This is a genomic window from Bacillus sp. CR71, from assembly GCF_003429245.1.
Classification (GTDB): domain Bacteria; phylum Bacillota; class Bacilli; order Bacillales; family Bacillaceae_G; genus Bacillus_A; species Bacillus_A thuringiensis_S.
This window is the reverse complement of the sequence record NZ_CP031748.1, coordinates 5185705-5243375: the sequence shown is the minus strand read 5'-3', so window position 1 is coordinate 5243375 and position 57671 is coordinate 5185705. Positions and strand designations below refer to the sequence as shown.

Sequence of the window (57671 nt, the reverse complement as noted above, 5' to 3'; positions counted from 1 at the left end):
TGATCGCATTGCAGATTTAGTAAAAAGTAGAGAGCAGGCAAAGACAAATTTATTTGCCTTTTTAAATATTTCTCGCATCGGTTTGAAACGAATTGATGAATTATCCAATATGGAATGGATAGATAAAGAGAAAGCGATAGAAGCAGTAGAAAAGTATAAAGATGTAATCGTTGGGTTAAAGGCGAGAATGAGTAAAAGTGTCGTTTGTGATAGTGGAATTGAACCGCTGCATGTAGCGCGCGCTTTATCTCGAGAAACATCATTACCGATTATGGTACATATCGGTTCAGCGCCTCCTCGCATTGAGGAAGTTGTACCTCTTTTAGAAAAAGATGATGTCATTACACATTATTTAAACGGGAAAGAAAATAATTTATTTGATGAAGAAGGTAAACCACTACCTGTGTTACTAGATGCAGTGAATCGCGGTGTGCATTTAGATGTTGGTCACGGTAACGCTAGTTTTTCTTTTAAAGTAGCAGAAGCAGCGAAGCGTTACGGTATTGCCTTTCGTACAATTAGTACAGATATTTACCGGAAGAACCGTATACACGGTCCAGTTTACAGTATGGCTCACGTTCTTTCGAAATTCCTTTACTTAGGTTATCCGCTAGAAGAAGTGATTGATGCGGTTACGAAAAATGCAGCAGAATGGCTTAAGAAACCAGAGCTTGGCCGCATTCAAGAAGGAGATATTGCAAACTTAACTTTATTTACGGTGAAAGATGAGAAGGTTACGTTAATTGATTCAGAAGGGGATCAGCGCATTGCTGAAAGAAGAATTGATACGAAAGGGGTTGTAATCAATGGGTCATTCATTGAATGCTAAGTACGGATTAAAAAGAGTGATTAATGCGAGCGGTAGAATGAGTATTTTAGGTGTATCCGCTCCGGCAAATACAGTGATGGATGCGATGAAACATGGTGGACAAAATTATGTAGAAATTGCTGATTTAGTAGATAAAGCAGGAGACCATATTGCGAGAATTCTAGATTCAGAGGCAGCAGTTGTTGTAAATTCAGCATCAAGCGGAATTGCGCTTTCTATCGCTGGTATCGTTACGGAAGGAAATCGCCGTAAAAGTGAAAGACTTCATCAAGAAGTAATCGCGAAAAACGAAGTGATTATGTTAAAAGGTCATAACGTTCAATACGGTGCACCTGTTGAAACGATGATTTACTTAGGCGGCGGTAAACTCGTTGAAGTTGGCTATGCAAATGAAGGGAAAGCAGAGCATATTGAAGATGCAATTGGTGAAAATACAGCAGCGATTCTGTATGTGAAATCACATCATGCAGTGCAAAAAAATATGATTTCTGTTGAAGAAGCATGGGAAGTTGCGCAGCGAAATAACGTACCGCTTATCGTGGATGCAGCAGCTGAAGGAGATATTCAAAAATATGTGAAGTATTCAGATCTTGCCATTTATAGCGGTTCAAAGGCGATTGAAGGGCCTACTTCTGGTATTGTTGGCGGGAAACGAAAATACATCGAGTGGCTGAAAGTACAATTACATTGCATCGGAAGAAGTATGAAAGTTGGGAAAGAGACGACTTTCGGTTTACTTCAAGCGCTTGATGAGTACGGAGTAAAAGAAGATAAGAGCGAGCAAGAAAAAGAGCTATTACAAGTACTTATGCCGCTAAAAGAATTAAATGGTGTAAATGTAACGATCGTTCAAGATGAAGCAGGAAGAGCAATCTTTAGAGCTCGTATTCATATTAACGAGAAAGAGTTAAACAAATCAGCAAAAGAAGTTGTGACTGCATTACGCGAAGGGGAAATCGCCATTTATACACGTGATTACGGAGTAAGACAAGGATTCTTTGATATTGATCCACGTCCACTTCAAGGTGATGACATACATGTGATTGAAGAAAAATTGAGAGAAATCGTAGGGGGAAACTAAAATGACAAACATTCAAAAACGTTTTTATAAAGGCCACGTAGCATTAAATGTATTAGCAAACAATATAGAAAATGCAAAAGATATTTTTGAAGCAGCAGAAGGTTATGTAGTAGTGGGAGTGTTATCAAAAGACTACCCAACAGTAGAAGAAGCTGTTACAGCTATGAAAGCATACGGAAAAGAAATTGATGACGCTGTATCAATCGGACTAGGCGCAGGAGATAATCGCCAAGCAGCAGTTGTAGCTGAAATTGCGAAGCATTATCCTGGTAGCCATATTAACCAAGTGTTCCCTTCAGTTGGAGCAACGCGAGCAAATCTCGGCGAAAAGGATAGCTGGATTAATAGTTTAGTATCACCAACAGGAAAAGTAGGTTACGTAAATATTTCTACTGGCCCAATTAGTGCGGCTGGAGAAGAAAAAGCAATCGTTCCAATTAAAACAGCGATCGCACTTGTACGTGATATGGGCGGAAATTCATTGAAATACTTCCCGATGAAAGGGCTAGCTCACGAAGAAGAATATCGCGCAGTTGCGAAAGCTTGTGCAGAAGAAGGATTCGCATTAGAGCCAACAGGTGGAATTGATAAAGAAAACTTTGAAACAATTGTACGTATTGCGCTTGAGGCAAATGTAGAGCAAGTTATCCCGCACGTATACTCTTCTATTATTGATAAAGAAACTGGTAATACGAAAGTAGAAGATGTTCGTGAATTATTAGCAGTCGTGAAAAAGCTAGTTGATCAATATGCGTAAGAAAATTGCAGCGTTCGGCGAAGTAATGATGCGCCTGCAAGTACCTGGATATGAATTGTTGTCGCAAGCTAACACGTTAAATTACTCATTTTCAGGTACAGGTGTGAACGTTGTAGCGGCACTTTCTCACTTAGGGCATGAAGGGCTTCTTATTTCAACTTTACCGGAAAATTCGGTTGGAGATGCAGCTGTATCTTACATTCAAAAGTTAGGGATTCAAACTTCTCTTGTTTCAAGAGGTGGTAAATATGTAGGTATGTATTTTTTAGAAAATGGATTCGGTGCACGTGCAAGCCGCGTTACATATTCGAATCGATTAGAAAGTAGCTTCAATACGGCATGTGAAGAAATGTATCAATTTGAAGGAATCGCAAAGGAAATTGATATCGTTCATTTTTGCGGTATTACACTTGCGATGAATGATACTGTGCGTCATCATATGAAATCTTTAGCGAGAGCAGTTAAAGAAAACGGAGGAACCGTCGTTTTTGATTGTAATTATCGTCCCTCACTTTGGGGAGAAGACGGATATGAACAGGCAAAACCGCATTATGAAGAAATGCTAGGGCTTGCTAATATCGTTATGATGAATGAAAAAGATGCGATGTTCGTTCTTGGGATGAAAACAGAAGAGATGGAGCGTGAGGCGCAGCTGCTGGATCTCATTCCAAAGGTAGCTGAAACGTATCATATTGCTACAATCGCTGGTACTCATCGCTCTATTAACAGTGATAATACACATTCGCTTCGCGGGTTTATATGTAAAGATGGATCGTTCACTTTTGCAAAAACACTTACGTTTTCTGTATATGATAGAATAGGTGCTGGAGATGCTTATACGAGCGGAATTATTCATGGCGAGATAAAAGAGTTCGCACCAGAGAAAGCTGTTTCATTTGCGTCAGCAGCTGGAATGCTAGCACATACAATCGTCGGTGATACGCCAATGTCATCAGAGAAAGATATACTTCGGGCAATGACGGCATCAGTAGGTGATGTAGAAAGGTAGTGGGTGTAACAGTGAACGTAACGAGGAAAAAAGGACCATTATATTTACAAATAAAAAATATTATTCGTGATCGCATATTACATGGTGTATATGCGATTCATACGAATATTCCTTCAGAACCGCAATTAGAGGAAGAGTTCAAAGTTAGCAAGATTACAGTACGAAATGCCATTAAAGAACTCGCTCAAGAAGGATACTTGGAAAAAAAAAGCGGTAAAGGAACGAAAGTAATTCGTAATACTTCGGCGACAAAGTTGTCAAAGGGTAAGAAATTTACAGAAGTGTTAGTGGAAGAAGGATATAAAGTACAGAAGAAATTGCTAAAAGCAGAAGTCGTACATAATGAGGAAGGAACAGTGCCATTTCGATTATTCGGGAAAGAGAGTTTCCGTATCGAACGTTTATATACGTTAAATGATACACCGTACATTCATTATACGCACTATTTCTCAGCACACATGGCAAGTACAGATTTATCGGACTTTGATTTACAATCGCTTTATGATTTAGTTGAAGACCGAGGTATACATTTAGAAAACTTCAGAGATGAATTCGCTGTTGGGCTTGCGCCTAGCTTCGTTGCAGAAGCGCTAGGTGAAAAAGAGGGGACAGCGTTATTAAAACGTATGCGCTATTCTTATGATGAAGTTGGCGAAGTAATTGAATATAGCGAAGGCTACTACAATACAGAAATGCAGCATTATGTAGTGAATTATGACGTATAAAAAGAGGGGATGTTCCCTCTTTTTTTATAAAGTAAAACTTTAATTAGTGGAGGAGGGCATCACCCACTAATTATTAGCCCGCACCAATCGGGATAAAAGTAAGGAGAATGAGAGATGGATATATACTTATTAATCGTCACGTTACTTGCGATCACAATTGTTATTTTAGGGGTATCATGGTGGAAATGGCATGCATTTATTAGTTTAACAGTTGCGAGTTTGTTTTTAGCTATTATGTCTGGACTGAACTTAACGAAAATAGTGGCTGCCTATGAAACTGGTGTTGGTAGTGTACTAGGACATTTAGTTGGTATTTTGGCACTTGGAACTATATTAGGGAAAATGATGTCTGATTCAGGGGCAGGCATGCAAGTTGCAGATTTCTTTATTCGATTTTTCGGCGTAAAAAAATTACCTTGGGCTATGTTATTTGCAGGGTTTGTTATAGGGATTCCTGTCTTTTTTGAAGTAGGGATCGTCATTTTATTACCACTTGTTATTTCCATTCGAAAAACGACGAAGCAAAATATATTATTAATTGCGTTACCTGTTATTGCGGGATTATCTATCGTACATGGGCTAGTACCACCACATCCAGGTGCCATGACAGCAATCGGTATTTATAACGCGAACTTAGGAAAGGTACTTTTATATTCATTACTTATCGCGTTACCAACGGCTATTATAGCAGGGCCAATATTTGCAAAGTGGGTACATAAGAGGGTTATACCGGAAAATGAACCGGAGCTTGTTCGAGTTACGACAGTATCAACTGATTTGCCAAGTCGTAAAGTATCATTCTTTATTATTTTATTACCAGTTGTATTGATGATTTTATCAGTAGTTGCACCATATATTTCATTACCGAAAAAGTTAACTGAATTTTTTGTTTTTATAGGGAGTCCAGTAATCGCTTTACTTATTTCATGTTTCGCAGCATTTTATTTACTTGGAATAAGACAAGGAATTAATAAAAAGATAATTAAAAAATTAACGGATGAAAGTTTATTACCGGTCGGCTCCATTATCTTAATTATTGGTGCAGGCGGTGGATTTAAACAAATATTAATTGAAAGCGGCGTTGGAACGGCTATTGCACAAATGGCAGAACATATTTCGTTATCACCAATTGTATTAGCTTTCATGGTAGCTGGATTAATTCGAATTGCAACAGGTTCAGCGACAGTCGCACTAGCGACAGCAGCAGGAATTGTTTCACCGGTTATTCAGCACATGTCTGGTGTGAATTTAGAGCTTCTCGTTATTGCAACCGGTGCAGGTTCATTAATGTTTTCTCACGTAAATGATGCAGGCTTCTGGCTTGTAAAAGAGTATTTAGGATTAACGGTGAAGGAAACATTTAAAACGTGGACGGTGCTGGAAACATTGTTGTCATTTATTGCATTCGGTTTTGCCCTTTTGTTGAATATGTTTCTTTAAAAGATACCTGAATAGGTATCTTTTTTTTGATTAAGCCCAATTGCTAAAACAAGCCCGTTTTTAGGTAAGCCAAGCTTCCTATTCGCCCTGAAAACATAATATAAATGGAATCCCCTCATTTAGAACAAGAGGAACTTGTTATGAATGATACTAAAGGAGGAATAGGGTAATGAGCGAAAAGTGTGAACACAGACATGATGATTGTAACCGCAGAAATGGTTGCGGAGGCGGTTTTGCGCTTCTAATCGTATTGTTTATTTTATTAATTATCATCGGTGCTAGCTGCTTCGGCGGAGGCGGCTCTTGTGGATACGGTGGTTACGGCGGTTATGCTGGCGGCTATGGTGGATATTGCTGCTAATTAAAAACTATTGAAAATGGCCTTGTGCAATACGCACAAGGCCATTTTATTCATATTTTTATATGCTGTGATAATTTATTAATGTACAGAGAACGGATTAAGAAGAAGAAAATGATCTCGATAATCCCGAAAAAGGTGAGTACGATACATGTCTCTTTTAGTAAGGAGAAAGAAAACATGCTTTGTAAAAACTTAACCGCAAATAACGTGTGAACACCAGCAACGATGTAAGGAACAAAAAATAAAATTCCTAATTGAATGGTTGCAGAGCGAAACATTTCTAATTCAGTTAAGCCAAGTTTTGTAATCGTAATATACTTTTGTCTTTCAGTTGTTAAGTCATTATACATACGGAAATATAAGACACTAGCCGCACCGATAAAGAAGATAAAACCAAGAAATGCCCAAATAAAGAATTGAGCAACTGCATTTCCTTTACCGTAAATGAGTTCATCCGTAGCCGTATGTATGAAGAAAGGAACTTGAGCGTTCTCTTCTGTATGCTTTTTGTAGAACTCACGTGCATCACCACTAATAACACGTAACATATTTTTGGTTGGAACTATTGCATTTTCCCAGTTTTCTACGAAGTAGTTATAGATTACGGTTGTCTCAATATGAGGAATCATATTATCAAATACATAATCTTGTACGACAGCTAAATGTGGGAATGCAAAGGATGGTTCGATTCCCTTATTAATAAACCCTTTAATATGAAATTCTTTTTTATTAGACCCGAGTGTAATCGTATTTTGCTTTGCAAATGGATTAGATACGAGATCGAGAAGTTCTGGTGAGTGCCGAGAAATAATATAAACTTCTGTAGAATCGATTGTTATTTCCGGTCTTTTCAATTGTTTAGCAATTGCGTTATAATCACTCATCTTCATAAGCATAATATCTTCTTTGGAAGCTGTATCTTTTAATACTGTAAACTTATATTTTTTGTACTGAAAATTACTAGTTGTAAGCTCCGTTTCAATTGTAGAAATATGCTTTTGTTCAAGGGAATTGTCACCTTCTGATGTATAAGTGAAGGGGACGGGATATCGCTCTAGTACTGATGCCTTCGTATTGTTATTAGCGGCGAATAACCCAATAATAATTGTAAATGCAAGTGCAGATAGCATAGAAACGATAAAGAGTACGTTAATATTACTACGGGTACGAGCAACTAAGTCCGAAATCCATAACATATTTATTTGTTTCAAATAAAACTTTCTACGCTTCTTTAAAATATAGATAAAAAGAAGAAATGTTTGTGAAAAGAATAAATATGTCCCGACTACTACGAGCGGTAAAATAGATAACATAATAAAAAAGACAGATCCATTTTGCACATTTTTTTCCGTTACGTAGCCTCGCGGATAACCAGCGATATAATAGCATAGCCCTAAACAAATTAAAGCAAATAAAGAGATGAGTATAGATGGTCTTTTTTCAGCTGGTATTTTCTTGTTCCCTTTAATAAGGTGGGCTGTTTTTCGAGTACGAATAAACATTGGTGTAAACGTAGAAACGATTAAAAATAAAATGATAAACGTTACGGTTGTCACGATAATCGCTTCTGTTGGCCAATATAAATAGAGACCTTTAGCACTTGTTAATTTCGAAGTGACTAATAAGAAAAAGTTAGAAAATACAAGGCCACCTTGAATGCCGATAAAGATAGATAATATCCCGATTATCATATTTTCAGTAAATAACAGTCTTTTTAATTGTCGCTGTGAGATACCGAGAATTGTGAGTATCCCGAATTGCTGCTTCCGTACATTTAAAAATGTTCCAATTGAATATAAGAGAAAGAAGAACGAGAACATAACAATCACAAGCTGTGCTGTACTAGCTAAGTTCATTAGAGGATCACGTTCTTGAAAGTTTTGTACACTCTGTAACCGCGGGTGATACGCGTATACAGTAAATGAAAAGAAAACCATGATAGAAAAGGCACTACTGACAAAGTAGGCGAAATATGCTTTCGAATTACGCGAGACATTTTTAAATGCGAATTGCCAAAATGTCATCCACGTCTTCCTCCTAATAACGCTAGAACATCTAATATTTCTTGATAAAATTTCTCGCGATATAATCCGCGGTGTAGTTCGTTGTAAAGCTCGCCATCTTTAATGAAAATGACGCGGTTACAATAACTTGCTGCAAACGGATCGTGCGTAACCATTAAAATCGTTGCATCTTCTTCTTTATTTAATTTCGTAAATAGCTCCATTACGTCAATTGCTGCTTTTGAATCTAAGTTCCCTGTTGGTTCATCAGCAAGTAGAAGTGAGGGATGATGGATAACAGCACGTGCTACTGCGGTACGCTGTGCTTGTCCTCCAGAAACTTCAAAAATACGTTTGTCCAAAATATGATCAATTCCAAGCTTTTTTGAAATGTTATCAAGCTTTTCATCCATTTCTTTTAACGGAACATTATCTAATGTTAAAGGTAGTACGATATTTTCACCGATTGTTAGTGTATCTAGTAGATTAAAATTTTGGAAAACAAATCCTAACTCTTGGCGGCGGAAAATGGCTAACTTCTCTCTACGAAATGTGTGCGGTTTTTTTCCATTAATAACGACATCACCAGAAGTAGGGGAATCAATTGTAGAAATAACGTTTAAAAACGTAGATTTACCGCTACCAGATGGCCCCATGATAGCAACAAATTCACCTTTATCTACGTGTAAATTTATATTTTTTAAAGCGGTATGAGGTACTTTTCCCTCATACACTTTTGAGACGTTTTTTATGTGTAATACTTCTTCCATAATAATCACCTTTCTATTCTCTAAAACTTAATGTGTTGTGATAATTTTTGCATATAGAAGGAACGAATTAAAAGGAAAAATAGAATTTCAACCGTTCCAAAAATCATAAGTACGACTGTAATCTCAGCGAAAAACGAGAGATGTAATATTTCTTGTAGCATCTTTGTCGCAAACATCGTATGGATCGATGACATAATGTAAGGCACGAAGAAAAGAATCGCAAGCTGAATTGTCGCTGAACGTTTCATTTCAGTCTCAGTTAAGCCAATTTTCGTAATCGTTATATATTTTTCTTGCTCATTTGTTAAATCTGTATACATTCGGAAGTAAAGAACACTGCCAGCACCGATAAAGAAAATAACCCCTAGGAAAGTACCAATTAAGAAGAACGAAGCGACATTTAGTTTTGTTTTATATAGAGAATCGCTCGCTTCACTTGCATGGAACGGTGGATGCTCTGCTTGAATCGCTGCATTGTCGTTATCGATTTTTGTTATAAACGCTGAACCGATATTATGTGCTTTCTCCCAATCTGTAACCTTGAAGTTATATACACTCATTTGTTTGGAAACGGTGGATAAGGCTTCTACATTTTCATCAGATAGTATGAGTACTTGGTATATTAAGCTGTTTGGGAATGGGTTATAACTTTTATATTCTTTCACTTGTAGTTGTAAATTGTTTTGAGTAAGTGTAAGAGTATTTTTCTTGTCTTTATTGTGAAGTGTTCCAATAACTTGATCATCTAAGTCTTTCATAAGGATATAAGATTCATTCTTATTCACCGTGAGTTTTTCCCAATTTAACGCCTTAGCGAGTACATTATAGTCACTTTGTTTAATTGCGTAATAGAGCTGTGTGTTATCTTCAGCTGAAGATACTTCATATATATCTGTTTTAAATTTTGTATAAGTAAAGTGCTCTTCATTAAATTTCTGCTCTAACCAGTTTAAATGTTCATCAGCTAATGTATTTTCAGTATGTGATAAATAAGTAAACGGGAAAGGGTTTTGTCTAATCGCATCAAACTTTGTAAATTTCCCGAATCCATATAAGAATGTAATCATTGTAAAAGCGAGCGTCGATAGCATCGCCACAATAAAGAGCATATTAATATTCGTACGAATGCGTGATGCTAAATCAGAAATCCAAAGCATATTAATTCGTTTCATATAAAACGTTCTTCGCATTTTTAAAATACGAATAAGTAAAAAACTAATTTGTGAAAAGAAAAAGTATGTTCCAGCTGCAATAAGCGATGGGATGACAAATATACTAGAGATGGCATATAAAAGCCCAATGATGTCACCTAGCGACATAAAATACAGCGGATTTGCGGCTAACGCATATCCACATATTAAACACATCGCACCAAATAGAGAGATGAGAACGGATGCTTTTCTTTCTTTTTGTTTTGTTCCTTCTTTTAAAAGACGTACGGCTTTTCTCGTACGAATGAGCATGGGTGTAAAAGATGATACGAGAATGAAGAGCCCAAGAAAGATGATGATAGTTAAAACGATAGCACTTGTAGGCGGATATAAATATAAACCAGGTACGTGTGTAATTTTGGCGGTAACTAATAAAAAGAACTGTGAAAAGACGACTCCAAGTTGAATGCCAAAAAATATAGAAAGAGCACCAATTAACATATTTTCTATAAATATGAGTCGTTTTAATTGTTTTTGAGATATGCCAAGTACTGTTAAAATCCCGAACTGTTTTTTTCGTACTTTTAAAAACGTACCGATTGAATACAGTAAAAAGAAAAATGAAAAGAACACAATGACAACTTCTGAAATTGTCATTAATATGTTCAGAGAATAATTCACGTCTGTCATATGCAATTTAGGATGAAATAAATAAACTGCAAATGAGAAAAAGATTGCGATGGAGAACGCACTGCTTACAAAATAGGCGAAATAAGCTCTGGCGTTCCGCGTCACGTTTTTAAATGCAAACTGCCAAAATGTCATTCACCTAGCCTCCTAATGGGGTGAAGATGAGAAGAGCATAAGAAATACTCTTTTCATCAAGTTTGTTTTAAATATTTTGTCCACTCGTGTACTGTGATAATTTTTGCATATAAAGTGAACGAATAAATAAGAAAAATACGATTTCAACGAATCCAAAAATAATAAGAACGGCTGAAACTTCTTTGAACAGAGATAAACCAATTACATCTTGTAGCATTTTTGTTGCGAACATTGTATGAATGGATGCCATAATGTACGGAATGAAAAATAAAATACTAAGTTGAATGGTTGCAGATCGTTTCATCTCTGTATCTGTTACACCGATTTTAGAAATCGTTATATATTTCTCTTGTTCGTTCGTCAAATCCGTATACATTCTAAAGTAAAGAACGCTACCAGCTCCAATGAAGAAGATAACTCCTAAAAATGTCCCGATTAAGAAGAATGCGGCACTACCAGATGTTATTTTGTATAACGATCCTGCTGATTCAAAGGATCGAATAAGAGGTCCTTCATACTGGGATTTATTTCGATCTTTTTGCACCTTTTCTATAAAATTATCAGCAATTTCATATGTCTGTTCCCAGTTTTGAATTTTGTAATTGTATGCTGATATATGTTTTACGGTGTTAGGTAAGTTATTTACGATAATATCAGGCAACACTATCGTTTGATATGAAAAGTCAGATGGGATTGCGTTTACATGCTCATAGCCTTTCACTCGTAATTTCGTATTTGTACTAGAGAGTGTAATGTAATCTCTTTTGTAGCTTTGCTCAAATTCGTTGAATATGGTGATATAAGATGTCCCTGTTAGCACATATGCTTCGTTATCATCCATAAATAGTTGTTTCATTCGTAAAGAATCTGCAAGTTTGTTATAGTCACTTTGCTTAATTGCGTATACGTCATTATAAATGGCTATATCTTTATCTTCTTTTAGTGGTGTTTCATATATATCAGCTTCTATTTTTTGATAAGGGAAATGCTCTTTTTGTAATTGTTGCTCAAGCCAATTTAAATGCTCTGTAACAAAAGGGTTCGCATCATAAGAAAAATAAGAAATTGGGAAAGGAGAAGTTCTATTAACTTCTAGCTTAATAAATTTCCCGAATCCATATAGAAACGTAATCATTGTGAAAGCGATCGTAGATAGCATCGCTACAATAAAAAGCATATTAATATTCGTTCGAATACGGCTCGCTAAATCCGAAATCCAAAGCATATTAATCCGTTTCATATAAAACTTCCTTCTTTTCTTTAAAATATAAATCAGTAAGAAACTAATTTGTGAAAAGAAGAAATATGTTCCGATTGTAACAAGCATTGGGATAACGAAAATACTTGAAACCATATATATAACACCGATTTGCGGGCTTACTGATACGAAATATTTAGGATTTCCAGCTAACGCATAACCACCAAATAAACAAATCGCACCAAATAATGAAACAAGTATGGATGGTTTTCTTTCTTTTTGTTTTCCACCATTTGTTTTTAAAAGGTGTACCGCTTTTTTTGTACGAATAAGCATTGGTGTGAATGCAGATACAATGATAAAAAGACTAAGGAAAACAATGGTTGTTAAAATAAACGCGTTAGTAGGACCGTATAAATATATTCCTGGAACATGCGTAAGTTTGGATGTTACTAATAAAAAAAATTGAGAAAAAACAACTCCAAACTGCATGCCGAAAAATATAGATAAAATCCCGATTAACATATTCTCCATAAAAACAAGACGATGTAATTGTTTTCTCGATATCCCTAAAATGGTCAAAACACCAAATTGTTTTTTTCTAACTTTTAAAAAAGTACCAATGGAATATAGTAAAAAGAAGAAAGAGAAAAATACAATTACTACTTCTGAAAATATCATTAATCCTGAAATTTCAGAGGTCATGCTAAAATTTTGTAATTTCGGATGAAACAAATAAACAGCAAATGAAAAGAACACAGCAATGGAAAAGGAACTACTTACAAAGTAAGCAAAATAAGCTCTTGAATTACGCGTTACATTTTTAAATGCAAATTGCCAAAATGTCATAGATTATACCTCCGGCTAGAAGATATAGAAGTAGTTGTATTGCAAAAAATGTATGAGATTGAGTTCTCATACATTTTGCTTGCATATGTTACGATCATGCTTCGGTCACCTTCTCCGTATGTTCTGCTTGATTATTTGCAGCGTTGTGGAAGATGATTTTAATCGTCGTTCCTTTACCAACTTCAGAATCTAGTTTGACAGAGTGACCTAAATAATCACAAATTTTACTTACAATATAAAGTCCCATACCAGTAGATTCTCCGAATGCGCGACCGTTTTTCCCAGTGTAAAACGGTTCAAATACTCTTCGAATATCTTCTTGCGGAATACCAACACCTTCATCACGAACTTCTAAAATAATATCTTTTCCGTTTCGATAAGCAGATAAGAAAACTTTCTTTCCGCGTTCACCAGAGTAACGAACAGCATTTGTCATTAACTGATAGATGATAAATTTTAGCCATTTCGCATCAGAAGCAACTTTTAAATCAGAATGGACTTCTAAAACAGGGAAGACACCATTACGAATGAATAGTTCTTTTAATCCGTTAATATTTTTTGTTACCGTATCTTTTAATGAAATCGTCTCGACATGGAAATCTTCATGGAAGTTATTTAACCTAGCCATGTATAAAGCCATATCAAGCCCTTGGTTTAGACGCTCTAATTCTTTTTTAAACTTTGGAATTAAATGCTCGTCTTCCATTTCTAGCACCATAAGCTGCATAACAGAAACAGGTGTCTTCATTTGATGTACCCAATGGTTAATAAATAATTGATGTTCTTGTTGTTTTACTTCATACGATTGTAGTTCTTTTTGGAAGAGGCGGTACTGCGTACGCACGAGTTCATTGACACCGTGAGGCATCGGAGCAGTCGCTCTTTCAATAAACGCATCTTCCATTTTTTCTGGTTGCTCACTTAATCTATGGTACATTCTACGATTGCGAACGTAACGATAAGCGAGGAAACAAATAAATAAGTATAAACTTAAAACAACGAAGTAAAATTTATTGTTTTGAAATCCATCTACTGCATCATAAAGAACGAAGATGATACCGAAGTTTAATACGTACAGTAGGAAAAATGCAAAATGATCACGTAAAAATAGCTTCATGCTTATTCACTCCAAGTTGCGTTAAAGCGATATCCAAGTCCACGTACTGTTTCAATAGAGTTCTCAATACCAAGCTCATTAAACTTTTTACGAAGACGCGTAATGTTTACGTTCAATGTATTTTCCTCAACGAAACTTTCATCATCCCAAAGCGCAGCTAATAAATCTTCACGGCTCGCTGTACGAGGGAATTTTGATAATAACATTTCTGCTAAAATAGCTTCTTTCTTCGTTAAAAGAACTTGTTCAGATCCAAAATGAATTTCTGGACGTTCTGGAAATAGTTTTAACCCTTCTACTTCAACGATACGTTCAGAAATATTTGGTGCATAATCACCGTAAATACGGCGTAATTGTCCTTTGATTTTCGCCATTACAACGTCGTAGTGGAACGGCTTTGTAATGTAATCATCCGCACCGCTTTCAATCGCCATAATTTGTTCCATCTCACCAGCACGCGCTGAAATGAAAATAATTGGACAAGTAGATTCATGACGAATTTGACGGCACCAGTAGAAACCATCGAATTTCGGTAAGTTTACATCAAGTAAAACAAGATGTGGTTTCACAGCGTTAAACGATTCCATAATATCATCGAAATTCTCCGCTACAACAGCCTCATAACCGTACTTCTGAATGTGAGATTGCAGTAATGATGAAATATTTGGATCGTCTTCAACGATTAAAATTTTATACATATGTATATTCCTCCTCAAAAAAAACAATTGTAGCTATAGTGTATCATGTGTTTCAAGTCTTTTCATTATGTTGAAAGATAAGCTAGTAAACAGTATAGGTTAAAAGTTAGAAAAGTAAAAAGTATTATAGGAATAATTCAATATATTTTCCTTTTAAATATATGAATGAATAAAAAGTATTATATTTTTTATGAAATTTGGAACTTTATTTTGCTTACCGTCCAATATATAGTGAGAACATCGTTAAGGAGGGGGCACTACTTGGCAAGTAATGAAGATATACATATTTGGATAGAGCGTTTACTAAAAGGTGACGAGGAGGCTTTTGAATTTATATTTAACTTAACGAGTCAGAGAGTCTATGAAACCGTCTTTGCTATAGTTAAAAATCGGCATGATACAAATGAAATCGTAAATGAAATCTACTTTCAACTTTGGAAATCTATTTCAACATATGATCAATCTAGACCGTTTCTATTTTGGTTGAATGGAATTGTTTACAAACAGATTAGTCAATGGAGAAAACACATATGGAAGAGGCTGCGCTTATTTGAAAAACAACAACTAAGTGATGAGACAGTTGTAGAAGTTCCAGAAAAAGTATTATTAAGAAAAGAAACAGAAGAGCTGCTTTCCTTTTTAACCTGCGTAATCTTTAGATTTTATTCAATATAGAGTAATTGGCGTAGGGTACAAAATAAAAAGGGGCGTATAGATGATTGACAATTAACTAAAATCATTTTAACATTTAGATAAATATCTAAATGTCTAATTAATGAGGGGAAGAAAGACATTGAATCAAGCATTCAAAGCATTAGCAGATCCAACAAGGCGAAAAATTTTAGATTTATTAAAAGAAGGCGATCTAACCGCTGGTGAGATCGCTGAACATTTCAATATGACAAAACCAAGTATTTCACACCACTTAAACGCACTTAAAAATGCTGAACTTATTCAAGATGAAAAGAAAGGGCAATTCGTTGTGTACTCTTTAAACACAACGGTCTTTCAAGATTTGTTGACTTGGGTGTTTACATTTACGAATAAGGGGGAAGAGGGGAAATGAAAAAACATCTTTTTGCAATCTTATTAATCGTTATAACTTGTTTAGCTTGGGCGTTTGCTTGGCCGCATTTGCCGGATACAATTGCGACACATTGGAGCGGCGGTAAGGTAGATGGCTATTCGTCTAAATTTTATGGAATGGTTTCTATGGTCGGAATTATGATTGCATTATATATATTTCTAAATGTGATACCAAAGATTGATCCAAGGAAAGCAAATTACGAGAAATTTTCTAAAGCCTTTATGATGATGAATAATGGGGTACTATTGCTACTATTTGTAGGAAATATAGATATTATTACAAGTGGATTAGGATATAACTTATTCATTAATCGGGTGCCTGAATTATTAGTTGGTGTTTTATTTTTAGTAATGGGTAATTATTTACCACAGTGTAAGCCAAACTTTTTTGTCGGGATGCGTAATCCATGGACGTTAAGTAATGAAGAAGTATGGCGGAAAACACATCGGTTTAGCGGAAAAGTATTTGTGGCGTTAGGAGTTATTATGATTATAAGTGTTTTCGCTCCGGCTGATTGGAGAACTTATATAATGCTTGGGATTATAGTAGTTGCTGTCATTATAACGAATTTATATTCTTACGTTTTGTATAAAAAAGAAATACAAATGTGAGTTATATTAGTCAAATTTTATATTTATAGTTTCTATGTGTTAAGGGATTTTAATACTCAGTGGGAATAATGAAAAGCTCACTGAGTAAATTTTTCGTTTTAAGGTCTGAAAATTCAATCGAAAAGGTGATTTGGGGGGGATTTACATGTTAGAAATTATAAATTTTAGCAAGACATATAAAGACGGTAAGAAAGCAGTTGATCATTTGAATATTGCTGTTAAAGCAGGGGATATCTTTGGATTTATTGGACATAACGGTGCGGGGAAAAGTACAACAATTAAGTCGTTAGTAGGAGTTATAGATTTTGAAGAGGGTGAAATTTTTATTGATGGACATTCAGTAAAAAAGGATCCGATTGCATGTAAGAGAGTAATGGCGTATATTCCTGATAATCCAGATTTATATGAGCAATTAACAGGAATTCAATATTTGAACTTTGTTGCGGATGTGTTTAAAGTGCCTGCGAGGGATCGGGAAGAACAGATACAGAAGTATGGGGATGCTTTTGAGATTACACCGTACTTAGGGGACTTAATATCTTCTTATTCACACGGTATGAAACAAAAAGTAGCGATTATATCGGCGGTTTTACATAAACCAAAATTATTAGTTTTAGATGAACCTTTCGTTGGTCTTGATCCAAAGGCAGCCGTAGTATTGAAAGGTATTATGAAAGAGCTTTGTGAAAAAGGAAGTGCGATTTTCTTTTCTACGCACGTTTTAGATGTAGCTGAGAAGTTATGTAATAAAGTAGCGATGATTAATAGAGGGAAATTAGCACTTTCAGGAGAAGTAAATTCTTTAATTAAGGAAGGCTCATTGGAAGAGCTCTTTATGAAGGAGCTTGCTAATGAATACTAATAGTTTAGGTCTTTTGAAAATTCGGTTGATAACGCAGCTCGGTTTAAACACCTTTAAATACGAAAAAGATAAGAAAAAGAAGCAGAATAAGATTTTGCTGACAGCATCTATTGCTCTAGTTGGTGTCATGTTAATGTTATATTGCGGAGCTTCGGCATATGGGTTGGTAAAACTAGGAATGAGTGAAATTATTCCCGTCTATGCACTAGTTATTAGCAGTATATTAACGTTGTTTTTCACTATATTTAAGGCAAATGGAGAAATTTTTGCTTTTAAGGATTACGACTTTTTAATGTCATTGCCGATTCGCGTAAGTACTGTTATTGCAAGTAGATTTTTGTATTTATACCTGCTGAATACAATCTTTTCAATCATAATCATGCTACCAATGGGAGTTGTGTATTGTATACATGAAAATCCATCAGTTTCTTTTTACTTTATGTGGTTCATCAGTATGTTTATCGCATCTTTAATCCCAACAACAATCGCAGCAATCTTTGGAGCTTCGATTACGGCAATCGCTTCTAAATTTAAAAATACGAATAAAATAAATACGATTTTAAGTTTTATAGTAATTATTACATTCGGTTCCTTTATGCTAAAAAACGGAAATGCTCAATATAACCTTAATGATATGAACGGAATTGGTGCAATTGTTTCGGAGCAATTAACTAAAGTGTATCCATTAGCTAACATGTTTCAAAAAGCAATTGTTAATGCTGATATGGTAGCTTTCATCTTATTTGTGGGGATATCAGTGATTTGGTATTATCTTTTTATAAAAATACTTTCGTTAAAATATAAGCAAATAAACACAGGGATCACCACTTATCATATGCTTTCAAATTATGAGATTAATAGCATGAAAAAAGAGAGTGTATTGGTCGCATTGTATAAAAAAGAGCTGACACGTTTCTTCTCTTCTACAGTGTATGTTATAAATAGTGGAATGGGAGTCGTGATGGCGCTAGCTTTCTCGCTAGCTATAGTTGTAGTAGGACCAAGCCAATTAATAGCGTATCCTGGAATTGAGCCCCTGTTGCAAAAAATTGCCCCATTCGCTATTGCAGCAGCGATTTCGATGACATGTACAACATGTGTGTCATTGTCTTTAGAAGGAAAAAATGTATGGATTATTAAATCATTGCCTATAGCGCCAAAGGTGATTTATGATAGTAAAATTCTTATGAATCTTTCATTGAGTATACCTGCATCACTTATTAGTGCTGTATTACTAATAATCGGGTTAAAGCTAGATGTTTGGAGTTCTCTTTTTCATCGTCATAACACCGATAATATATTCATTATTTTCAGCAGTATGGGGGATTTTCATTAATAATCGATTTGGTTATTATGATTGGATATCAGAAACTCAAGTAGTAAAACAAAGTATAGGATCGTTTGTTGGTATGTTTGGCGGCTTAATTGTGGCGGTTATACCTGCCTTGTTAATTGGTACTGCTACTATCTCGAACTACAGAGTATTTACTTTTGCAGTTATTATAGTGCTTACGATTATTACTATTTTCTTGTATAAGAACGAGTCGAGAAGAAGTATAAAATAAAGGAGCTGCTTTTCCTTTAAAAAGGAAGAGTAGCTTCTTTATTTTGGAAAGGTTAGATTCTTATATTACTTTTTTAAAACAGGTACCCATATTTCACTTCTGAAATTCGGAGAGGATACGTCTTTACTTTCATTCCACAATATCTCTGGTCCTTCCGCTAGTTCATAGTTCGAAGAAGGGAACCATTCAGAATAAATACGTCCCCACACATTTTGTAATGCATCAGGAAATGGACCGACAGCTTCAAATATAGCCCATGTTGAAGCTGCGACTTCAAGTTGCGCGAATTGCTCTGGACAATCTTTCGTTGTGGCTACTCCAATATAGTGATCAAGTTCTCCTTTTTCCTCCATTCTCCCTTCAGAAAAATTAGTAGAGGCACTAATAATTCCAGTAGGTTCAATGTTTGAAAGTGACTTTAATGTTTGAATGGAGTCTGGGTTTAAACTTTTCCACATAGAAGCGATTTCTTCATTTACACCATTGAAAACGATTGATACTCGTTTTGTAATACCTATAATTCGAAATGGCTCTTTTTCTTCAATTCGATAATTCATTTCATTTCCTCCTTGAATGGATAACTGGAAGGTCATTGGTGAATAAGCCTTCAAAGAATGGCTACTATTTCGGGCCTCTGAAGGTGTTATACCGTGCAAGTTTTGAAATGCACGAGCGAATGAATCTGGTGAGTTGTAGCCATATTTTATAGCGACATCAATGACTTTTACATTGCTGTTTTTTAGTTCAAAGGCAGCGAGAGTAAGACGTCTACAGCGAATATAATCAGATAGTGATATGCCTGCTAAAAACGAAAACATTCTTTTAAAGTGATACTCAGAACAGAGAGCTAGCCTCGCAACTTCTTTAAAATCAATTTCATTCGTAAGGTTACCTTCAATATAGTGCATTGCATTATTCATATTTTTAAGTGAATCCATATTATGACCTCCTCTGTACATAGAATAACAGGAACGAAATAACCCCATCCGACATTTCGTGCACAACTTTGTAGGTGCATTTTTTACCTTACAAAATTGTAATGTTCCTGTAAGGAGAATGAATGGATGGTATGATATCCCAATGTTATAGTAGCAAAGTACTTTAATTCATTATGTTAACTTTTTGATGTCTTTACTTATGTGCCTTACATAACTGTCATGTTTGTGTAAGAAACATCGATAGTGGCAAGAGTAGAGAGTGTATATAGTTGAAAATAGAGAATAGAAGAAATGAGGGATGTCGAGATGAAAACAGTGTTAGAAGCAAAAAATATCGAAAAAGTGTATGACACGGGTGGTAATAAATTTGCAGCGTTAAAAGGTATTAACTTACAAGTAAAAGAAGGTGAATTCGTTGGAATTATGGGACCTTCTGGTTCTGGTAAGACGACTTTACTAAATGTTCTTTCTACAATTGATAATGCGACGAACGGTGAAATTTTAATTGATGGAAAAGATATTGTGAAGATGAATGATGATAAGTTAGCGTTATTCCGCCGCGATCATTTAGGTTTCATTTTCCAAGATTATAATTTATTAGATACGTTAACAGTGAAAGAGAATATCGCTTTACCACTTGCGTTATCAAAGGTGAAAGCGAGTGAGATTGATCGCCGCGTTCTTGAAATCTCAAAGAAATTCGGTATTGATCATATTTTAAGTCAGTTCCCATATCAAGTGTCGGGTGGACAGAAGCAGCGCTGCGCAGCATCACGTGCAATTGTTACGAATCCAAGTATGATTTTCGGAGACGAGCCAACTGGAGCGCTTGATTCTAAATCTGCAACAGATTTACTTGAAAGTATGAAGTCATTAAATGAATATGATAACTCAACAATTTTAATGGTAACGCATGATGCATTTGCAGCAAGTTATTGTAAACGAGTTATTTTCATTAAAGATGGTGAACTATATAAAGAATTGCACCGCGGTGAATCAACGCGTAAACAGTTCTTCCAAAAAGTCGTGGACGTAATGTCTTCTATTTCTGGAGGTATGGCTGATGACCTTATCTAGCATTGCCCTCCGCAACATACAGCGGAACTTTAAAGACTACTTTGTATATTTCGCATCTATGATTTTTAGTATTGTTATTTATTTTACATTTAAAGCACTGCAATATAATTCACAAATGGAAAAAGCAGCAGAAGCTTCTAAAAAGATTAGTGGTGCATTTCAAGTTTCCAGTGTGATGCTTATCATTTTCGTAGCAGTGTTTATTATATATTCGAACGGATTCTTTACACGTAAACGTAAAAAAGAAGTTGGCTTATATTCGTTATTAGGTATTCGAAAAAGACAAATTGGTAAAATGCTCTTTTATGAAAATATGTTAATGGGATTAATGTCATTAGTAATTGGGATTGCGATCGGTAGTGTCCTTTCGAAATTATTCCTTGAGTTATTAGTAAATATGATGGGATTAAATTTAAACGTTCATTTTGAAGTACCAATGGCAGCAATTATTGATACAGCAATTATTTTCTTTGTGATTATTTTATATACATCACTCCAAGGATATCGTTTAATTTATCGCTTTAAGTTAATTGAACTTTTCCGCGCAGAACGTGAAGGAGAAGCAATGCCAAAAGGATCTGTCATTATGGCGTTAATTTCAGTTTTCTTAATCGGCTCAGGTTATTTCTTAGCGTTAATGTTTATGAAAGCAGTTATGTATGCAAACTTTATGGCAGTCGCACTTTATATATTACTTGCGACAGTATTAGGTACGTATTTACTATTTATGTTCTTTACAGTATTCGTATTGAAACGTGCAAGAAATAATAAATCATCGTTTTATAACGGTATGAATATGGTAACGACGTCACAGTTACTATATCGTATTAAAGGAAATGCAAAGTCACTTGCGACGATTTCTATTTTAAGTGCGGTAACATTAACAGCGGTTGGTACGTCAGTTACGATGTATTACAACACATTTACACAATCAAAAGCAGCTATGCCATACAGTTATTCTTACGAGAAAAAAGATGCAGAGCTTGATAAGAAAGTAAATGCGATTTTTGCAGAAGAGAAGAAAGATCATCCGATCAAAGATCAAGTTGAAATTGAGACAGTTCCTGTAAAAGGGAAGTTTGAAGGAGATAAAGTTGATTTCATTCTTAATATGAATTACACGATTTCAGAGAAATATCAATTTATGTCTCAATCTGAATTTAACAAGCTTGCTAAAAAAATTGATGCGGAAACAGTGAATGTAGCTACTGGCGAAGCATTTATATATGATAGTTCTTATATGGAAGGGTATGAGTTTAGCCCCGAATATAAAGGAAATAAAGCGGTATTCCAAATTGAAAATGAAACGAAGACGTTGAAGATCCAAGGTGCAAATAATAATGCAATTACAAACTTAGGTGAACTAGTTGTTGTCGTTTCAGATGAAATGTATGAACAAGCGAAACAAGCATTTGGAACACGTATTGTAAAAAATATTGATGTAAAAGATGAAAGAAACAGTAAAGTGTTAACGGAAAAATTAGCAAAAGTGATGCCAACTGGTGTATCAGAAATGGCACCACCATTTAGAGACTTCTATACTGGTTTCCATATGGGACTGGAAGCAACTGGACTAATGATGTTCATCGGACTATTCTTAGGTTTAGTCTTCCTATTAGCGACAGGCTCAATCATTTACTTTAAGCAGCTTACAGAAGCAAGTGCTGACCGTGATCGTTACATTGTCCTTCATAAAGTCGGGGTAACGAAACAAGAAATGAAAAAAGCTATTGCAAAACAAGTGAGCTTTATCTTTGCAATTCCACTAGTAATCGGAATTCTGCACAGCTTGTTTGCATTAAAAGGTTTAGGGAACATACTGCCATTTGAAATTATGATTCCGCTTTTAATTAGTATTGGAGTATATAGTGTTATTTATATTGGATATTACTTCATCACAGTTCGTTCTTATTATAAAATCGTGAGTGCGAAGTAATAAAGGGACAGCTATCGTAATAGGGATAGCTGTTTTTTTATTCTTCATAAAATCTTAAGAAACTTCCTCAATTTTTATTAAGAAACGATAGTTATACTTAGAAACAAGTTAAAAACTATTGAACGAATGGGGAGAAGGTTACATGCAACTCATAACATTCTTACATGAATTTATTAAACATCCGAAACATACTGGTGCAATTGCGCCAAGTTCAAAAATATTAGCAAAGAAGATGGTAGATGTAATTGATTTTAATAGAGCGAAATGCATTGTAGAGCTAGGGCCGGGTACAGGAGCTTTTACGAAAGAAATTATGAAGAGAAAGAAGAAGGAGACATTATTTCTTCTTATTGAAATTAATGAAGTATTTTTCAAAGAGTTAAAGAGAAAATTTAAAGATGAGCAGAATGTGATTGTTATACATGGCTCAGCGGAAAATATAAAGAAGTATAGGGAACAATTGAATATAGAATGTATTGATTATATCTTATCAGGATTGCCTTTCACTTCTTTACCAGAAGAGGTTTCAAAGCGCATTTTAAACAGCGTAATGGAAACGATACATGAGAATGGAGAATTTATTACATTTCAATATTCACTTGTGAAAAAAGGATTTATACAGCATTTCTTCCCTGAAATTACACTAGAAAAAGTGTGGTTCAATTTCCCGCCAGCTTACGTCTTTAGCTGTAAAAAAGAGCTAAGGAGAGCATATGCATAATGGAGCTAAATGAATTAATGTCATACATTGAGCAGTATGGTTATTGGGCTTTATTTTTCTGTTTATGGTTAGGTATTATCGGTATGCCGATTCCAGATGAAATGATTGTAATGAGCGGTGGATTAGTATCATCGATGGGTATATTGGATTTGATTCCCGCCTTTTTACTAACGTATTTAGGCGTTGTATCCGGCCTTTCTTTAGGGTATATACTCGGGAAAATTTTTGGCATAAAAATACTTAATAAATTGATGAAAAAGAAAAAGACGAAGTATCTTTTAAAATCGCAAGAGATGATAGCAAAATATGGTCATTATACATTAGTTATAAGTTATTTTATACCTGTTGTGAGGCATATCGTACCGTATTTAGTAGGAATGAATAACATGTCTTTTAAAACGTATGCGATTTATTCATATGTAACAGGATTTGTATGGACGTTAGTTTATTTCTTACTAGGTTCTATATTTGGAAAGCATATAGAAGTAATAGTAACACTTGCGACCGAGTACGGTATATATTTTGGTGGCATTGTTATTGTAGTTTGTAGTATTTCTTATATGTATATGCATAAGAAGAATGCCGTAGTGAGTGAAATAAAGCAACATTCATAGTTTGGTAAATGATGCTGGAGGAGATTTTGTGAGTAAAGGAACGATACTTATCGTGGACGATGAGAAGGAAATTAGAAAACTTATCACTATCTATTTAAAGAATGAAGGTTATGAAGTATTACAAGCTGGAGATGGTGATGAAGGTTTAGAAATAGTAAAGAAAAGAGACGTGCATCTAATCGTCCTTGATATTATGATGCCGAAAATAGATGGTATTCATATGTGTATGAAAGTGAGAGAAATAGCGGAAATGCCTATTATTATGCTGTCGGCAAAAACGCAAGATATGGATAAGATTTTAGGATTAACAACTGGGGCAGATGATTACGTAGCTAAACCATTTAATCCACTGGAACTCATTGCTCGTATTAAATCACAACTTCGGAGATATATGAAAATGAGTGGGACAAGTGTACAAGATGAAAATGAAATAGAGATTGGAGATATGAAAGTTAATATAGTAACACGGCAGGTCATTATTGCAAATGAAGAGGTGAAATTGACACCGAGAGAGTTTGAGGTATTAGAATTGCTTGTACGAAATCAAGGAATGGTATTAAATGCAGCACAAATTTATGAAAGAGTATGGAAAGAGCAAGCTTTCCAATCTGATAATACTGTGATGGTACATATTCGGAAAATACGTGAAAAGATAGAGGCGATTCCAAGGAAGCCTCGGTACATTAAAACAGTATGGGGAGTTGGCTACAAGATTGAGAAAGATATTTGAACCGATAATATGGATGAATCAAGTTTTAAAAAAAATGACAGGTAAAATAGTGAGTTATTTGGAAAAGAGCATACGGATACAGCTAATGGCTACATTTACTTTTTGTACGTTACTCGGTTTATTAGTAGGATGGTCTTCATCTTCTTTTTTTGAGGATGCGAATAAAATTTCTATCATTGATTATGCATCAGGTATGGAAGCCATTGATGGACAGACACAAAGGCTTGTTGAAAGTATGACCGAGGAAGGTAAGGAAATTAATATACAAGAACTGCTTGATCAATTGAATGAACAAAATCAACTAAAGATTTTAATAATAGACGAGGATGGGAAAGTCGTTTATAAAACAAAGGGAGCGCCGGAAGAACAAATCAATCTTCATGAGACGATGCGTAATGTGATGGATTTTAAAATGGATCAAGTACGATATGTAGAGGCGCAAAATTTAATTCAAGATGGAACTGAACAAAAGCGTAAGGAGTTTACAACTTTTTATCCGGTTACTGTTAATACGAAAAATATGTATATTATTGCAAGTGGTATACCACAAGGAAATGTGAAGTATATAGTGAATGATAGCAGTCCATTTCCATCTTTACTAGGTTTTATCACTTTTATACTAGCTTTCTTTTATATAACGAAAAGGAAAATGAATCAGATTGAAGCGATGGCAGAAGGAGTAAGGGAATTTTCGAAAGGTAATTTACAATATAAAATCAAACAGGCAGGTCAAGACGAAATAGGTTTATTAACTTCTAATATTAATCAAATGGCAGAAAAGCTCTTGGCTAATATAGAAAAGGAAAAACAAATAGAGAAGCAAAAAAGTGAATTGATTACAAATGTATCACATGATTTAAGAACACCACTTACTTCTATTATGGGGTATTTACGTTTACTAGGTGATGCGAAATATGAAAATAAAGAACAGCATGATGAGTATATAAAAATTGCCTTTTCAAAATCAGAGCAGTTGAAGATGTTAATAGAAGATTTGTTTGAGTATACAAAACTAACAGATGAAAATATGGCGTTAGATTCGCAAGAAGTGTGTATAAATGAACTACTTGATCAATTAATAGAAGAGCTAGTACCACAAGCGGAGGAGCATAATCTTTTTTTTGTAAAAGAATTTCAGGAAGATCGTATATATGCTGTGGTGGACTCAGAAAAAATGGTGCGTGTGTTTGAAAATCTTTTAATAAATGCAATTAAATACAGTATAGATAAAGCAGAAATTCGGGTTTTACTTCAAAGAGAAGAGCAGCATATCAAAATTTCTATAGCTAATCATAGTGAAGAATTTACAAAAAAAGAATTAGAGAATTTGTTTGAGCGTTTTTATAAAAAAGATCAATCGAGAAGTAGAGCTGTAGAAGGTTCAGGTTTGGGGCTTGCAATTGCAAAAAGCATTGTTGAATTGCACAAAGGAGAAATTCGAGCAAAACATGAAAATGGGGTTATTCAATTTATTATATTATTGCCAATTTAATTAGAAGAGCATTAGGAAATTTGGTTACATTTTAATAAGTAATAGTGCCACAATTGATTTAGAGGAAGTCTTTTAAGTGGAAGTATCTGAGAAGAGGAGAATAGAAAGTTTCATGAAAAAAATAAGCGCGTTTATCGCATTGATTATAGTTGGAGTTACATTACTTATAGTGAAGGGTGGATCTATTGTAGATCAACTCAATCCATTTATTAAAGAAGGTATTTATTATGCTGTTGTTGATAATGATGGTAAATATGGAGCCGAAAACAAAGGTTTTGCTAGATGGGAATATAAATTCAAAGGATATAATGAATCTGGTCAAGAGCAAAAGATTGCGATGACTGCTTCAAAACATTTAAGAATAGGAGCATATTTAAAGATTAGATCTAAAGGAAGTTATGGTATGGAATGGGAAGAAGTGCAAGGTGATGAAATACCAGCTAAAGTGAAAGAAAAAGTAACAATAAAACATATTTAGTTATAGAAATGATAAGTTGAACGATCAAAATTTGAATGCAATGGCAGTATATGATAATTTCTAAATTTTTTATAAAGAAAATAAAGTTTATCTGAACTTTATCTAAACTGCATTTATTCTGTATACAATCACTAGTATCCTATAGTGTGTGGATAAAAATTGATAAGGAGTAGCAGGATAATTATGCAGGTTTCTAAGAAGAAAATATTATTATTTCTTTCAATTATTCTTTTGGCTTTATTGGCGGTGTATGTATGTACAAATAATAAGCATGTCCAAAATATTGTTCATAATATAGAAGACATTTATAAAGTATATAAAGAGAATCAAGCATTGAAAGGGAAAATTGAACATCAAGAATCATTAAAGGGTAAAGTGCAAATGTTAAGTGAGGAGAAAGAAAATCTTACTAAACTTATCAATAAAACGAAAGAATTAAAGGAACAAGGAAAATACAATCTAATTCAAGCTACAGTAGTAAGGCGTGAAGCAGAAGATTGGTATGGAAAAATCTCTCTTGAGAGAGGGGCACAACATGGTGTAAAGGTTGGTATGGCTGCTATTACAGTGAACGGTTTTATTGGAAAGGTAGATAGTGTAGATCAATATACATCTGTTGTGAAATTAATTACGAGTGATGAACGAACGAATCGTTTAGCAATCACCCTTCAAAATAATTCATCCATTTTAGGATTTGTTACAGGGTATGATAAGAAAAAACAGGCCCTTCGAATTGATAATATCCCATCAGATAAAGTGAAAGAAATAAAAATAGGTGATAGCATTATTACCTCTGAATTGAGTCAGAAAATACCACCAGGTCTTGAAGTAGCAGAGGTACTAGAACAAGAACAAGATCAATATGGTCTTACTTATACTATTTATGCAAAACCAAAGGCGAATTTATATGATTTAGAATATGTTATTTTAATACAACCTAAATAATAGTTTTATATAGAGTCCATCAGAGGTGGATTAGAAACGAAGAGAATTAATGTAAAGTAAAGAGTGAGAGGGATAAGGAAAGGTAAAACGGTACTAAATTTAATAACATGTGGGTATATCTTTATATCGTTGTTATCTTATCTTTATCTCGGACAATTATAATGAAGAGGTAAACTGATGATAAGTGCAAAGTTATTAAGTATTACAGAGGGGCTTTTTTTGTCCATTTCTAATGTTAATGATTTATATAACTTTTTAAATAGACTAGAAAACCTATAAAATATCCTTCGAATTTATATTTATAAATATATTATTTAAGTGTGAGAATATTGATGTCATCTTCGTGAGAACAAAGTAAAGGTATATGAATCGGATTATGAAAATAATAATTTTAATATAATGATTTTAAGGTATTGTACATTACAAAAATGTAAGGATAATGTAAGAGGAATCAATATTGCTGTTTGTCGGGAAAAGATAAAATGATAGTTAGTGGCTATGAAAATAGCATGATCGTAGCACTAGCCACATGACAGGAGGCAATATGAAAACTTTAATATTTGAAGAGAACGTTGTACAAAGAGGGGATAGTAAAAAGGTGAATGTAGTATACCACGCTGTAGAGAATCGTGGGTGTAAAGTGTGTTATTAAAACTTTCTATTTCCAGTATGAAAAAAATGATAAAGGATTACATCGTTTTACTAATAGGTCTTGTAATCTCAATTTCTATTTTTTATATGTTTCAAACGCTTGCGTTAAATAAAGAGTTTACAATGAATAACAGTATTATTGGTTCAATTGTATTTGTATTTCAAATAGGCTCTGTTTTGGTAGCGTTTATTACATTCTTTTATATTTTTTATGCAAACTCTTTTCTACTTTCACTCCGGCAGAAAGAGCTTGGTATGTACCTTGTATTAGGGGCGAAAAAGAGTAAAATTAGTCAACTTTTATTTTTTGAGACGTTCATTATGGGAATGATTTCACTAGTGCTAGGTAGTGTATTCGGAGCCATTCTTTCTAATTTCGTTAGCAAATTTCTAACGAAACAATTGGAAATTTCAGCGGAAGGTTATCAAGCATTTTATGGTCCTGCATTCAAAATAACATTTATATTCTTTAGTGTGTTATTTCTACTTACATCCGTTGTGAATGTGATTCGTATAGCACTTAAAACAGAACTAGATTTAATTCGTACAGAGGAGCAAACGGAGCGCATACGAATGAAAGGACCAGCCACAATATTGTTACTTTTATGTAGTTTGCTAGGACTAGGTGTAGGGTATTATTTCGTACTCTTCGTAGGAATAAAGGGCGCTGGAGCCATTATGCTTCCACTATTCACGATTACAATCGGGACATATCTTATATTTATTTCGTTCTTACCTATGATTGTTAACAGGTTAAAGAAAACGCGCTATTTAAATGAGAAGAAATTAAATGCATTTACATTTGCACAATTGCAGTTTCGTGTAAGTAGTTTGGCGAAAATATTAGGCACGGTAACGATGCTAATTGGACTGGGTGTGGGGGCAATGGCTGGTGGCATGTCTTTACAGAAAAACGTAATCCTTACAGCAGAAAGAATGTCAGGTTATGATATTACAATTCATGATCCAGAAGCAGAGGATTATAAAGCTATGGAAAAAATGAAAATTGTAGATAAAAAACAATATAAATATAAAGTTAATAATGAGGCTGTTTACTATTTAAAAGAAGAATTATTGGCGAATCCTCCACTGTTGTTTGGAAAGAAAGAGACAACACATATTACTGAACAACTTCCATCTTCGAGCTATAGGATGTTTAAGGGGGAGGAAGTTGATCCATCTAGTTCTACGTTACCACTGAATTGGGATAAGAGTATGGATAGTGATTTTAGATCGAATATTTCTGTATATGATCGTAAACCTGTCTATATCGTCGATGAAAAACGTTATGAAGCAATTCAAGGGAATGAGCATACATTTTTTATTGCTAAAGTAGATAATATTTTAAGGTATAAAACAGAGTTAAAAGAGATGGATGATCGTCAAATCGAAAAAATAGCCGCTACTATTAATAAGCCTAAGGAAGATGTATATTTACCGACAAACTATAGTGATTATGAATCTATGCTTGCCTTTTCAAAAGGAACTTCCTTTATGGGATTCTTTTTAGGCCTTGCTTTTTTAGCTATGATGGCAAGTTGTTTAATGTTTAAGATCCTTTCTGGAGCTACGAAAGATATAGGGCGTTATGAGATGCTTCGGAAAATTGGGGTACGTAAAGAATTACTTATAAAATCTATGTATAAAGAATTAGGCATTGTATTTCTATTTCCAGCTATATTGGGTCTTATACACGTTTTGGTAGGAATGAATGTATTTACATTTGTTAAATTTTTTGTGAATCCATATGTGAATATTGGACTTCCGATTTGTATATTTTTAATTATTTACGTTGTTTACTATTTGATCACTATTCAATTATATAAGGGGATTGTCCTCCCAAAGAAAAAATAGAATATAGAATTCAAGGGTCTCAAACTTATTATAGTTTGGGACTTTTGAATATTATTAAGGAGAAATCAAGGAATCCCTCTACTATTTTTAAGGAAATACATCTATACATAGAGATTAGTGTAATTAATTACACTAATTGAATTTTTAAGTGAAATATATCGTATCTGCATCTTATATTTATATAGCTTGTTTAGTCTATAAATACCCCCAAGCTGGTATTTAAAAAAGTATACAGGGAGAAAATGAAATGAGAAAGAAAATTTTACCAATTTGTGCGATGGCACTTTTATCAATAGGATATTCATCGTTAGCTAGCGCATCTACTGGAACAACGTCAAAGGGAGAGGTATCAGCACAAGCATTAGAAAAAAAGGAAGCAGAATTTCATGCTTGGCAAAAAGAGGCGTTAGAGAAGAAGAAAGCAGCAATGCAGGAGTAAAAAAAATCATTAGAACGAGCAGAAGCCGTGATTCAGGATCAATAAAAAGAAATATTAGGGAAAAAGAAAGCAACGATTCAATCACAACAAAAGAATGATATAGAGAAAAAAGAAGTAGCGAAACAATGATGATACCAAGTGCATGTTTTGTGGTATTAGGATCTGTATTTGGATTTATTCGTCGTAAGATTAAAGTATAAAATTTGTATTAGCCTATAAAAAATGGATGAATTAAAAGTGAAACTTGTAAATTTTATTGGATTTCCTTTTATATTAATTTGGTTATTGAGCATATAGGTGAACAGTAATCATTTGGATAGGAACTATGGTTGGAATGAGTTTGAGATATTGAAAAAGCTTTGCGAGGATACGCAAAGCTTTTTGTATAGTTTATTTTCTTTCGATTCACATTGCAAATAAGGAGAAAGAGGATCCTCTATGTTTGAGTTTATAAAAGGTGAAGAGGAAAATTTATTATAACTTTTGTAATAAGCGTTCGCTGCTTTCCATATCTCCTTTACATAAAGGACATTGCGGCTCTTCTTCTAACGAAAAGTTTTTACGCATCCACCCACGGCAGTTTTCTTCTTGGCATTCCCATACAGCAATTGCTTCTGGTTCTTCTACAGGTTTATCATTTTTTCTCCAATACATGTGATCGCTCCCTTAAATTGAAAAGTTTTTCGGAAAAAACAAAAAAGGTTGTTAACGATTTTGTTAACAACCTTTTTATATTAGTTCATTATACTTTATTTTTTGAAAAAATGCGAAGTTTAGTAATTGTTAAAGTATAGCAAAATAAGGATTATAAATCACTGTTGAAAGCTTTGATAATAATTCAATTTGACACGGTGTATGCCCCGTCAACCTTCTCGATATTTTTCTAGCTCTTCTTCATGCTATTGTTTTGTTGACTTTGGAATTTCTATATCATCAATTAGGCGTCGCTGCTGTTGTGTCTTCCAGAATATGCTCGTTGTATGGAAGACTTTTTGTTTTGAAAACACTATGAAGTTTAATAAATTTATCCAGCATAAACGGGTAGTAGGGATCCCAGCTCAAAATTTGGTTGGAGCGAAGAAGTTAGGTGGAAATAAAGGTTTTGAATATACAGTTAAAGCTTATGATGAGAAGGGAGAAGAGAAAGAAGTAACAATTGATGGCGTAGATAAATTACAAAAAGGCTCGTACTGGCATGTCATTACAAGAGGGAAGTTTTTACATGATAAAGTAGAAATAGAAGTAGATAAAATTCCTGATGGTGCGAAGGCGAAGTTAGGATTATAAAGATAAAACCGATTCTCAATGTGGGAATCGGTTTTGTTATTTTATGGTAAAATATAGAAAGGAAGTGAGAGATATGCTGCTCGTTGTTAGCCTTATATTAATTGGGGTTATGTGCAGTATGAGAATAGTATCCTTACATATGATAGAACGAGAAAAGATAGAAGAGAGAGATGTATATTGTCCAAAACGTAATGCGAAAATTTGAAGAGGAAATTCTGCTCCTTTTTGTTCGAAATGTAATTTAATATTTTAACTATAGGAAATCCGAAATCATTTTGTATGGTTTCGGATTTTTTATGCTGAAAATAGAAGAAATAAAGAGCGGAAAAAAGTTTGAACAAGGGATTGAGTATATGAATATTATTGAAGGATATCCCATTATTATGAAGTATTTCGTAGAGATGGATCAAGAAGTTTTGAGGGTTTTATTACCTGATGAAAGAGGGATTCTTCCTACGAGGCCAGAGTGTGATGAATGTTATAAGACTCAATTGGATGGTATTGAGGAGAGTTGATAAAAAAAGAGCTTGAAACTATTCAAGCTCTTTTTTATGACTATTTATGTCCTAAAATATGCTCAATCTCATGCAAACTTAATTTACTTGCCTTAGCAATCGTTTCAAGTGGTATACCAAGATCATACATATTTTTAATCATTTGAATTTTTCCCTGTTGGACTCCTTCTTTTCGACCTTTTTCAATGCCCTGTTGAATGCCCTGTTGAATGCCTTTTTCAATGCCTTTTTCAATGCCTTTTTCAAGCCCTTTTTTTATCCCTTGTTCCATCCCTCTTTTTATTCCTTCTGTCTCTGCGTGGGCGAATTTTGCTGCTTCATCCATTAAAACTTTCTCCCTTGCGTCATAGGCTTGTCGGAAAGAAGAATCTTGACTCATACGTTCCCATTTATTTATCGCTTTTTGTAAAATAGGGTCTTGGTTCATAGCAATATCCTCCAATAGTTTAGTTAAGTGCTCATCCTCATTTGCTGAAAGCAATAAAAGCCAACGAACAAATGGATCTTTCCACGGATTTACTTTTTCTTCATACCATTGTTCAGTTAACTTTGGAATTTCTATAGTGTGGATTTCTATGTCGTCACTTAGGAGTTTTTTTTGTTGTGTATTCCATAATATGCTCGTTGTATGGAAGGCTGGGTGTTCCGAAAACATTACGAAGTTTAGTAAGTTTATGGTGATGGTTTTGTGAAGTGCACTGTAGGGCATCGCTTTTTGTAGTTGAGATGTGTATAGTCTTCCCCAATAATATAAACTGCGTTTAACCATATCGTGATTATTATTGAGTTGTATTTCTACATTGACTTTTGTTCCTGTGTTTAATGTCGCTGAAATGTCTAAAATAGATAACTTATCCTCTTCATATTCCCTGTGTAAATGTGGATCTTCTAGTTGTAGAGAAGCAATGGGCGACTCTAAAGAATCTTGTAACATAGCGTTTAAAAATGCAATTAGAATATCTTCACTACCATTCGTACCAAACAATTGTTTAAATGCAAAATCAATGCGTAAATTAACTAACTGTTGGTTGAACAAAGTTTGTCCTCTCCCTTATATGAAGGTGCTTCTTTCCTTCATTGTACATAAAAAGAACTAGAGTATGCAAACTAGTCATTCTACTATTTTTTAGTAATATTATTAGAAAATGAAAGGTAAGTATGTTTATGGTATACTCTAGTGAAATTGTAAATAAGGATGCTAATACGAACTGGGAAAATTGGGTGGAGTTTGGTTGTGACTGAAAAAGATAGGAGAAAGAATAATAAATGAAAAGAAGAAGAAAATCTGGAGAAAAAGTACAAATGAGTCATTTTACACTTCCTTTATGCTACGGAAGTGAAGCACCATATTATTATTACGAGGTAGCGCCCCATGAAAGAGAGGGACGCTTCCATTTAACATCAGAACTTTGCGTAATGGACGATGAACATTACTTTATTAGAGGTTGTTTAGAGATTCCTATCATTGATTACCACGAAAATTTCATATGGACTGTGTGGGTATCGCTTAGTAAAGAAAGTTATGATGAAGTATTAGAAAAGTGGGATGAGAGAGGCCGAGAAAATAGTGATCCTTATTTTGGGTGGTTATCTGTAGAAATACCAGTTTATCCAGAAACATTAAATTTAAAAACAAATGTACATATAAGAGAAGTTGGAATGGCACCGTATGTTGAATTAGAGCCAACCGACCATCCTTTAGCGATCGAACAAAGAAATGGAATTACTTTAGACAGAGTTAAAGAAATAGAGGAAATTATTCAACGACATAACTAGATTAGAAGAGAAAAAACGAGTGCTAGCACTCGTTTTTTTCTTTACACAACCGCAGGATTATAAATCATCGTAAAGTGTCCTGGTAATAATTCAATGTGACAAGGTGTATGAAGCGAACTTTCTCCATCTGTATCTACTTCTTTTTCTTCCTCTGTTTCGATATGAATGGATTTCGCTTTTACGTGGAAGATGTCATTTTCATTTGAGTCTTCAAATAATTTCTTTCCGATGTAATCTTTAAATGCTTGAATACCTGTTGATTTGACTACGAAAATATCAAGTGTTCCGTCATCACATTTTACGTTCGGAATAAAGGATGGAATACCGCCAAGATATTCACCATTTCCAACCATGACAAGGACAGCTTCGTCTTCATATACTTGTCCGTCATAAGTAATTTTTACCGGGAATGTTTCAGCATTTTTTACAGTTCGAATTGTACTTAAATAGTAACCGATTTTACCAAGCTTTGCTTTTTCTTCTGCATCGATATTGTTTGATACTTCAGATACGAGACCAATCCCCCAGAAGTTTAAGAAATGTTGTCCATTTGCTTTTGCAACGTCAACTGGTTTTATATGTTCTTTTGTAATAAGTTTTGCCGCTTCTGCAATGTTTTGCGGAACACCAAGTGTGCGAGAGAAGTCATTGCAAGTTCCACCTGGAATAATTGCAAGTGTAGGTCTAGTTTCGAGAGGTGCTAAGCCATTTGTGCATTCAAATACTGTTCCATCACCACCAAAGACGATAATTAAATCTACTTTACTAGCAAACTCTTGGCAATATTTTGTTGCATCACCTTGTTTTTTCGTATGAAGGATATGTAGATCAGGAAAAGCTGCGGCAAGAGGTGGTACGATTTTTGTTAAATTTGTATGTAAGTCACCTTGACCAGCTTTCGGATTTATGATGAGGAGTACTTTTTCAAATTTTGTCTTTGTCATTTTTATTCTCTCCCTTTGTCTTTTACGAATCGTGATAGAAAATAAACTTCCATCAGTAATTGATGGAAGCTTATTTTATTATATTATTCCGTTACAACTGAAGCAATAAATGGTAAGTTACGATATTTTTCCGCACAGTCGATACCGTATCCAACGATGAATTCATCTGGAATTTGGAAGCCAACATATTCAGCTGTTAAGTCTACTTTACGGCGTTCTGGCTTATCAAGTAATGTACAGAACTTGAGTGCCTTTGGTTTATGCATAAAGAAGTGGTCTTTTAGGAAATGAAGTGTTAAACCAGAATCGATAATATCTTCTACAACAATTACGTTTTTTCCAGTAATGTTTACGTCAATATCTTTTAGTAGTTTCACTTTTCCTGTTGTTTCTGTTTGATTTCCGTAGCTAGATGCAGAAATAAAGTCAATTGTTACATCATTTTTGATGTGACGAATTAAATCAGCAGCAAATACGAATGAACCTTTTAATACTGCGATAACTACGATTTCTTCTCCTTCAAAGTCACGTTCGATTTGAAGTGCTAATTCTTTCACTTTTGCTTGTAATTGTTCTTCAGAAATTAAAGTGTCTTTTATTTCAATATTCATTGTAATCCTCCTACAGTGTAAAACTTGCGAACATTTCGACTGTAAAGGATAGAATAGAAAAAGTCAAAGGAGATAGTAATTTTTTACAAAGATAAAGACAAAATCATCTGATGATATGATATACTAAGTACATTAAGAAAACGCTTCCAAAAAGGGTGAATATGATGAAGAAGAAACAGTACACAAGTGTAACATTTATAAAAGCATTACTTTTAACAATTGTTCTTGGCCTGTTGGCTTACGTAATTGATGTACCTGCGATTCGTATTTCATTAATTGGAATGACTTTAGTGTTAGGAGCAATTTCGCACGGTATGATGTCGCAGCTAAAAGAAGCTGGACTTGATGATATGAGAAATCATATAGATAAAAAGTAAGAAACCTTCATTATATAGAGTGAAGGTTTTTTGTTTCTTACAAAAATGTAAGGTAGTTGTAAGGCAAATCGATAGTTGCATAATAGCATTTTGGATAAACTATGGGTGTAAGGTAAAAGGCAAGCATATTTTAGGTAAATTAAGTTTTAGGCACTCTATATGTGAAAAAGGAGTAGGAGGGCATGGAGAAACGTTGGACGACCTTTTCTTTTTTAGCGACTAGTAATACCGTAATGCTAGATGGAAAAATGGATTTTTTGCACTTGTTTGATCGTGAAGATGATCATTCTTCTTCTAAATTTACAATGAAATGGAATAAATGGAGCGAAAGTTGTAGGTTTGAAGAAGAGGCCCCTAACGAAGAGCAAAAGATTATTTTGACAAACCCTATTAAAGCGTGGGTTGTTCAACGTCGTAAGTGTAACGTCAAAAATCACTTCAAGAAAACTGAGCCGAGACAATTAGTTATCGCTCCGGCCCGTTCTACTTCCAAATCGCGCGAAAGTAACATGTAAATATTGAGACACACACCCGAAAAAAACATCGTATATATTGCGATGTTTTTTTCTTTTTCTACAATGAAATCTTTAAATGAATTATATTTCATCTGCATCTTATATTTATATCTCTTGCTTATTCTAGTAATACATCCGATGCGAGTTGATGTGAATAAAATATAAGGAGAGAATGAAGATGAAAAAGAGACTATTACCAATTTGTGCAATGGCACTTTTAACAGTAGGATATTCTTCAGTAGCGAGTGCTTCAACAGGAACATTGACAAAGGAAGAAGCAGCGCAAATGCAGCAAGATAAAGCTAAAAAAGAAGAAGCAATTAAGGAACAGCAAAAAAGTGAAATAGAGAAAAAGGAAGCAGCACAAGTACAAGAAAAAAATGATATGGCTAAAGAAGAGGAAGCAATAAAAGCTGAGAAAAAAAGTGAAGAAGAGAAAAAGAGAATAGCGCAAGAACAGTTAAAAAACGATATGGCCAAAAAAGAAGCAGCTATAGAAGTTGGGCAAAAGAATGAAGTAGCTAAAAAAGAAGTAGCCAAGCCAGTTGTACAAGGTGAAAAATTGCCAAACACGGCATCAAATAACGTGGTAATGATGGGATTAAGTGCAGCCCTTGTAGCACTAGGTACATTATTTGGTTTGAATCGTCGCAGTAAGTTTAAAGCGTAAATAAAATATTGTCCTATAAAGAATGGGATAATTTCATATATTAAAAATGGTAGGTTACTCCTACCATTTTTGGCATGGAGGGATGAAACATGAAGTTACTCAATTATATCGGTATCATATTGATGGCTATAGGGCTATTCATGGGATCCTATTACGCTGTGGAATGGTATAAAGGAAAGAGCTCTGCCGGGCAATTAACAGCAGAAGAAATAAAGAGCCTTAAAAATATACAAGATACTCAACTTTCTCATGAAACACCTGTAACCACTCAAGTGCCTTCTTCTCAAACAGAACATAAAGAAGGAGAAAAGGTAGCGATGTTAAACATACCGAAAATAAAGAAGAAGTTTTCTATATATTGGGGAGCGGATGATACGACTCTGAAAAAAGGAGTTGGTATGTTTGTTAGTGATTTAACGACAACTCCATCTGGAGGGGGACATACTGTACTGAGTGGACATCGAGATACTGTATTTACAGATTTAGGAGAGTTGAAAGAAAAGGATACCCTTGTTTTAGAGTATGATAATAAAACGTACACATATGAAATTCAAAAGACATGGATTACTCATGCGGATGATCGTACTGTTATTATAAAAAAAGAAGAACCGATATTAACACTGACAACTTGTTATCCATTTGATTATATAGGGGATGCACCAGATAGATATATTATCGAGGCGAAGTTAACTGGCAGTTATTCAAAATGAAATTATAGTTTCTGAAAGCAGGAGGGGGATATATAAGTTATGTCAAAAAACATTTTAATTGTTGAAGATGAAGATATATTACGTGAAATATTAAAAGATTATTTTTTAAGTGAACAATATGTAGTGTTTGAAGCGAGGGACGGGAAAGAGGCTTTAGTTGTATTTGAGGAAGAAGAAGTTGATTTAGTTATTTTAGATATTATGTTGCCAGAACTCGATGGATGGTCTGTTTGCCGAAGAATTAGGAAGACGTCCGAGGTGCCTATTATTATGCTGACGGCGCGCGTAGATGAAGATGATACGTTACTTGGTTTTGAACTTGGGGCAGATGACTATGTGACGAAGCCGTATAGTCCACCCATTCTATTAGCAAGAGCGAAACGATTATTAGAAAGTAGAAAGGCATCGAAGAAACCTTTAGAGAATGAAGATGATACGTTATCGATTCATGGCATCCAAGTTCATTTTCCGTCACGTACTGTTACTGTTGATGAGGCAGATGTTAGTTTAACGCATACGGAGTTTGAAATATTAGTGTATTTCATGAAAAACCAAGGAATTGTACTAACAAGGGAACAATTAATTTCAAGAATTTGGGGATATGAATTTGCTGGTGATGATCGAACGGTTAATAGTCATATTCGTAATTTAAGAAATAAATTAGGAGAGAAGGCAAAGTACATTACAACTGTAGTACGAACAGGTTATAAATTTGAGGGAAATGTATGAAGAAAGGAATTGTACTAAAATTATTTACTCTTACAACAGCATTATGTATGTTGATTTTAGCGACGATATTTATTGGACAAACGATATTTTTTAAACAATATTATGCGAATCGAAAAGTGGAAGATATTAAAGTGAATTTAAATTCCTTTGAGAAGAATTATCTAAACTACACAGGAAATGCAGAAGGAATTCAGAAACTTGAGCAAGACTTTTTTAGGGAAAATAATACGTGGATTACGACACTAGATCAGAATGGGAATTTAAAACATGTGGATGATTTTTATTTTGAGGTAACGATAGATCGTAGGCAACAAAAGAGCTTTGGACAACAACTATTCAAGATACCCTTATACAATCTCGTCAATATAGAGGAGATTGATAATAAATCATTAGAGCAGTTTTTAGGACAAGAGATTTATTTTTCTGGAGTGAGAAAAGAAGATAGTTTTATTCCATTCTCTTTTTCTTTATCTAAGCAGAATTTAAGTGGATCTAATAAACCGTTAGAAAAAGCATTTCAGGAGAAAATAAAATTAGATGAGGAGAAAAAGAGAGCGGCTGGGGAGCAACTTGCTAAGGAAAAGAAACCAGCCGTACAGGAAGAAGCTGCTCAGGAATTAGGCGTTTACATAGGAGGACGTGTTACAAAAGTACAGTTACCAGATGTAAACGGTCCTGTGAATCCAATTTATAAAAATAGCATATTTTTAGATAATATTAAGGGTTTTCAAACCGATTTATTATTAAAAGAAAGCAATAAAATACGATATACAACACAAACAATAGATTATGAAAAGAATGATATAAAATATAAATTATTAATTAAGCCAATAAAAGAAAAAGACGGATCAGTAGCATATATATATGCAATGGCTTCTTTACAGCCTGTAGATGAAGCTGTACAAATGGTGCAAGATTATTACATATACATCATTGCATTTGTAGTCGTTCTTATTTTTTTAGCTTCGTTTTATTATTCAAAGCAAATTGCCAAACCGTTATTAAAAATAAATGATACGACGAAGAAAATAGCGCATTTAGATTTTACAGAAAAAATACCGATTACTTCAAAAGATGAAATTGGTGATTTATCGAAAAATATTAATATACTTTCTAACAAATTAAATTCTCATATCGGACAGCTTGAACAAGATATTGAAAAGGAAAGAAAGTTAGAAAATACACGGAAAGAATTCATTTCTGGTGTTTCGCATGAATTGAAAACACCGCTGAGTATTATGAAAAGTTGTATTTCCATTTTAAAAGACGGGGTAGCTGAGCATAAAAAAGAGTATTATTTTCAGGCGATGGAGAGAGAAGTAGACAAAATGGATACTTTAATTTTGGATATGCTTGAGTTAGCTAAATTTGAATCTGGTACATATAAAATGAAAAAGTCTTCGTTTTATATTGATACAGTAATTGAAGATATATGTGAACATCTATCTGTGGAAATAGAGAAAAAAGAACTTCATGTTCATAAAAATATACGTTCATTTGAAGTGATTGCAAATCAAGGCCGAATTGAACAAGTCATTGTGAACTTCATTACGAATGCAATACGTTATACACCAAATAAAGAGGATATTATTATTTCGACAATAGATGATAAAGATCGTATAAAAGTGTGCATTGAAAATAAAGGTACTCACATTGAAGAAGAACAATTAGATAAAATTTGGGATCGCTTTTATCGCGTGGATGCAGCTCGGCAGCGTTCACAAGGTGGGACGGGACTTGGGCTTGCTATTTCTAAAAATATTTTAGAATTACACGATGCTGAATATGGAGTAAAGAATACAGGAGACGGTGTATTATTTTACTTTTACTTACCGAAAAAAGCGTAGATAATGCATGCTACGCTTTTTTTAATTTATTTTCATACTATCTTTACCTAATCTTTATTTTTAAACGATATAATCTGGTTAGAAAACGAGGTTATGTAAGGAGTCGATGAACCGTGCATAGCAATTGGCTAAGTATAATGGTATTTATTTTCTTTTGTGCATTTATTGTATTTTTAATTGATATTACGATATGAAAAAAGAGCGCTCATTAAGCGCCCTTTTTTTGTGTATTCATTTGATAAGCACTGATGCTTTTGAATAAACGTGGTGAAGTGATAAATAAAAATATAAGTAAAACGGTACATAGAATATAGGAACCAATCATTGTACTACCGTTAAATATTAAAGAATATAGAGCTGCTGATTGTCCTTTTGGTGCATATTGTCCCCAGAAAATGATACCAGCGATAAAGTGACAGAAGTAACGAGCTAGACTACCGATAAAAGTAGCGACGATAATATATCCAATTACTTTCTTCCCTTGGTTTGGTTTTGATGAAGGTTTGTCTTTACGGCTACCTAAGTTTGATTGTTCTTCGTTATTTTCATTGGATGTTAAAAGCGCCTTTTGAATTGGACGATAGAATAAACCAGCAAACCCAATGAATGCGAAAGCAATGAAGTATTCAATTAATACTTGAATTGGTGTTACGATAATGGCATCGCCTACGACAATTTGTAATAATCCCCAAATTAAGCCTCCTAAGAAAGCCATTTTGAAACCCCAGCGATAAGCGATAATAAAAATAGGAATCATTGCAAAAGATATAGAACCGCCTGTAGCTGATATTTTTATTGAAAGTGGTAAAATGTCGATGACCATGGCGAAGGCTGCAAGAATAGCAGATTCAATCATCGCTTGTAAATTGGTGTTACGCATGTTGTCTCCCCCTAAATCCAAGTTGTACAAAAAAGAATAGATATCATAGGAGGATACGAAATACGTAAATGAAAAGAGGTATGTATTTCGGACGTTTGCACAATCCCTGCGTTAGCATTAACTAACAGGTTCGAAGGGTCGGAACGAAGTGTTCCCTCTCAGCGGCATGGCTCCCCCAGTGATAACGAGATTCTTTATTTGTTATTGTTTATTGTAAGCGAAATGGATGGGAATGGCAAACGAATCTGTTATGACAATTATTGAAATAGAATTGTAGCGAAATGTTAATAAATATGAAGCAAAAGGGTATAGTACAAGAGAAATAGAGTGTGCTATAATTCTTCTGAAAATAATTATCATTCTCTTCGGAGGGGGAAGGTTATGAGCTTAGTAGATATTAAAATCGGTGAGAAAGTGCTAGTGAAAAGTGTTCAGTCTTTAGATTATTTACTAAAGAGAAGATTGGCTGCTTTCGGTCTTTCTGAAGGAAGCGAACTTCGTATGAAGCAAAAGGCGATGTTCAAAGGTCCTTGTACATTGGAGTGTCGTGGACAGTTAATTAGTATTCGTCATTGTGACGCGAAAATGATAAAGGTGGAATTAGCGTGAATAAGGTTGCTTTGCTAGGGAATCCAAATACAGGAAAGACATCATTATTTAATGCACTTACTGGTTCTTATGAATACGTAGGAAACTGGAGCGGTGTAACAGTAGAAAAAAAGGTTGGTAAATTAAAAGATAGACAAGGAACATTAATTGATTTACCAGGTGTTTATGATTTAAATCCAGTTTCACGTGATGAAGGTGTTGTAACAAACTTTCTATTAACAGAAGAATTTCAGCATATGTTAAATATTGTGGATTCTTCGCAGTTTGAACGAAATATGCATTTAACGTTGCAGTTGCTCGAATTTGGCAAGCCAGTTTCAATTGGTCTAAATATGGTTGATGTGGCGAAGCAAAGAGGAATTGTGATCGATGTAAAACGTTTATCCGAATTATTAGGCGTAACAGTCGTTCCTGTCGTTGCAAGAAGTGGAAAAGGTTGTGAAGAACTACTTGCGACCCTTAAAGAAAATGACAAAAACGAGAAAAAACCATTCATTATTTCATATGGTGTACAAATGGATGAAGGAATTGAAGAGGTAATTTCTCTTTTAGAGAAAGCGAATTACGAGCATCCGAGATGGTTAGCACTTCAATTTTTAAGCAATAACGAAGTAGTAGAAAAAGAAATAAAAGCATTACCAATTTATAAGGAACTTGTAGCCATTCGATCTCGCCTAGAGGGAAAACTTGATTGTACGTTGGAAGAGCACATTTACAAAACTCGTGAAGCGTATATTGAAAAGTTAAAAACAAATGTTATGAAGCATGAGAAAGAAGGGAAAATTCCTTTTTCGGAAAAAATTGATAGACTAATTACGCATAAAATTTTAGGACTTCCAATCTTTTTAGCAGTTATGTTTTTTATTTTTCAGGTTACGTTTACGTGGATTGGGACACCTTTATCGGATATGTTAGATGAGTTTTTTGGTGGCCAGCTTACGGATTGGGTGACGGTTGGACTTACAAGTATTGGAGCTTCTCATTTTATTCAAGCGCTCGTTACAGAAGGTATTATTGCCGGTGTTGGTGCTGTATTAGTATTCGTACCACAAATCTTTGCACTATTCTTTTTCATTTCATTATTAGAAGACTCAGGATATATGGCGCGAATTGCAGTTGTTATGGATCGAATTATGGAGTTCTTCGGTTTAAACGGAAAAGCGTTTATTCCGATGATTATCGGTTTTGGATGTAACGTTCCAGGTATTATGGCAGCGAGAACGATTGAACAAGAAAAAGAACGTTTACTTACAGTTCTTGTAACACCATTTATGTCTTGTTCGGCACGTTTGCCTGTATACGCATTATTTGCGGGCGTATTCTTCCCTCATAGTCAGGCAACTGTTGTATTTTCTTTATATGTTGCAGGTATTGTTCTTGCATTACTAGTTACAAAAATTATGTCTCTTACAATTTTAAAAGCGGAAAAGTCTATTTTCGTAATTGAACTACCTCCTTACCGCGTGCCACAAGCGAAAACGTTATGGCTAAGCACGTGGGAGAAAGGGAAAGGATTTGTTCGTAAAGCAGGTACATTCATCTTTGGTGGTTCTGTTGTCATTTGGTTATTAAACTATGCAGGTCCATCAGGATTTGGTGTTGATATGGGAGACAGTTACTTAGCGATGATTGGTGGGTTTATCGCACCGTTATTTGCACCGCTCGGCTTCGGAACGTGGCAAGCTGCAGCATCCCTTTTAACAGGATTTTTAGCAAAAGAAGTTGTCGTTTCTACAATGGCAATTATTTATGCAGTTAAAGAAGATGTGCTTGGAAACGTAATGGGAGCACATTATACAGCATTATCAGCTTATGCATTTATGTTCTTTATTTTATTATATGTTCCATGTTTAGCGACGGTGGCTGTTATTAAACGTGAAACAGGATCAGCGAAATGGACGATTTTCTCAGTCGTTTATCCACTCGTTGTTGCTTATGTATTAACGCTTATTATATACCAAGTTGGATCTTTACTAGGATTCTAAAAGGAGATGTATAATGATGGTCAATATTATAATTGGAGCTATCATTTTTGGTTATGCAGCATACACGTTAGTTAATTTTGTAAAGAGAAGTAAAAAAGGAAAATGCGCAGCATGTTCTTTAAATAAGTCATGTCAGTCGAAAACTTGTAATCCGGATATGGAACAAATTGCTCATAATAAATAGAAAAAAGCTTTGCGAATTGCAAAGCTTTTTTGTTTTACTTTTTAATTTTTACAAGTTGAGAAGCTTCGACGCCTTTGTAACCAGGGAACTCTTTACTTGGGTCTTTATCAAATTTTAATACACCTACAGATTTTTCATCACCTTTTACACTGTTGTAAGTTGCGTCATCGACAATCGCATACATATCTGTATATGCACGGCCACTTCCGATAATTGTGTTGCCTTCATATTTTAATTTTGCCCCATCAAGTGTAGCATTTTCTACTTTTTCTTTTGCAAATAATAAACCTTGTTCTGTTGTTACAGCTGGTAATTTATCAAGTGGTTTCGTGTTGTCTTTTTCATCAACTTTGCTAAGTAACTCTTTTTTCACTAGTTCTTCACCAGTTTTCTTATCCATTACAAGAACTTTTTTACCATCTAATGTTGTCATTTTCATTTTATAGAAGTCTTTTTCTTTCACTTCTTTTTTGTTTTTATCTGTAATTTGCTGAACTTGTTCTTCTGAGCCGTACAGTACAAAACCGTTCGCTTTCTCTCCTAATAAAGAACAACCTGATAATGCACCAAATGAAATTGCTGCTGCTAATCCGATTCCTACTAATTTTTTCATGATGATTTCTCCTTTTATATGTTTTATAGTAAATACAATTTTTGTATTATTGCTTACATGTGAAGAAGCTTGTTTGTTGCTTCTGGTATTAGTGTATAAGAAATATCAGAATGCAACTATCGAGTTAGCTTACAGTAACATTACACTTATGTAATTTAGTGAAATCGCACAAAAGTAAGTTAATTTCAAAGAGGGATAATGAGAATATATTATAAATACAATATTGTATATAGAATGTCATATTATAATGGATGTATTTTGGAAATAACATGTAAGGACATATTAGTTTTGTTATAATAAACAAATAGGCTGTAAAATGAATATTCTTTACTGTAAAGGGAGATTTTTCAGTTTTCCAAGTAGTGAATTTGAAATATGAGGTTTATCATAGGAGGAATTTAGATGTCTGTATTTAAACGATTAAGAGATTTAACAATGTCAAATGTGTATTCATTAATTGAAAAAGCGGAAGATCCAGTTAAGATGACTGATCAATATTTACGCGATATGCAAGCCGATGTACAAGAAGCTGAGAAAAGTGTAGCAGCTCAAATCGCACTTGAGAAGAAATTCAAAATATTATTTGAAGAGCAAGAAGCACTTGTGAAAAAACGTGAAGAGCAAGCTCATATGGCTGTTCAAGCTAATAACTTAGATCTTGCGCGCCGTGCATTAGAAGAAAAACAAAATGCAGAGCAAAAAATGAATGAATATAAAGCAAGCTACGAGCAAAATAAAGCTGCTGCTGATAACCTGCGCCTTAAGCTAGAAGAAATGCGCAAGCAATTAACAGAGCTGAAAAATAAACGTGAAACACTTGTAGCACGTGTAAATGCAGCGAAAGCACAGAAAAATATTAATCAGGCAATGTCTGGATTTGATTCAAATTCAGCAAAAGCTGGTTTAAGCCGTATGGAAGAGAAAGCTCTTCAATTAGAGGCTGAAGCGGAAGCAAGCGGTGAAGTTTATAAGAAAGAAAAGTCATTAGATGATGAATTCGCAAGCTTAAACAAAAATGCTGCTGTTGACGATGAATTGGCTCGTATTATGAAGCAGTATGAGAAATAATATAGAATAAAGACAAATGAACCGACATGTCTAAACAAATTCATGTCGGTTTTCTATTATATTTTTGAGGAGGTTTTGCAATGACATGGATGAATGTAGTTGCCATGCTTGTATGGACTGGAGCGAGTGCAGTACTTTTATTTGCAATTATGTGGGTTGATTCAATTTTTACAAAATACAATGATTTAAAAGAAATCAAAAATGGAAATACAGCTGTAACAACTCGTTTTATTATGAAATTATTTGCACAAGGATACATTTTATCTCAATCAATCACGAAAGCAAATGACTTATGGCAGGCGCTTCTTGCTTCAGCAGTTTCTTTCGTTATTTTATTAGTTGTAGAAATGTTTATCGAATTTGTGTTAAAGAAAATGTCTGGCTTAGATTTAGAAGAAGGTACGAAAGAAGGTAGCGTTGCACATGCGATGTTAGCTGGATCATTACATATTGTTGGTGCACTAATTTTAGGTGCTTGTTTATAAAGAGAAAAGGAGGGGTAGATCATGAGTTTATTTAAACGAATTAAAAATATAATGAAAAGCCCAGAGCCACCGAAGCCGGAAAAGAGTCTTTTAACGTTAGCTCCTGGCGATATGATTGAAGTTTCATTAGTTATGTACGAATTGACTGGGAAAACGAGTATGCATTCTCGTAAAGAAATTGTTTTAACACTGCAAGATGGAAAAGATATTCGTTATTTAAAAATTGAAGATCGTGAAAATACGTATTACAAATTATATACTCCAATTGATGGTCGCTTAGATTCAATTGATGAAATTCCGACGACAATTGAAATGGATGATACTGAGTACCATATGGAAGAACAATATAACGGACGTGTTGTTGTGATGGGGAAAACACCATTCTCAGCTTCAGAGGAACAGTACGTATGGGAATTCCAATCAGATAATCGAAAATTATTGCGTATTGAATGGCAAAATGGTCGCACAATGATGTATGAGGGAGAAGCAATCATTCCTGCTGATGTACAAATTATAAGAGCAACGTAAGGGGGCGTAATCATGTCAAACCGATTGTTTACCATGATTAAATCGTTTGTGATCCCTATACTTGCTATCGTTATATTACTTGTTGTTGCTGGTTATGCCTTATCAGGTTGTCAAGGCGGGCAGACAAAGTCGATTCAAGACCGTTATCCACTTGAGTCTGTCGCAAAGGAAGGTAAACAAGAATCTTACGTGTATAGGGCCGCCAATCGGTCAGTTCCTGAAGTAGCGAAGGAACTCATTAACGAAAGAGAACCGAAGCAAGCATCTAAAGAAGACGAAAATCAAATGTTCCTCGTTTATTCTGACAAGATTTATAACTTGCAAAAGGATAAAGAGAAACCATCGGATACGTTAATTGAAATAAGTAATAAAGAATTTGTCCGTCAAAATTATCAACCGTCCTTCTTGCAAGGATATATTATGGGTAGCATATTAAACGATATATTTGGTTCACGAAAATCATCATACGGTGATTATCGAGGATATAACGACAGACAAAATCATAAACCAGTCATTCCAGAGAGACCACCTACGAAAGAAGAAAAGAAAACCCCACCTCCAATTACGAAGGAAGGGAAAGGGTCTATTATTAAGCGAGGCGATAATGTAGATTCGAAACCATCAGTAGGTGATAAGGGAAGTATTACTGAAAAAGGAAGTAATACGACGCCCCCACCCTCTACTGGAAGCAAGGGTAAAATTACAAAAACACCAGGCGGTTCAAGCGGATCAGATGTGAAGCCGAAATCATCTATTAAAACTCCGCCAAGGAATACATCTCCCCCGAAAACGAGGGTCGGTGGTTCAGGAAAGATTACGAAGAGAAGATAGTGTAGAGACCGAAAAGTGTAAATTACTTTTTGGTCTTTTTTTGTTATGGGAATTAATTCCTTATAACTGGTACAATTGAAGTATAAGGAGGGGATAGTATGACTACGTATAAAAGATTTAGTGTAATTATGTTCCTTGTATTATTCCTCAGCTTGTTTATTAGCACGACAATGAAATTTCATTTTGTAGTAGGTATTCTATGGATACTGTGTACATGCACTTTATTTTTGTATATCCCGCTGCGTTTTCAACATGAAGTGACGGCTTTTCAAAAGTATGTAGCGTGGATTAAACGTGGGAGTCGGTGGGGCGAGTAAAAATATATCTACGTACTGGGAAAAACTTACAACTATAGCGATTTAATAATAAGAAGAGGGTGTGCCAAATTGTTGGCCCACCCTCTTTTTCATAATGATTAATGAATATCACGTTTCTTGAAATTACCGCCTTTTACTTCTGCTACGTCATAAACTGTAATAAAGGCGTGTGGATCGATTTCATTAATAAGTTCTTTCATTTTACTTTCTTCTAAACGGTTAATTACACAAGAAATTTCTTTGAATTTCTCTCTTGAATAACCACCGTATACTTCGTTATATGTTGCACTTCGGCCTAAACGATCGCGAATTGTTTCTACCATTAATTCAGGCTCTTTTGTGATAATTTTAAATGCTTTTGAACCACTTAAACCAACTTCAACGATATGAATCACTTTCGAAGCGATAAAGTAAGCAATTGCCGAAAGGATAGCTCCTTGAAGGCCGAATACCGTTGATACGAAAATAAATACGAACATGTTTAAGAATAAAATAAGGTCACTCGTTCCAAATGGTAACTTACGAGAAAGCAATACAGCTAGCATATCGATTCCATCTAATGCCCCACCGTTACGTAATGCTAGTCCCATACCAAAACCGATAATAATACCACCAACAACTGTAACTAATAATGTATCGCCTTCGATAATAGCTGGTATTCCGTGCATGACAACGGTACCTATTGCTAATGAAGCGATTCCAATAATAGAATAAATTGCAAAGCTTTTACCGATTTGCTTATATCCTAACCAAACGAAAGGAATGTTAATAACTGCGATTAGAGCTCCTAATGGCAATCCAAATAATCTTGAACTAACGATACTTAAACCAGTCACACCACCGTCTGATACGTTATTTGGAATTAATACTGCTTCTAATCCGTACGCTGTGATAAATGCCCCAATAATAATCATCAAAGCTTTCGAAGCAATTTTTAGCTTATTGGGCTTGTTTTTGATAATTTTCTCCATATAATTTCCTCGTTTCAAACTAGTTTCTTGTTTGTTACATAATTCACACCTAAATTTTATTTTAACATTTAATTTGAAAAAATTCTCCTTTAATGGATGTATGCAGGGAATATTATGACCATATTATTATTTTAAATACAACTGTAGAAGATTAGAGAGTGGTCATAATTTTAATATGAAAAAGTAGAATGAATAGTATGGATATATACATTTGGGGCACTAACCTTAGGGAGGGGGTTATGTGGGATACTGTACGAAATGTGGAAATGAAACGAACGAGGGCAACAAGTTTTGCGGGCAGTGCGGGGAGAGTCTTAGCTATAAAACGGTAGGGGGAAGTTTTCCGAATAGCAGTTCTAATAGTAGTATAGAAATTTTTTCTTTAGTCGGTTTCATCACTGGATTAATATCTTGGTTTATAAACTTATGGGGGCTTATTGGTAGTGTAGCTATCGTATTTTCTATATTGGGTTTAAACAAAAAAGTGACGGGTACGAGTAAAACATTTGCTATTGTTGGAGTGATTTCTGGAATAATTAATGTGTTGTATGCTGTTACGTTATTTATTTAAATTTGATGAACAAAAAGGTATAAAAAAGTCCCCTGTGCATAAAGCATTCAGAGGAATTTTTATTTGATAGCTATTAAGAAACAATAAAACTAATTACTGTTAGGAATAAAGCGAAGCCTAAAATAGTTCCACATATTTTCATATGGCGCTTACGTCCCATAACAACAATTGCGACATATTCACGAATCATTGCGTTAGGCCAGTAATAAAATGCAGTTTTTGATCCGATTCCTTGGCTATTAAGGCCAGCTTGTCTTGCATATATACCAGCGCGGAAAAGGTGGAAATTATTCGTTGTAAAAATACTTCTATACTTACCTTCTGTTTTTAAAGAATCCATAATTTCTTTAGAGAACAACATATTTTGATATGTGTTTACAGAGCGATTTTCTTGCACTGTATGTTCAAGAGGAATTCCTTTTTCAACAGCATAATTTTGCATCGCTTCCGCTTCTGGAAGGCCTTCATCTGGACCTTGACCACCAGAGAAAATAATTGTTGGTGGTGTATTCACAGCTGCTTGTTTCCAATAAAAGTCGATAGCTTTATTAATACGACTTGCAAGTAAAGGTGGTACTTTATCATTAATTAAGCCGCTACCGAGAACGATGATGAAATCTTGATTACGTCTTGGTCTGTTGAATTGATATAAAAAATATGCGCTTAAGAAGTTAGATAAATGCACAAAGAAATACATAGTTATAAGAGAGATAGCAGCAAAGATAAATTGAAAATGCTCTGAGAATAAATTTGCTGGATTTATGATAGGGAGCATTATAAAGAATAAAATCCCTAAAGCAGCAATTAAAGTTAAAGAGTTTGTGAAGCGTCTTCCTTCACGTTGCATTAAAATTTTTGCATTAAGAAAGAGTCCGAACATTAAAGCGACTATAGCAAAAGGAATCATTACAAGTAGTGCTAACATGGGGATGATAACGATAAAATGTAAATCGTTATTACCAGACTCAAATGAGGCTATAGCGCAAAATAATAGAAATGAACAGATAAAGGCATTAAATAAAAAGCCGTTTATTATTTTCCGCGGATCTTTTAAATACGAGATAAGAAAAATAATAAACAATATAAGAGGAATAATTCCAAAATACAGCATAAATATAGTACACCTCAACTTGTATAAGAATTTGACATACCTTTTATATTACATGATTATATAAGTAAAAATGAAAGAAAAAGGATTTTGAATTTTCTCAATAAAATATATGGATACATATGTTACAATATATTCAAAGCGATATATTAAAAGTAAAATGGTTGAAGAGGCACTCAGTAGAGTGCTTTTTCTTTTTGTATGTAATTGTGCATATTATATTTTTTTTCAAATGAAGAGGATTACAATATAAGTTGTAGACAGACTTTATAAAGCAGAATTTAATACAAACATTTCCCTCTACTTTTTGTATCTAACAATCGTATAACAATAAATAATTCTGTTTTATAGTGTCTGTTTTTGAAAGGTGGCTTCTTTGAAGGCACTTTTTTTTTATTAGTATAGATAGTTTTCACTGTTAGCATAGTGTAAACTATCTATACTAAACATTAGCAATCTTCCGTATAAATATTATCAATTTACTATATATTCCAGTGGTGTTAACCTACATATGAAAGGCTTTCTTTTTCAAAATATTACCCCTAATAAAATTTTGAAGAAGTCAACTGTCTCCAAACTTGTCTTTATGCTTAAGGAAAAAGCACTCAATTTGAGTGCTTTTTCTTATTAAAACATGCTATTTTTCTAGGCGATTTTCATAAAATAAAAGTAAAGAAATGAAAGTGGGTGACAAAATGCCAGCAGTTGTGGAAGGTGTTATTATTGAAAACTGCAATGGAACAATTAATGTAGGTGATAAATATAACGTACAGCCGATTGAAAAGACGAAAGCTTACAATGGATCGGGATCATCAAATACAGGAATGAAAGTACAAACGTTTAGCGGAATTAGTACAGCTGATGTATGGGATAATGATGTGAATGACCAGGGGATACAGTTTACTTTATAGCACAATATGTAAAATTGCATAAAATGATGAAGTTGCCCTATGATACAATCTAGCTGTGAGCTGTTAATGATTCTTCTGTATTATAGTTGTTAGATTAGAAATATAACATCTTATTAAAAATCATACGTATAAAAAAGACACTTCAACCGAAGTGTCTTTTTTTATTTTAGTGATACCCTTTAGCAGAGTCTTTATGAATTTTATTTTTAAAGATACTGTAGCTCCAAAGCTGATATCCAATAACGATTGGTACCATGACCATTGCAACGAAGAACATAATCTTTAAGTTTAATTGACTACCAGCTGCGTTGTATAACGTTGTACTGTATGCATCGTTAATACGAGATGGTAACATTCTTGGGAACATACCTGCAAAGCCAGTTGTCATAAACATTGCGATTGTTAGGCAAACGAATGTGAATGCAAGGCCAATTTTATGTTTGTACACCATAATAAGTGCGAGTACACTCATTAACATTGCAAGTACTGGAAGAATGAATAGTACCGGATATTCCGTAAAGTTTTGGAACAAGTTTGTCCGATTAGCAGTTGCTACATAGAAGATAGCTAAAATAATAGCTGCTGCCATTGAAAACGGTCTCGCGATTTTATAAGCACGGTCGGATACTTCACCAGTCGTTTTAATCATGACCCAAAGGGCACCGGATACGACAAATATAGCAGTGAAGAACAATCCTCCTAAAATACCGTAATGGTTTAATAAGCTAAGTAAATTTCCTTCATAACCATTTTTTCCGATTTGTAGTCCGTAATAAAGATTAGCGAACGTAACACCGAATAGGAAAGCAATTAAAAAACTCCCAATTGCAAATGCCCATTTACAAGTTTTTTGCCAAATCGGTGAATCATCTTTATGCATGAATTCCAGCCCAGCGGCACGAGCAAATAGTGCAAGTAATACTAAGAATAACGGTGTATAGAGATAACTAAACATATTTGCATATGTGACTGGGAAGGCAGCAAATGTTGCGCCACCAGCTGTAATTAACCATACTTCATTACCGCCCCAGAATGGGCCAATTGCTTCTTGTAATTGATTTCGTTCTTGTCGATCTTTCGTAACGAAAGGGAAAATCATTCCGTTACCAAGTGCATACCCATCAAGAATGAAGTAAACTGTCCAAATCACGCCCCATAAACCAAACCAGATGATTGCAAGCATATCATGAGACATGAGCCACACCTCCCTCAGTAGCAGGTTCTTCTAATGCTGCAGGTCCTTTTTTCGCGAACTTCAGCATTAAGTATACGTCTGCAATTAAAAGTAAAGTGTAGAACAAAATTAAACTAATTAATGAGAACCAAATTTGTGGAACTGATATAGGCGATACAGATTCTGCTGTACGCATTAGTTTATATACTGTCCATGGTTGACGACCTACTTCAGCGACAATCCATCCTGCGTTAATCGCGATATAAGGAAGTAAGACAGACCATATTGTAATTTTTAAATAACGTTTTGAGTTTTCTAGTTTTCCTTTTCGGTTTAAATAGAAGCCGTACCAAGTTAATGCCATAAAGAACATACCAAGTGCAACCATTAAGCGGAAGCTATAATACACGAGGTTAACATTTGGACGTTCATCTTTCGGAATATCTTTTAAACCAACAATTTCGCCATCAAATGAGTTTGTATAGAAGAAGCTTCCGAGTTTTGGAATCGTAAGGAATTCAAAGTTCTTCTCATTTTTTACATCAGGAATTTGAACAATTGAGAAGCCTTGTCCTTTTCCAGTTTCCCAAACTGCTTCCATCGCAGCTCCTTTTGCTGGTTGATATTTAGCTGCTGATACACCAGATTGATGTCCCATAAACGGTGTAATTGTTGCGGCGAATAAACCTAGCATTAAACCAAACTTAAATGATTTTTTGAAGAATTCCACTTCGTTTTTACGTAATAAGTGATAGGCACTAATTGCCATAACGAAGAAAGCACCTACGATATAACAACCAATGACAGTATGGAAGAACATATTCCAAGCATATGGATTTGTAACGAGTGCCCAGAAGTCATTTAATTCAGCGCGGCCGTTACGTACTACGTAGCCAACAGGGTTTTGCATAAAGCCGTTTGCTGTAATAATCCAAAGTGCGGAAATATTTGTTCCAAGTGCAACCATCCACATACAGAAGGCACGGAACTTTGGTGAAATTTTGTCTTTACCGAATAACCATATTCCCATGAAAGTAGATTCTAAGAAGAAGGCAACAAGTGCTTCAATTGCGAGAGGTGATCCGAAAATATCTCCCATATATTTGGAGTACTCAGACCAGTTTGTTCCAAATTGGAATTCCATCGTAATCCCGGTTATAATCCCCATTACGAAGTTAATTGTAAATAATTTACCCCAGAAATTTGCCATTTTACGGTATGTTGGATTCAATGTGCGGGCGTATTGAGTTTCCATACATGCTACTAAAATGACAAGTCCGATTGTCAAAGGTACAAATAAAAAGTGATAAAAAATAGTAATTGCAAATTGAAAACGACTCAGTAACAGAACGTCGGACATAATGAATATTCACTCCTTTTTTACATTATCTACAATCAGTTTATAGTGAAAATACGTTTGAAATAGAGGGGACTTGTTACAAAGGTGTGTGTATATTTTGAAAGAATTATGTCGATTATCTGAAAATATCCTATTTTTACTATAAAGCGATATCCTTTTTGAGTTTTTCATATTTTGGTACACTATATAAGTAATGTAAATGAGAGAAAAGAGGGTTTTTTACTATGAAGTCATTAGAAGAGATTTTACAATACAATGAAAAATTTGTTGAAGAGAAAAGATACGAAGAGTATGAAACGGGAAAATTCCCGAATAAAAAAATGGTAATTATCTCTTGTATGGATACTCGTCTTGTTGAATTATTACCAAAAGCAATGAATATGCGTAACGGTGATGTGAAAATTATTAAAGTAGCAGGAGCTGTTATCTCACATCCATTCGGAAGTATTATGCGTAGTATTTTAGTTGCTGTATATGAACTTGGTGCTGATGAAGTTTGTGTAGTTGGTCACCACGATTGCGGTATGGCAAAAATTCAGGCAAGCAGTACAATTGAGAAGATGAAAGAGCGCGGTATAACAAATGAGAAATTAGATACACTTCGTTATTCTGGAATCGATTTAGAAAGATTCCTACAAGGGTTCTCTAGTGTAGAAGAAAGTGTAGAACATAGTGTATCAATACTTCGCAACCATCCATTACTTCCAGAAGAAGTACCTGTTCACGGTCTTGTTATAGATCCTGATACAGGAAAATTAGATTTAGTTGTGAATGGTTACGACAATTAAGAATTTACTTTGTCATCCTTTTTATCTGGGACAGGATCAAATCCTCCCGGGTGGAAAGGGTGACATTTTAATATACGCTTACAAGTAAGCCAAAAACCTTTGAGTGCACCATGTTTTTGAAACGCCTCTAATCCGTAATGAGAACAAGTTGGATAAAAGCGGCATGTTGGTGGTGTCATCGGAGAAATGAACTTTTGATAAAAGCGTATAATCCCAATAAAAATCTGTTTCATAATGGTCTCCTTTTCAGCATACTCTTAAAGTATTATAGCACGACTGTACATAATACTTTACTAATGTGCATTTCCGTTATATCATATTGGATATAACGGAATTAAATTAAAAGCGGGAGAGATGTTGTATGCCATCAGTAGAAAGCTTTGAATTAGATCATACGATTGTAAAGGCACCTTATGTAAGACATTGCGGAGTTCACAATGTAGGTAGTGACGGTATTGTAAATAAATTTGATATTCGTTTCTGCCAACCGAATAAACAAGCAATGAAACCAGATGTTATTCATACGTTAGAGCATTTATTAGCATTTAATTTACGTAAATATATTGATCGTTATCCGCATTTTGATATTATCGATATTTCACCGATGGGCTGCCAAACAGGATATTATCTTGTAGTGAGCGGAACACCGACAGTTCGAGAAATCATTGATTTATTAGAACTAACATTAAAAGATGCGGTTCAAATTACAGAAATTCCGGCTGCAAATGAAACGCAATGTGGTCAAGCGAAGCTTCATGACTTAGAAGGAGCACAACGCTTAATGAACTTCTGGTTAAGCCAAGATAAAGATGAACTTGAGAAAGTGTTTGGATAAAGAAAAACTGCCTGTTAAAGGGCAGTTTTTTATTTTATTAAGAGCGAACATGTTCTTTTTTTATGAAAGTATACTAGACACTCCAACATATAAAACAAAGGCAGAACAGAGAAAATAAACAAATGCTTTCGTTTTTTGCTGCTTCTTTATTTCATCGATTCCAAAAAGGATACACATAATACTTAAAAGGATAAACACGTAAGGTAAAAGAATAGTGAAGTTTGCAAAGAAGCTAAATAGGGCGAGAGAAAGAGCGATAGTGGCGATTATAATTTGAATGTTTTTTAACATGGAATCCCCCTTAAGTAGAAAGAAATAGTTACTGAGAGAAAATAATTATAAATGCTAAATTGGTCAAAATTTCATTCTACATATAACGAAAGTAGTTTGATATTAAAAAGAAGAATATGAGACTGGAAACGAAAAAATACGGGATACTCATTGATTTTCGTCCGGATTTCAATTCATTAATTCCTAGAAGAATAAAGAAACAACTGAGAATAAATTGTACGTATGGGAGAAGTGAAAAATTATCGGTAACATGGATATAAGTGCTTAGAATGAGTAAGAGAAGCATGAGAAATGCTAAAAAACTCCGTAATATAGTTAGAGTTAGCATTGTATAGCCTCCTTTAGACCATTTATCGGAATATTTCTGTGAAACCAATAAATAAAGCAGCGGCTCCTGCTAGTAGAGCGAGCACACTACCTCCTGTTTGCCTTTTTAATATTTCCTCTAAACTTATGGTGAGGGCCATAACTCCTAAAGAGATAAACATATACGGCATTATTTCTCTATTACTAGTAAAAAATCCATAGATTGCTATAGATAAAGCAATAAGTGATAAAGTAATCCGTACTCCTTTTAGCATGCATGTACCTCCTTTTATTTGATATAGCTAATGATGAGAACAATCCAAATGAAAGCACCGGAAATAATACAAATAAGCCCAGTTGCTGCCTCCTTTTTCTTTATTTGTTCAAATGCGATGAGAAACATTAAAGCCCCTAATAGAAATTGTGAAAGAGGTAGAAAATTATTTTGACCTGTATATAATCCAATTGCCGACATAACGAACACAGTGAGTGCTACTATGATGCGGAGTATACGAAGCATATTAGGAATTCTCCTTATTCTTTTTTGTATAAGGATTATCTTCTAGTTTATCGACGTAATGTTTATAAGCATAGCCTTTATTAATTGTCATGATGGAGAGTACGAGGATGATTAGGACGATGATAATACCGATAATTAATATTTTGAACATAAAACCCCTCCTTTTCTTTATTTTACATAATTTTGTAATTGATGAAAACAATAGAAAATAAAAGGATGAAAGAAGGGTGTTACATGGAAACGAAAAAAACATATTATATATCAATAGGAAATGGTCAAATTTCACAAGTGAAGACGGCGGATACGTATAATTTTGAAATTTATGCAAATGATGAGGAAATTACGGAATTAAGAGAGCACTTCGATCAAGCATATGTAGAAGATTTAGGTTCATTTGTACGCTCCCACGTTCCATTTGTTGAGTATCATCACGATTCAAATAATGACCGATATGATGAACAACTACAAAAAGCATATAAAATGATTTACGATTTAGGAAATCATGAGACGAAAGAATTAGTCGCGCAAATGGGAATAATCAA

At 34.4% G+C, this 57671-nt stretch carries 64 protein-coding genes, 2 pseudogenes and 1 riboswitch (2 of these 67 only partly in view); of the genes and pseudogenes, 44 read left to right on the top strand and 22 right to left on the bottom strand.

Annotated features, from left to right (window positions below):
* From DOS87_RS26490 to DOS87_RS26460, 7 genes are all read left to right on the top strand, one after another.
* Nucleotides 1-829, top strand: partial view of an amidohydrolase/deacetylase family metallohydrolase gene (locus tag DOS87_RS26490; RefSeq protein WP_000139936.1) — the 3' portion only. It extends 272 nt beyond the left edge of the window; only the last 829 of its 1101 coding nucleotides appear in the window; its start codon lies beyond the left edge, outside the window; it ends in the stop codon at nt 827-829.
* Nucleotides 807-1910, top strand: coding sequence for a DgaE family pyridoxal phosphate-dependent ammonia lyase (locus DOS87_RS26485; RefSeq protein WP_000510079.1), 1104 nt, complete (start codon nt 807-809; stop codon nt 1908-1910). Before DOS87_RS26490 ends, DOS87_RS26485 begins: the two co-directional genes overlap by 23 nt.
* Nucleotide 1911: 1 nt before the next feature.
* The gene (locus DOS87_RS26480; protein ID WP_000181897.1) at nt 1912-2667 is read left to right on the top strand and encodes a 2-dehydro-3-deoxy-phosphogluconate aldolase; all 756 of its coding nucleotides are present in this window, start codon (nt 1912-1914) and stop codon (nt 2665-2667) included.
* Complete coding sequence (locus DOS87_RS26475) at nt 2660-3676, top strand: sugar kinase (protein WP_098578157.1); 1017 nt, start codon at nt 2660-2662, stop codon at nt 3674-3676. Before DOS87_RS26480 ends, DOS87_RS26475 begins: the two co-directional genes overlap by 8 nt.
* Nucleotides 3676-4401: a GntR family transcriptional regulator gene (locus DOS87_RS26470; RefSeq protein ID WP_000539293.1), complete on the top strand. Its 726-nt coding sequence runs from the start codon at nt 3676-3678 to the stop codon at nt 4399-4401. The genes DOS87_RS26475 and DOS87_RS26470 overlap by 1 nt, the downstream gene beginning before the upstream one ends.
* Before the next feature lie 114 nt (nt 4402-4515).
* Nucleotides 4516-5841: a GntP family permease gene (gene gntP / locus DOS87_RS26465; RefSeq protein WP_208730145.1), complete on the top strand. Its 1326-nt coding sequence runs from the start codon at nt 4516-4518 to the stop codon at nt 5839-5841.
* A 169-nt stretch (nt 5842-6010) separates the two neighbouring features.
* Nucleotides 6011-6202, top strand: coding sequence for a YjcZ family sporulation protein (locus tag DOS87_RS26460; protein WP_001290406.1), 192 nt, complete (start codon nt 6011-6013; stop codon nt 6200-6202).
* A gap of 50 nt (nt 6203-6252) precedes the next feature.
* Here DOS87_RS26460 and DOS87_RS26455 read toward each other — a convergent pair whose 3' ends face one another.
* From DOS87_RS26455 to DOS87_RS26430, 6 genes are all read right to left on the bottom strand, one after another.
* A complete protein-coding gene (locus DOS87_RS26455; protein ID WP_000144936.1) occupies nt 6253-8226 on the bottom strand; it encodes an FtsX-like permease family protein in 1974 nt (657 codons plus the stop codon).
* Complete coding sequence (locus DOS87_RS26450) at nt 8223-8975, bottom strand: ABC transporter ATP-binding protein (RefSeq protein ID WP_000393250.1); 753 nt, start codon at nt 8973-8975, stop codon at nt 8223-8225. Before DOS87_RS26450 ends, DOS87_RS26455 begins: the two co-directional genes overlap by 4 nt.
* A 20-nt stretch (nt 8976-8995) precedes the next feature.
* Nucleotides 8996-10951 (bottom strand): FtsX-like permease family protein, encoded by a 1956-nt coding sequence (locus DOS87_RS26445; RefSeq protein WP_000145001.1) that lies wholly within the window; start codon nt 10949-10951, stop codon nt 8996-8998.
* 67 nt (nt 10952-11018) lie between these two features.
* A complete protein-coding gene (locus tag DOS87_RS26440) occupies nt 11019-12998 on the bottom strand; it encodes an ABC transporter permease (protein WP_000145077.1) in 1980 nt (659 codons plus the stop codon).
* 94 nt (nt 12999-13092) lie between these two features.
* The gene (locus DOS87_RS26435) at nt 13093-14115 is read right to left on the bottom strand and encodes a sensor histidine kinase (protein ID WP_000765341.1); all 1023 of its coding nucleotides are present in this window, start codon (nt 14113-14115) and stop codon (nt 13093-13095) included.
* 2 nt (nt 14116-14117) lie between these two features.
* On the bottom strand, nt 14118-14813 hold the full coding sequence (locus DOS87_RS26430) for a response regulator transcription factor (protein WP_000276738.1): 696 nt from the start codon (nt 14811-14813) through the stop codon (nt 14118-14120).
* Nucleotides 14814-15074: 261 nt separating this feature from the next.
* Here DOS87_RS26430 and DOS87_RS26425 point away from each other — a divergent pair, with 261 nt between their 5' ends.
* The 5 genes and pseudogenes from DOS87_RS26425 (at nt 15075) to DOS87_RS26405 (ending at nt 18938) form a co-directional block, all read left to right on the top strand.
* Nucleotides 15075-15488: a sigma factor gene (locus DOS87_RS26425; RefSeq protein ID WP_000157858.1), complete on the top strand. Its 414-nt coding sequence runs from the start codon at nt 15075-15077 to the stop codon at nt 15486-15488.
* 118 nt (nt 15489-15606) lie between these two features.
* Nucleotides 15607-15879, top strand: a complete 273-nt coding sequence (locus tag DOS87_RS26420) for an autorepressor SdpR family transcription factor (RefSeq protein WP_001070526.1) — start codon at nt 15607-15609, stop codon at nt 15877-15879.
* Nucleotides 15876-16511, top strand: a complete 636-nt coding sequence (locus tag DOS87_RS26415) for an SdpI family protein (protein ID WP_000716351.1) — start codon at nt 15876-15878, stop codon at nt 16509-16511. The genes DOS87_RS26420 and DOS87_RS26415 overlap by 4 nt, the downstream gene beginning before the upstream one ends.
* Before the next feature lie 145 nt (nt 16512-16656).
* Complete coding sequence (locus tag DOS87_RS26410; RefSeq protein WP_000889752.1) at nt 16657-17373, top strand: ABC transporter ATP-binding protein; 717 nt, start codon at nt 16657-16659, stop codon at nt 17371-17373.
* Nucleotides 17363-18938, top strand: a pseudogene (locus tag DOS87_RS26405) (permease). The gene DOS87_RS26410 and the pseudogene DOS87_RS26405 overlap by 11 nt, the downstream one beginning before the upstream one ends.
* A 65-nt stretch (nt 18939-19003) precedes the next feature.
* Here DOS87_RS26405 and DOS87_RS26400 read toward each other — a convergent pair.
* Nucleotides 19004-19876: an AraC family transcriptional regulator gene (locus tag DOS87_RS26400; RefSeq protein ID WP_000377725.1), complete on the bottom strand. Its 873-nt coding sequence runs from the start codon at nt 19874-19876 to the stop codon at nt 19004-19006.
* A 306-nt stretch (nt 19877-20182) separates the two neighbouring features.
* On the opposite strand from DOS87_RS26400, the gene DOS87_RS26395 reads away from it, so the two are divergent.
* From DOS87_RS26395 to DOS87_RS26350, 10 genes are all read left to right on the top strand, one after another.
* Entirely contained in the window at nt 20183-20953 is a 771-nt protein-coding gene (locus DOS87_RS26395; RefSeq protein ID WP_000859656.1) for an ABC transporter ATP-binding protein, read from the top strand.
* Nucleotides 20940-22889 carry an ABC transporter permease gene (locus DOS87_RS26390; protein ID WP_000176146.1) on the top strand — a complete coding sequence of 650 codons (1950 nt, stop codon included), beginning with the start codon at nt 20940-20942 and terminating at the stop codon, nt 22887-22889. The genes DOS87_RS26395 and DOS87_RS26390 overlap by 14 nt, the downstream gene beginning before the upstream one ends.
* Nucleotides 22890-23031: 142 nt before the next feature.
* Nucleotides 23032-23610 (top strand): class I SAM-dependent methyltransferase, encoded by a 579-nt coding sequence (locus DOS87_RS26385; protein WP_001176071.1) that lies wholly within the window; start codon nt 23032-23034, stop codon nt 23608-23610.
* A complete protein-coding gene (locus tag DOS87_RS26380; RefSeq protein ID WP_000422376.1) occupies nt 23610-24224 on the top strand; it encodes a DedA family protein in 615 nt (204 codons plus the stop codon). Before DOS87_RS26385 ends, DOS87_RS26380 begins: the two co-directional genes overlap by 1 nt.
* Before the next feature lie 28 nt (nt 24225-24252).
* The gene (locus tag DOS87_RS26375; RefSeq protein ID WP_098578159.1) at nt 24253-24954 is read left to right on the top strand and encodes a response regulator transcription factor; all 702 of its coding nucleotides are present in this window, start codon (nt 24253-24255) and stop codon (nt 24952-24954) included.
* On the top strand, nt 24938-26446 hold the full coding sequence (locus tag DOS87_RS26370; protein ID WP_098578160.1) for a sensor histidine kinase: 1509 nt from the start codon (nt 24938-24940) through the stop codon (nt 26444-26446). The genes DOS87_RS26375 and DOS87_RS26370 overlap by 17 nt, the downstream gene beginning before the upstream one ends.
* Before the next feature lie 112 nt (nt 26447-26558).
* Nucleotides 26559-26924, top strand: a complete 366-nt coding sequence (locus tag DOS87_RS26365) for a YxeA family protein (RefSeq protein ID WP_000723891.1) — start codon at nt 26559-26561, stop codon at nt 26922-26924.
* A gap of 183 nt (nt 26925-27107) precedes the next feature.
* Entirely contained in the window at nt 27108-27869 is a 762-nt protein-coding gene (gene mreC / locus DOS87_RS26360) for a rod shape-determining protein MreC (protein WP_001198147.1), read from the top strand.
* 642 nt (nt 27870-28511) lie between these two features.
* Nucleotides 28512-30374 carry an FtsX-like permease family protein gene (locus DOS87_RS26355; protein ID WP_098578161.1) on the top strand — a complete coding sequence of 621 codons (1863 nt, stop codon included), beginning with the start codon at nt 28512-28514 and terminating at the stop codon, nt 30372-30374.
* A 247-nt stretch (nt 30375-30621) separates the two neighbouring features.
* Entirely contained in the window at nt 30622-30813 is a 192-nt protein-coding gene (locus DOS87_RS26350) for a hypothetical protein (protein ID WP_002162460.1), read from the top strand.
* A gap of 474 nt (nt 30814-31287) precedes the next feature.
* On the opposite strand, the gene DOS87_RS26345 is transcribed toward DOS87_RS26350, so the two are convergent.
* Entirely contained in the window at nt 31288-31467 is a 180-nt protein-coding gene (locus DOS87_RS26345) for a cold-inducible protein YdjO-related protein (protein ID WP_000289928.1), read from the bottom strand.
* A 423-nt stretch (nt 31468-31890) separates the two neighbouring features.
* Here DOS87_RS26345 and DOS87_RS26340 point away from each other — a divergent pair.
* Nucleotides 31891-32100: pseudogene (locus DOS87_RS26340) on the top strand (DUF1093 domain-containing protein); the annotation flags it as partial.
* 296 nt (nt 32101-32396) lie between these two features.
* Nucleotides 32397-32615: a hypothetical protein gene (locus DOS87_RS26335; protein ID WP_098424804.1), complete on the top strand. Its 219-nt coding sequence runs from the start codon at nt 32397-32399 to the stop codon at nt 32613-32615.
* A 40-nt stretch (nt 32616-32655) separates the two neighbouring features.
* Here DOS87_RS26335 and DOS87_RS26330 read toward each other — a convergent pair whose 3' ends face one another.
* Nucleotides 32656-33651: an Rpn family recombination-promoting nuclease/putative transposase gene (locus DOS87_RS26330; RefSeq protein WP_098578162.1), complete on the bottom strand. Its 996-nt coding sequence runs from the start codon at nt 33649-33651 to the stop codon at nt 32656-32658.
* A gap of 230 nt (nt 33652-33881) precedes the next feature.
* Here DOS87_RS26330 and DOS87_RS26325 point away from each other — a divergent pair, with 230 nt between their 5' ends.
* A complete protein-coding gene (locus tag DOS87_RS26325; RefSeq protein ID WP_000830226.1) occupies nt 33882-34391 on the top strand; it encodes a DUF2199 domain-containing protein in 510 nt (169 codons plus the stop codon).
* Between the two features lie 41 nt (nt 34392-34432).
* Here the strand turns inward: DOS87_RS26325 and DOS87_RS26320 are convergent, their stop codons facing one another.
* Nucleotides 34433-35335 carry a diacylglycerol/lipid kinase family protein gene (locus DOS87_RS26320; protein ID WP_000167878.1) on the bottom strand — a complete coding sequence of 301 codons (903 nt, stop codon included), beginning with the start codon at nt 35333-35335 and terminating at the stop codon, nt 34433-34435.
* A gap of 83 nt (nt 35336-35418) precedes the next feature.
* Nucleotides 35419-35946: a hypoxanthine phosphoribosyltransferase gene (hpt, locus tag DOS87_RS26315; protein WP_001019295.1), complete on the bottom strand. Its 528-nt coding sequence runs from the start codon at nt 35944-35946 to the stop codon at nt 35419-35421.
* A gap of 161 nt (nt 35947-36107) precedes the next feature.
* On the opposite strand from hpt, the gene DOS87_RS26310 reads away from it, so the two are divergent.
* The 6 genes from DOS87_RS26310 to DOS87_RS26285 all read left to right on the top strand — a co-directional run bounded on the left by DOS87_RS26310 (nt 36108) and on the right by DOS87_RS26285 (nt 40794).
* Nucleotides 36108-36323, top strand: coding sequence for a hypothetical protein (locus DOS87_RS26310; RefSeq protein WP_002081963.1), 216 nt, complete (start codon nt 36108-36110; stop codon nt 36321-36323).
* A 182-nt stretch (nt 36324-36505) separates the two neighbouring features.
* The gene (locus DOS87_RS26305; RefSeq protein ID WP_000415613.1) at nt 36506-36838 is read left to right on the top strand and encodes a hypothetical protein; all 333 of its coding nucleotides are present in this window, start codon (nt 36506-36508) and stop codon (nt 36836-36838) included.
* Between the two features lie 178 nt (nt 36839-37016).
* Nucleotides 37017-37508 carry an LPXTG cell wall anchor domain-containing protein gene (locus DOS87_RS26300; protein WP_000746713.1) on the top strand — a complete coding sequence of 164 codons (492 nt, stop codon included), beginning with the start codon at nt 37017-37019 and terminating at the stop codon, nt 37506-37508.
* A gap of 89 nt (nt 37509-37597) precedes the next feature.
* A complete protein-coding gene (locus DOS87_RS26295; RefSeq protein WP_000771574.1) occupies nt 37598-38218 on the top strand; it encodes a class D sortase in 621 nt (206 codons plus the stop codon).
* A gap of 39 nt (nt 38219-38257) precedes the next feature.
* Complete coding sequence (locus DOS87_RS26290) at nt 38258-38947, top strand: response regulator transcription factor (protein WP_000041850.1); 690 nt, start codon at nt 38258-38260, stop codon at nt 38945-38947.
* A complete protein-coding gene (locus tag DOS87_RS26285; protein ID WP_000715418.1) occupies nt 38944-40794 on the top strand; it encodes a sensor histidine kinase in 1851 nt (616 codons plus the stop codon). The genes DOS87_RS26290 and DOS87_RS26285 overlap by 4 nt, the downstream gene beginning before the upstream one ends.
* A 208-nt stretch (nt 40795-41002) precedes the next feature.
* Here the strand turns inward: DOS87_RS26285 and thiT are convergent, their stop codons facing one another.
* Nucleotides 41003-41674, bottom strand: coding sequence for an energy-coupled thiamine transporter ThiT (gene thiT / locus DOS87_RS26280; protein ID WP_106082378.1), 672 nt, complete (start codon nt 41672-41674; stop codon nt 41003-41005).
* Nucleotides 41675-41759: 85 nt separating this feature from the next.
* Nucleotides 41760-41861: riboswitch (TPP riboswitch) on the bottom strand.
* Nucleotides 41862-42055: 194 nt separating this feature from the next.
* Here thiT and DOS87_RS26275 point away from each other — a divergent pair.
* From DOS87_RS26275 to DOS87_RS26265, 3 genes are read left to right on the top strand one after another with little or no spacing between them, the layout of a single operon-like run.
* Nucleotides 42056-42283, top strand: coding sequence for a FeoA family protein (locus tag DOS87_RS26275; protein ID WP_000060521.1), 228 nt, complete (start codon nt 42056-42058; stop codon nt 42281-42283).
* Complete coding sequence (gene feoB, locus DOS87_RS26270; protein WP_001044862.1) at nt 42280-44268, top strand: ferrous iron transport protein B; 1989 nt, start codon at nt 42280-42282, stop codon at nt 44266-44268. The genes DOS87_RS26275 and feoB overlap by 4 nt, the downstream gene beginning before the upstream one ends.
* A 13-nt stretch (nt 44269-44281) precedes the next feature.
* Entirely contained in the window at nt 44282-44452 is a 171-nt protein-coding gene (locus DOS87_RS26265; RefSeq protein ID WP_000989591.1) for a FeoB-associated Cys-rich membrane protein, read from the top strand.
* Between the two features lie 34 nt (nt 44453-44486).
* Here DOS87_RS26265 and DOS87_RS26260 read toward each other — a convergent pair whose 3' ends face one another.
* The gene (locus tag DOS87_RS26260) at nt 44487-45065 is read right to left on the bottom strand and encodes a lipoprotein BA_5634 family protein (RefSeq protein ID WP_000737467.1); all 579 of its coding nucleotides are present in this window, start codon (nt 45063-45065) and stop codon (nt 44487-44489) included.
* Nucleotides 45066-45467: 402 nt separating this feature from the next.
* On the opposite strand from DOS87_RS26260, the gene DOS87_RS26255 reads away from it, so the two are divergent.
* From DOS87_RS26255 to DOS87_RS26235, 5 genes are all read left to right on the top strand, one after another.
* Nucleotides 45468-46133 (top strand): PspA/IM30 family protein, encoded by a 666-nt coding sequence (locus DOS87_RS26255; RefSeq protein WP_151525358.1) that lies wholly within the window; start codon nt 45468-45470, stop codon nt 46131-46133.
* Nucleotides 46134-46213: 80 nt separating this feature from the next.
* Nucleotides 46214-46618, top strand: a complete 405-nt coding sequence (locus DOS87_RS26250; RefSeq protein ID WP_000220087.1) for a DUF350 domain-containing protein — start codon at nt 46214-46216, stop codon at nt 46616-46618.
* Nucleotides 46619-46639: 21 nt separating this feature from the next.
* Entirely contained in the window at nt 46640-47146 is a 507-nt protein-coding gene (locus DOS87_RS26245; RefSeq protein WP_000051750.1) for a DUF4178 domain-containing protein, read from the top strand.
* A 12-nt stretch (nt 47147-47158) separates the two neighbouring features.
* Nucleotides 47159-47977, top strand: a complete 819-nt coding sequence (locus DOS87_RS26240) for a DUF4247 domain-containing protein (protein WP_000071190.1) — start codon at nt 47159-47161, stop codon at nt 47975-47977.
* Between the two features lie 98 nt (nt 47978-48075).
* On the top strand, nt 48076-48294 hold the full coding sequence (locus DOS87_RS26235) for a hypothetical protein (RefSeq protein WP_000214757.1): 219 nt from the start codon (nt 48076-48078) through the stop codon (nt 48292-48294).
* A 98-nt stretch (nt 48295-48392) separates the two neighbouring features.
* Here the strand turns inward: DOS87_RS26235 and DOS87_RS26230 are convergent, their stop codons facing one another.
* A complete protein-coding gene (locus tag DOS87_RS26230; RefSeq protein WP_000411240.1) occupies nt 48393-49265 on the bottom strand; it encodes a YitT family protein in 873 nt (290 codons plus the stop codon).
* Between the two features lie 241 nt (nt 49266-49506).
* Between DOS87_RS26230 and DOS87_RS26225 the strand changes: the two genes are divergently transcribed.
* Nucleotides 49507-49836: a zinc ribbon domain-containing protein gene (locus DOS87_RS26225; RefSeq protein WP_000540175.1), complete on the top strand. Its 330-nt coding sequence runs from the start codon at nt 49507-49509 to the stop codon at nt 49834-49836.
* Nucleotides 49837-49909: 73 nt separating this feature from the next.
* On the opposite strand, the gene DOS87_RS26220 is transcribed toward DOS87_RS26225, so the two are convergent.
* Complete coding sequence (locus tag DOS87_RS26220) at nt 49910-50944, bottom strand: YdcF family protein (protein WP_057187512.1); 1035 nt, start codon at nt 50942-50944, stop codon at nt 49910-49912.
* A 677-nt stretch (nt 50945-51621) separates the two neighbouring features.
* Between DOS87_RS26220 and DOS87_RS26215 the strand changes: the two genes are divergently transcribed.
* Nucleotides 51622-51855, top strand: a complete 234-nt coding sequence (locus DOS87_RS26215; RefSeq protein WP_002005871.1) for a spore germination protein — start codon at nt 51622-51624, stop codon at nt 51853-51855.
* A 166-nt stretch (nt 51856-52021) separates the two neighbouring features.
* Here DOS87_RS26215 and cydB read toward each other — a convergent pair whose 3' ends face one another.
* Both cydB and cydA read right to left on the bottom strand, forming a co-directional pair.
* A complete protein-coding gene (gene cydB, locus DOS87_RS26210; RefSeq protein ID WP_000017662.1) occupies nt 52022-53050 on the bottom strand; it encodes a cytochrome d ubiquinol oxidase subunit II in 1029 nt (342 codons plus the stop codon).
* Complete coding sequence (cydA, locus tag DOS87_RS26205) at nt 53040-54389, bottom strand: cytochrome ubiquinol oxidase subunit I (protein WP_001286166.1); 1350 nt, start codon at nt 54387-54389, stop codon at nt 53040-53042. The genes cydB and cydA overlap by 11 nt, the downstream gene beginning before the upstream one ends.
* A 224-nt stretch (nt 54390-54613) precedes the next feature.
* On the opposite strand from cydA, the gene DOS87_RS26200 reads away from it, so the two are divergent.
* Nucleotides 54614-55177 (top strand): beta-class carbonic anhydrase, encoded by a 564-nt coding sequence (locus tag DOS87_RS26200; RefSeq protein ID WP_000838173.1) that lies wholly within the window; start codon nt 54614-54616, stop codon nt 55175-55177.
* Here DOS87_RS26200 and yidD read toward each other — a convergent pair.
* Complete coding sequence (gene yidD / locus DOS87_RS26195; RefSeq protein WP_000809334.1) at nt 55174-55410, bottom strand: membrane protein insertion efficiency factor YidD; 237 nt, start codon at nt 55408-55410, stop codon at nt 55174-55176. The genes DOS87_RS26200 and yidD overlap by 4 nt on opposite strands.
* 128 nt (nt 55411-55538) lie before the next feature.
* Between yidD and luxS the strand changes: the two genes are divergently transcribed.
* Entirely contained in the window at nt 55539-56012 is a 474-nt protein-coding gene (luxS, locus tag DOS87_RS26190; protein ID WP_001141371.1) for an S-ribosylhomocysteine lyase LuxS, read from the top strand.
* 60 nt (nt 56013-56072) lie between these two features.
* Here luxS and DOS87_RS26185 read toward each other — a convergent pair whose 3' ends face one another.
* The 4 genes from DOS87_RS26185 to ytzI all read right to left on the bottom strand — a co-directional run bounded on the left by DOS87_RS26185 (nt 56073) and on the right by ytzI (nt 57280).
* Nucleotides 56073-56303, bottom strand: coding sequence for a YczI family protein (locus tag DOS87_RS26185; RefSeq protein ID WP_048565086.1), 231 nt, complete (start codon nt 56301-56303; stop codon nt 56073-56075).
* A 350-nt stretch (nt 56304-56653) separates the two neighbouring features.
* Nucleotides 56654-56884, bottom strand: coding sequence for a DUF3953 domain-containing protein (locus DOS87_RS26180; RefSeq protein WP_000912059.1), 231 nt, complete (start codon nt 56882-56884; stop codon nt 56654-56656).
* A gap of 14 nt (nt 56885-56898) precedes the next feature.
* Nucleotides 56899-57129 (bottom strand): DUF3953 domain-containing protein, encoded by a 231-nt coding sequence (locus tag DOS87_RS26175; RefSeq protein WP_000944452.1) that lies wholly within the window; start codon nt 57127-57129, stop codon nt 56899-56901.
* Nucleotide 57130: 1 nt separating this feature from the next.
* The gene (ytzI, locus tag DOS87_RS26170; RefSeq protein WP_000472793.1) at nt 57131-57280 is read right to left on the bottom strand and encodes a YtzI protein; all 150 of its coding nucleotides are present in this window, start codon (nt 57278-57280) and stop codon (nt 57131-57133) included.
* An 83-nt stretch (nt 57281-57363) separates the two neighbouring features.
* Between ytzI and DOS87_RS26165 the strand changes: the two genes are divergently transcribed.
* A protein-coding gene (locus tag DOS87_RS26165; protein WP_000448411.1) for a hypothetical protein crosses the window boundary here: on the top strand, nt 57364-57671 show its 5' portion. It continues 10 nt past the right edge of the window; 308 of the gene's 318 nt are visible here — the first part of the coding sequence; its start codon is at nt 57364-57366; its stop codon lies off the right edge, out of view.

What these genes read in the sequence shown, in the direction of transcription:
- ytzI (WP_000472793.1), bottom strand. Translation starts at nt 57,280, where the DNA reads ATGTTCAAAATATTAATTATCGGTATTATCATCGTCCTAATCATCCTC.
- DOS87_RS26460 (WP_001290406.1), top strand. Translation starts at nt 6,011, where the DNA reads ATGAGCGAAAAGTGTGAACACAGACATGATGATTGTAACCGCAGAAAT.
- yidD (WP_000809334.1), bottom strand. Translation starts at nt 55,410, where the DNA reads ATGAAACAGATTTTTATTGGGATTATACGCTTTTATCAAAAGTTCATT.
- DOS87_RS26265 (WP_000989591.1), top strand. Translation starts at nt 44,282, where the DNA reads ATGATGGTCAATATTATAATTGGAGCTATCATTTTTGGTTATGCAGCA.
- gntP (WP_208730145.1), top strand. Translation starts at nt 4,516, where the DNA reads ATGGATATATACTTATTAATCGTCACGTTACTTGCGATCACAATTGTT.
- DOS87_RS26365 (WP_000723891.1), top strand. Translation starts at nt 26,559, where the DNA reads ATGAAAAAAATAAGCGCGTTTATCGCATTGATTATAGTTGGAGTTACA.
- DOS87_RS26455 (WP_000144936.1), bottom strand. Translation starts at nt 8,226, where the DNA reads ATGACATTTTGGCAATTCGCATTTAAAAATGTCTCGCGTAATTCGAAA.
- DOS87_RS26290 (WP_000041850.1), top strand. Translation starts at nt 38,258, where the DNA reads ATGTCAAAAAACATTTTAATTGTTGAAGATGAAGATATATTACGTGAA.
- DOS87_RS26235 (WP_000214757.1), top strand. Translation starts at nt 48,076, where the DNA reads ATGACTACGTATAAAAGATTTAGTGTAATTATGTTCCTTGTATTATTC.
- DOS87_RS26350 (WP_002162460.1), top strand. Translation starts at nt 30,622, where the DNA reads ATGAGAAAGAAAATTTTACCAATTTGTGCGATGGCACTTTTATCAATA.
- DOS87_RS26305 (WP_000415613.1), top strand. Translation starts at nt 36,506, where the DNA reads ATGGAGAAACGTTGGACGACCTTTTCTTTTTTAGCGACTAGTAATACC.
- DOS87_RS26300 (WP_000746713.1), top strand. Translation starts at nt 37,017, where the DNA reads ATGAAAAAGAGACTATTACCAATTTGTGCAATGGCACTTTTAACAGTA.
- DOS87_RS26415 (WP_000716351.1), top strand. Translation starts at nt 15,876, where the DNA reads ATGAAAAAACATCTTTTTGCAATCTTATTAATCGTTATAACTTGTTTA.
- DOS87_RS26345 (WP_000289928.1), bottom strand. Translation starts at nt 31,467, where the DNA reads ATGTATTGGAGAAAAAATGATAAACCTGTAGAAGAACCAGAAGCAATT.
- cydB (WP_000017662.1), bottom strand. Translation starts at nt 53,050, where the DNA reads ATGTCTCATGATATGCTTGCAATCATCTGGTTTGGTTTATGGGGCGTG.
- DOS87_RS26250 (WP_000220087.1), top strand. Translation starts at nt 46,214, where the DNA reads ATGACATGGATGAATGTAGTTGCCATGCTTGTATGGACTGGAGCGAGT.
- DOS87_RS26380 (WP_000422376.1), top strand. Translation starts at nt 23,610, where the DNA reads ATGGAGCTAAATGAATTAATGTCATACATTGAGCAGTATGGTTATTGG.
- DOS87_RS26230 (WP_000411240.1), bottom strand. Translation starts at nt 49,265, where the DNA reads ATGGAGAAAATTATCAAAAACAAGCCCAATAAGCTAAAAATTGCTTCG.
- DOS87_RS26410 (WP_000889752.1), top strand. Translation starts at nt 16,657, where the DNA reads ATGTTAGAAATTATAAATTTTAGCAAGACATATAAAGACGGTAAGAAA.
- DOS87_RS26400 (WP_000377725.1), bottom strand. Translation starts at nt 19,876, where the DNA reads ATGGATTCACTTAAAAATATGAATAATGCAATGCACTATATTGAAGGT.
- hpt (WP_001019295.1), bottom strand. Translation starts at nt 35,946, where the DNA reads ATGAATATTGAAATAAAAGACACTTTAATTTCTGAAGAACAATTACAA.
- DOS87_RS26445 (WP_000145001.1), bottom strand. Translation starts at nt 10,951, where the DNA reads ATGACATTTTGGCAGTTTGCATTTAAAAACGTGACGCGGAACGCCAGA.
- DOS87_RS26325 (WP_000830226.1), top strand. Translation starts at nt 33,882, where the DNA reads ATGAAAAGAAGAAGAAAATCTGGAGAAAAAGTACAAATGAGTCATTTT.
- DOS87_RS26310 (WP_002081963.1), top strand. Translation starts at nt 36,108, where the DNA reads ATGATGAAGAAGAAACAGTACACAAGTGTAACATTTATAAAAGCATTA.
- DOS87_RS26335 (WP_098424804.1), top strand. Translation starts at nt 32,397, where the DNA reads ATGCTGAAAATAGAAGAAATAAAGAGCGGAAAAAAGTTTGAACAAGGG.
- DOS87_RS26435 (WP_000765341.1), bottom strand. Translation starts at nt 14,115, where the DNA reads ATGAAGCTATTTTTACGTGATCATTTTGCATTTTTCCTACTGTACGTA.
- cydA (WP_001286166.1), bottom strand. Translation starts at nt 54,389, where the DNA reads ATGTCCGACGTTCTGTTACTGAGTCGTTTTCAATTTGCAATTACTATT.
- DOS87_RS26320 (WP_000167878.1), bottom strand. Translation starts at nt 35,335, where the DNA reads ATGACAAAGACAAAATTTGAAAAAGTACTCCTCATCATAAATCCGAAA.
- thiT (WP_106082378.1), bottom strand. Translation starts at nt 41,674, where the DNA reads ATGCGTAACACCAATTTACAAGCGATGATTGAATCTGCTATTCTTGCA.
- DOS87_RS26385 (WP_001176071.1), top strand. Translation starts at nt 23,032, where the DNA reads ATGCAACTCATAACATTCTTACATGAATTTATTAAACATCCGAAACAT.
- DOS87_RS26185 (WP_048565086.1), bottom strand. Translation starts at nt 56,303, where the DNA reads ATGTTAAAAAACATTCAAATTATAATCGCCACTATCGCTCTTTCTCTC.
- DOS87_RS26255 (WP_151525358.1), top strand. Translation starts at nt 45,468, where the DNA reads ATGTCTGTATTTAAACGATTAAGAGATTTAACAATGTCAAATGTGTAT.
- DOS87_RS26480 (WP_000181897.1), top strand. Translation starts at nt 1,912, where the DNA reads ATGACAAACATTCAAAAACGTTTTTATAAAGGCCACGTAGCATTAAAT.
- DOS87_RS26485 (WP_000510079.1), top strand. Translation starts at nt 807, where the DNA reads ATGGGTCATTCATTGAATGCTAAGTACGGATTAAAAAGAGTGATTAAT.
- DOS87_RS26440 (WP_000145077.1), bottom strand. Translation starts at nt 12,998, where the DNA reads ATGACATTTTGGCAATTTGCATTTAAAAATGTAACGCGTAATTCAAGA.
- DOS87_RS26245 (WP_000051750.1), top strand. Translation starts at nt 46,640, where the DNA reads ATGAGTTTATTTAAACGAATTAAAAATATAATGAAAAGCCCAGAGCCA.
- DOS87_RS26430 (WP_000276738.1), bottom strand. Translation starts at nt 14,813, where the DNA reads ATGTATAAAATTTTAATCGTTGAAGACGATCCAAATATTTCATCATTA.
- DOS87_RS26175 (WP_000944452.1), bottom strand. Translation starts at nt 57,129, where the DNA reads ATGCTTCGTATACTCCGCATCATAGTAGCACTCACTGTGTTCGTTATG.
- DOS87_RS26450 (WP_000393250.1), bottom strand. Translation starts at nt 8,975, where the DNA reads ATGGAAGAAGTATTACACATAAAAAACGTCTCAAAAGTGTATGAGGGA.
- mreC (WP_001198147.1), top strand. Translation starts at nt 27,108, where the DNA reads ATGCAGGTTTCTAAGAAGAAAATATTATTATTTCTTTCAATTATTCTT.
- luxS (WP_001141371.1), top strand. Translation starts at nt 55,539, where the DNA reads ATGCCATCAGTAGAAAGCTTTGAATTAGATCATACGATTGTAAAGGCA.
- DOS87_RS26215 (WP_002005871.1), top strand. Translation starts at nt 51,622, where the DNA reads ATGAAAGTGGGTGACAAAATGCCAGCAGTTGTGGAAGGTGTTATTATT.
- DOS87_RS26475 (WP_098578157.1), top strand. Translation starts at nt 2,660, where the DNA reads ATGCGTAAGAAAATTGCAGCGTTCGGCGAAGTAATGATGCGCCTGCAA.
- DOS87_RS26180 (WP_000912059.1), bottom strand. Translation starts at nt 56,884, where the DNA reads ATGCTAAAAGGAGTACGGATTACTTTATCACTTATTGCTTTATCTATA.
- DOS87_RS26390 (WP_000176146.1), top strand. Translation starts at nt 20,940, where the DNA reads ATGACCTTATCTAGCATTGCCCTCCGCAACATACAGCGGAACTTTAAA.
- DOS87_RS26295 (WP_000771574.1), top strand. Translation starts at nt 37,598, where the DNA reads ATGAAGTTACTCAATTATATCGGTATCATATTGATGGCTATAGGGCTA.
- DOS87_RS26285 (WP_000715418.1), top strand. Translation starts at nt 38,944, where the DNA reads ATGAAGAAAGGAATTGTACTAAAATTATTTACTCTTACAACAGCATTA.
- DOS87_RS26200 (WP_000838173.1), top strand. Translation starts at nt 54,614, where the DNA reads ATGAAGTCATTAGAAGAGATTTTACAATACAATGAAAAATTTGTTGAA.
- DOS87_RS26275 (WP_000060521.1), top strand. Translation starts at nt 42,056, where the DNA reads ATGAGCTTAGTAGATATTAAAATCGGTGAGAAAGTGCTAGTGAAAAGT.
- DOS87_RS26240 (WP_000071190.1), top strand. Translation starts at nt 47,159, where the DNA reads ATGTCAAACCGATTGTTTACCATGATTAAATCGTTTGTGATCCCTATA.
- DOS87_RS26260 (WP_000737467.1), bottom strand. Translation starts at nt 45,065, where the DNA reads ATGAAAAAATTAGTAGGAATCGGATTAGCAGCAGCAATTTCATTTGGT.
- DOS87_RS26395 (WP_000859656.1), top strand. Translation starts at nt 20,183, where the DNA reads ATGAAAACAGTGTTAGAAGCAAAAAATATCGAAAAAGTGTATGACACG.